The 56,696-nt window shown below is 67.2% G+C and carries 52 protein-coding genes and 1 tRNA gene (1 of these 53 running past the window's edge); 19 read left to right on the forward strand and 34 right to left on the reverse strand.

The features are described from left to right. Positions 1–314: 314 nt before the first annotated feature. From GH664_RS14000 to GH664_RS14040, 9 genes are all read left to right on the forward strand, one after another. On the forward strand, positions 315–1,253 hold the full coding sequence (locus tag GH664_RS14000; protein ID WP_153168700.1) for a hydroxymethylglutaryl-CoA lyase: 939 nt from the start codon (positions 315–317) through the stop codon (positions 1,251–1,253). 34 nt (positions 1,254–1,287) lie between these two features. Further along, a complete protein-coding gene (locus GH664_RS14005) occupies positions 1,288–1,494 on the forward strand; it encodes a DUF1289 domain-containing protein (protein WP_153168701.1) in 207 nt (68 codons plus the stop codon). Next, a complete protein-coding gene (locus GH664_RS14010; RefSeq protein ID WP_153168702.1) occupies positions 1,491–1,679 on the forward strand; it encodes a DUF1289 domain-containing protein in 189 nt (62 codons plus the stop codon). Before GH664_RS14005 ends, GH664_RS14010 begins: the two co-directional genes overlap by 4 nt. Further along, complete coding sequence (locus tag GH664_RS14015; RefSeq protein WP_153168703.1) at positions 1,676–2,635, forward strand: MBL fold metallo-hydrolase; 960 nt, start codon at positions 1,676–1,678, stop codon at positions 2,633–2,635. Before GH664_RS14010 ends, GH664_RS14015 begins: the two co-directional genes overlap by 4 nt. 117 nt (positions 2,636–2,752) lie before the next feature. Beyond that, on the forward strand, positions 2,753–4,450 hold the full coding sequence (locus GH664_RS14020; protein ID WP_153168704.1) for an AMP-binding protein: 1,698 nt from the start codon (positions 2,753–2,755) through the stop codon (positions 4,448–4,450). Positions 4,451–4,528: 78 nt separating this feature from the next. Beyond that, positions 4,529–5,401: an RNase adapter RapZ gene (gene rapZ, locus GH664_RS14025; protein ID WP_153168705.1), complete on the forward strand. Its 873-nt coding sequence runs from the start codon at positions 4,529–4,531 to the stop codon at positions 5,399–5,401. Beyond that, entirely contained in the window at positions 5,398–5,787 is a 390-nt protein-coding gene (locus GH664_RS14030; RefSeq protein WP_153168706.1) for a NusG domain II-containing protein, read from the forward strand. Before rapZ ends, GH664_RS14030 begins: the two co-directional genes overlap by 4 nt. Then, positions 5,768–6,316: a Gx transporter family protein gene (locus GH664_RS14035; RefSeq protein WP_194270412.1), complete on the forward strand. Its 549-nt coding sequence runs from the start codon at positions 5,768–5,770 to the stop codon at positions 6,314–6,316. Before GH664_RS14030 ends, GH664_RS14035 begins: the two co-directional genes overlap by 20 nt. A 210-nt stretch (positions 6,317–6,526) precedes the next feature. Then, entirely contained in the window at positions 6,527–7,126 is a 600-nt protein-coding gene (locus GH664_RS14040) for a hypothetical protein (protein WP_228111524.1), read from the forward strand. Positions 7,127–7,130: 4 nt separating this feature from the next. On the opposite strand, the gene GH664_RS14045 is transcribed toward GH664_RS14040, so the two are convergent. After that, positions 7,131–8,003: a dienelactone hydrolase family protein gene (locus GH664_RS14045; RefSeq protein ID WP_153168707.1), complete on the reverse strand. Its 873-nt coding sequence runs from the start codon at positions 8,001–8,003 to the stop codon at positions 7,131–7,133. A gap of 200 nt (positions 8,004–8,203) precedes the next feature. On the opposite strand from GH664_RS14045, the gene GH664_RS14050 reads away from it, so the two are divergent. From GH664_RS14050 to GH664_RS14060, 3 genes are all read left to right on the forward strand, one after another. Then, positions 8,204–8,785 carry a peroxidase-related enzyme gene (locus GH664_RS14050; protein WP_153168708.1) on the forward strand — a complete coding sequence of 194 codons (582 nt, stop codon included), beginning with the start codon at positions 8,204–8,206 and terminating at the stop codon, positions 8,783–8,785. A gap of 10 nt (positions 8,786–8,795) precedes the next feature. Continuing rightward, entirely contained in the window at positions 8,796–11,591 is a 2,796-nt protein-coding gene (locus tag GH664_RS14055; RefSeq protein WP_153168709.1) for an AMP-binding protein, read from the forward strand. 69 nt (positions 11,592–11,660) lie between these two features. After that, positions 11,661–14,633, forward strand: a complete 2,973-nt coding sequence (locus tag GH664_RS14060) for an EAL domain-containing protein (RefSeq protein WP_153168710.1) — start codon at positions 11,661–11,663, stop codon at positions 14,631–14,633. 50 nt (positions 14,634–14,683) lie between these two features. Here the strand turns inward: GH664_RS14060 and GH664_RS14065 are convergent, their stop codons facing one another. The 15 genes from GH664_RS14065 to ybgC form a co-directional block, all read right to left on the reverse strand. Continuing rightward, complete coding sequence (locus GH664_RS14065; RefSeq protein ID WP_153168711.1) at positions 14,684–16,120, reverse strand: NAD-dependent succinate-semialdehyde dehydrogenase; 1,437 nt, start codon at positions 16,118–16,120, stop codon at positions 14,684–14,686. 105 nt (positions 16,121–16,225) lie between these two features. Next, a complete protein-coding gene (locus tag GH664_RS14070) occupies positions 16,226–17,440 on the reverse strand; it encodes an MFS transporter (RefSeq protein ID WP_153168712.1) in 1,215 nt (404 codons plus the stop codon). Positions 17,441–17,491: 51 nt separating this feature from the next. After that, complete coding sequence (infA, locus tag GH664_RS14075; RefSeq protein WP_153168713.1) at positions 17,492–17,761, reverse strand: translation initiation factor IF-1; 270 nt, start codon at positions 17,759–17,761, stop codon at positions 17,492–17,494. A gap of 457 nt (positions 17,762–18,218) precedes the next feature. Next, entirely contained in the window at positions 18,219–18,635 is a 417-nt protein-coding gene (locus GH664_RS14080; protein ID WP_153168714.1) for a 2Fe-2S iron-sulfur cluster-binding protein, read from the reverse strand. A 238-nt stretch (positions 18,636–18,873) separates the two neighbouring features. After that, positions 18,874–18,949: transfer RNA gene (locus GH664_RS14085), tRNA-Lys, on the reverse strand. A gap of 102 nt (positions 18,950–19,051) precedes the next feature. Next, positions 19,052–20,158, reverse strand: a complete 1,107-nt coding sequence (locus GH664_RS14090; protein ID WP_153168715.1) for a YeeE/YedE family protein — start codon at positions 20,156–20,158, stop codon at positions 19,052–19,054. A 42-nt stretch (positions 20,159–20,200) separates the two neighbouring features. Then, entirely contained in the window at positions 20,201–20,890 is a 690-nt protein-coding gene (gene queC / locus GH664_RS14095; protein WP_153168716.1) for a 7-cyano-7-deazaguanine synthase QueC, read from the reverse strand. 45 nt (positions 20,891–20,935) lie between these two features. Continuing rightward, positions 20,936–21,634 carry a 7-carboxy-7-deazaguanine synthase QueE gene (queE, locus tag GH664_RS14100; RefSeq protein ID WP_153168717.1) on the reverse strand — a complete coding sequence of 233 codons (699 nt, stop codon included), beginning with the start codon at positions 21,632–21,634 and terminating at the stop codon, positions 20,936–20,938. A gap of 4 nt (positions 21,635–21,638) precedes the next feature. Beyond that, a complete protein-coding gene (gene ybgF, locus GH664_RS14105) occupies positions 21,639–22,409 on the reverse strand; it encodes a tol-pal system protein YbgF (protein ID WP_153168718.1) in 771 nt (256 codons plus the stop codon). 1 nt (position 22,410) lies between these two features. Beyond that, the gene (pal, locus tag GH664_RS14110; RefSeq protein WP_153168719.1) at positions 22,411–22,941 is read right to left on the reverse strand and encodes a peptidoglycan-associated lipoprotein Pal; all 531 of its coding nucleotides are present in this window, start codon (positions 22,939–22,941) and stop codon (positions 22,411–22,413) included. 52 nt (positions 22,942–22,993) lie between these two features. Beyond that, positions 22,994–24,289: a Tol-Pal system beta propeller repeat protein TolB gene (gene tolB / locus GH664_RS14115; protein WP_153168720.1), complete on the reverse strand. Its 1,296-nt coding sequence runs from the start codon at positions 24,287–24,289 to the stop codon at positions 22,994–22,996. A 32-nt stretch (positions 24,290–24,321) separates the two neighbouring features. After that, positions 24,322–25,272: an energy transducer TonB gene (locus GH664_RS14120; protein WP_153168721.1), complete on the reverse strand. Its 951-nt coding sequence runs from the start codon at positions 25,270–25,272 to the stop codon at positions 24,322–24,324. Continuing rightward, positions 25,269–25,682, reverse strand: coding sequence for a protein TolR (tolR, locus tag GH664_RS14125; RefSeq protein ID WP_153168722.1), 414 nt, complete (start codon positions 25,680–25,682; stop codon positions 25,269–25,271). Before tolR ends, GH664_RS14120 begins: the two co-directional genes overlap by 4 nt. A 16-nt stretch (positions 25,683–25,698) precedes the next feature. After that, entirely contained in the window at positions 25,699–26,373 is a 675-nt protein-coding gene (tolQ, locus tag GH664_RS14130; RefSeq protein WP_153168723.1) for a protein TolQ, read from the reverse strand. Then, complete coding sequence (gene ybgC, locus GH664_RS14135) at positions 26,370–26,843, reverse strand: tol-pal system-associated acyl-CoA thioesterase (RefSeq protein WP_153168724.1); 474 nt, start codon at positions 26,841–26,843, stop codon at positions 26,370–26,372. The genes tolQ and ybgC overlap by 4 nt, the downstream gene beginning before the upstream one ends. 174 nt (positions 26,844–27,017) lie before the next feature. Here ybgC and GH664_RS14140 point away from each other — a divergent pair, with 174 nt between their 5' ends. The 4 genes from GH664_RS14140 (at position 27,018) to GH664_RS14155 (ending at position 31,077) form a co-directional block, all read left to right on the forward strand. Next, complete coding sequence (locus tag GH664_RS14140; protein WP_153168725.1) at positions 27,018–28,175, forward strand: STAS domain-containing protein; 1,158 nt, start codon at positions 27,018–27,020, stop codon at positions 28,173–28,175. Positions 28,176–28,213: 38 nt separating this feature from the next. Next, positions 28,214–28,750: an ATP-dependent protease subunit HslV gene (gene hslV, locus GH664_RS14145; RefSeq protein ID WP_153168726.1), complete on the forward strand. Its 537-nt coding sequence runs from the start codon at positions 28,214–28,216 to the stop codon at positions 28,748–28,750. 21 nt (positions 28,751–28,771) lie between these two features. Then, a complete protein-coding gene (gene hslU, locus GH664_RS14150) occupies positions 28,772–30,106 on the forward strand; it encodes an ATP-dependent protease ATPase subunit HslU (protein WP_153168727.1) in 1,335 nt (444 codons plus the stop codon). A 95-nt stretch (positions 30,107–30,201) separates the two neighbouring features. After that, positions 30,202–31,077, forward strand: a complete 876-nt coding sequence (locus tag GH664_RS14155; protein WP_153168728.1) for an AEC family transporter — start codon at positions 30,202–30,204, stop codon at positions 31,075–31,077. 9 nt (positions 31,078–31,086) lie between these two features. On the opposite strand, the gene GH664_RS14160 is transcribed toward GH664_RS14155, so the two are convergent. From GH664_RS14160 to GH664_RS14195, 8 genes are all read right to left on the reverse strand, one after another. Beyond that, the gene (locus GH664_RS14160) at positions 31,087–31,488 is read right to left on the reverse strand and encodes an RNA-binding S4 domain-containing protein (RefSeq protein ID WP_153168729.1); all 402 of its coding nucleotides are present in this window, start codon (positions 31,486–31,488) and stop codon (positions 31,087–31,089) included. A 76-nt stretch (positions 31,489–31,564) separates the two neighbouring features. Continuing rightward, complete coding sequence (cysN, locus tag GH664_RS14165; RefSeq protein ID WP_153168730.1) at positions 31,565–32,845, reverse strand: sulfate adenylyltransferase subunit CysN; 1,281 nt, start codon at positions 32,843–32,845, stop codon at positions 31,565–31,567. A 412-nt stretch (positions 32,846–33,257) separates the two neighbouring features. Further along, positions 33,258–34,172 carry a sulfate adenylyltransferase subunit CysD gene (gene cysD, locus GH664_RS14170; RefSeq protein WP_153168731.1) on the reverse strand — a complete coding sequence of 305 codons (915 nt, stop codon included), beginning with the start codon at positions 34,170–34,172 and terminating at the stop codon, positions 33,258–33,260. Positions 34,173–34,180: 8 nt separating this feature from the next. Continuing rightward, positions 34,181–34,315, reverse strand: a complete 135-nt coding sequence (locus GH664_RS14175) for a hypothetical protein (protein ID WP_255424942.1) — start codon at positions 34,313–34,315, stop codon at positions 34,181–34,183. Between the two features lie 3 nt (positions 34,316–34,318). Further along, a complete protein-coding gene (locus tag GH664_RS14180; protein WP_153168732.1) occupies positions 34,319–35,089 on the reverse strand; it encodes a phosphoadenylyl-sulfate reductase in 771 nt (256 codons plus the stop codon). Continuing rightward, a complete protein-coding gene (locus tag GH664_RS14185) occupies positions 35,086–35,640 on the reverse strand; it encodes a DUF934 domain-containing protein (RefSeq protein WP_153168733.1) in 555 nt (184 codons plus the stop codon). Before GH664_RS14185 ends, GH664_RS14180 begins: the two co-directional genes overlap by 4 nt. Continuing rightward, the gene (locus GH664_RS14190) at positions 35,633–37,315 is read right to left on the reverse strand and encodes a nitrite/sulfite reductase (RefSeq protein WP_153168734.1); all 1,683 of its coding nucleotides are present in this window, start codon (positions 37,313–37,315) and stop codon (positions 35,633–35,635) included. The genes GH664_RS14185 and GH664_RS14190 overlap by 8 nt, the downstream gene beginning before the upstream one ends. A gap of 91 nt (positions 37,316–37,406) precedes the next feature. Beyond that, entirely contained in the window at positions 37,407–38,186 is a 780-nt protein-coding gene (locus tag GH664_RS14195) for a sulfite exporter TauE/SafE family protein (RefSeq protein WP_153168735.1), read from the reverse strand. A 130-nt stretch (positions 38,187–38,316) separates the two neighbouring features. On the opposite strand from GH664_RS14195, the gene GH664_RS14200 reads away from it, so the two are divergent. Then, positions 38,317–39,258: a CysB family HTH-type transcriptional regulator gene (locus GH664_RS14200; RefSeq protein WP_153168736.1), complete on the forward strand. Its 942-nt coding sequence runs from the start codon at positions 38,317–38,319 to the stop codon at positions 39,256–39,258. A 49-nt stretch (positions 39,259–39,307) separates the two neighbouring features. Here the strand turns inward: GH664_RS14200 and GH664_RS14205 are convergent, their stop codons facing one another. The 5 genes from GH664_RS14205 to GH664_RS14225 all read right to left on the reverse strand — a co-directional run bounded on the left by GH664_RS14205 (position 39,308) and on the right by GH664_RS14225 (position 43,660). Further along, positions 39,308–40,393: a type II asparaginase gene (locus GH664_RS14205; RefSeq protein WP_153168737.1), complete on the reverse strand. Its 1,086-nt coding sequence runs from the start codon at positions 40,391–40,393 to the stop codon at positions 39,308–39,310. A gap of 75 nt (positions 40,394–40,468) precedes the next feature. Beyond that, the gene (locus GH664_RS14210) at positions 40,469–41,197 is read right to left on the reverse strand and encodes an amino acid ABC transporter ATP-binding protein (protein WP_153168738.1); all 729 of its coding nucleotides are present in this window, start codon (positions 41,195–41,197) and stop codon (positions 40,469–40,471) included. 18 nt (positions 41,198–41,215) lie between these two features. Beyond that, positions 41,216–41,896: an amino acid ABC transporter permease gene (locus GH664_RS14215; protein ID WP_153168739.1), complete on the reverse strand. Its 681-nt coding sequence runs from the start codon at positions 41,894–41,896 to the stop codon at positions 41,216–41,218. A gap of 1 nt (position 41,897) precedes the next feature. Further along, complete coding sequence (locus GH664_RS14220; protein ID WP_153168740.1) at positions 41,898–42,632, reverse strand: amino acid ABC transporter permease; 735 nt, start codon at positions 42,630–42,632, stop codon at positions 41,898–41,900. A gap of 131 nt (positions 42,633–42,763) precedes the next feature. Then, complete coding sequence (locus GH664_RS14225; protein WP_153168741.1) at positions 42,764–43,660, reverse strand: transporter substrate-binding domain-containing protein; 897 nt, start codon at positions 43,658–43,660, stop codon at positions 42,764–42,766. Between the two features lie 208 nt (positions 43,661–43,868). Between GH664_RS14225 and prsT the strand changes: the two genes are divergently transcribed. Both prsT and xdp1 read left to right on the forward strand, forming a co-directional pair. Then, a complete protein-coding gene (gene prsT, locus GH664_RS14230; RefSeq protein ID WP_153168742.1) occupies positions 43,869–46,676 on the forward strand; it encodes an XrtA/PEP-CTERM system TPR-repeat protein PrsT in 2,808 nt (935 codons plus the stop codon). 132 nt (positions 46,677–46,808) lie between these two features. After that, the gene (xdp1, locus tag GH664_RS14235) at positions 46,809–47,726 is read left to right on the forward strand and encodes an exosortase-dependent surface protein XDP1 (RefSeq protein ID WP_194270413.1); all 918 of its coding nucleotides are present in this window, start codon (positions 46,809–46,811) and stop codon (positions 47,724–47,726) included. A gap of 79 nt (positions 47,727–47,805) precedes the next feature. Here xdp1 and GH664_RS14240 read toward each other — a convergent pair whose 3' ends face one another. From GH664_RS14240 to GH664_RS14260, 5 genes are all read right to left on the reverse strand, one after another. Next, a complete protein-coding gene (locus GH664_RS14240; RefSeq protein ID WP_153168744.1) occupies positions 47,806–49,617 on the reverse strand; it encodes an ABC transporter ATP-binding protein/permease in 1,812 nt (603 codons plus the stop codon). 508 nt (positions 49,618–50,125) lie between these two features. Further along, complete coding sequence (locus GH664_RS14245) at positions 50,126–53,653, reverse strand: indolepyruvate ferredoxin oxidoreductase family protein (protein ID WP_153168745.1); 3,528 nt, start codon at positions 53,651–53,653, stop codon at positions 50,126–50,128. Between the two features lie 128 nt (positions 53,654–53,781). Further along, positions 53,782–54,576: a 2-oxo-3-hexenedioate decarboxylase gene (dmpH, locus tag GH664_RS14250; protein ID WP_153168746.1), complete on the reverse strand. Its 795-nt coding sequence runs from the start codon at positions 54,574–54,576 to the stop codon at positions 53,782–53,784. A gap of 14 nt (positions 54,577–54,590) precedes the next feature. Next, positions 54,591–55,373, reverse strand: coding sequence for a 2-oxopent-4-enoate hydratase (gene dmpE / locus GH664_RS14255; RefSeq protein WP_153168747.1), 783 nt, complete (start codon positions 55,371–55,373; stop codon positions 54,591–54,593). A 107-nt stretch (positions 55,374–55,480) separates the two neighbouring features. Beyond that, positions 55,481–56,696, reverse strand: partial view of a 2-hydroxymuconic semialdehyde dehydrogenase gene (locus GH664_RS14260; protein ID WP_153168748.1) — the 3' portion only. 245 nt of this gene lie beyond the right edge of the window; only the last 1,216 of its 1,461 coding nucleotides appear in the window; the start codon falls outside the window, past its right edge — the gene reads right to left on this strand; its stop codon occupies positions 55,481–55,483.

A 56,696-nucleotide genomic window follows, 5' to 3' on the forward strand; every position in this document is an offset into this window, starting at 1 on the left:
GGTCGAGGTAGCGGTGCGTCCAAAATCGCCGCAGCGCTGGCATAAGAGGTGCCCGAAATGAAAACCCGCCTCCTGAAGACCCCGGATCTGCCCTCACAGACGCTTGGCTGGGCCTCGAACACCCCACAGCACCTGCGCATCGCGCGCCACTGGGTCTCATCGCATGTCAGTTACTCGGCTTGCGGAAATCAAATGCTTCTCAGGCTCTGAGTCCCTGCCCGTAGGAGCGGGCTCGACCGCGATCGATGTCGTCAAGGCATATTCGCGGTCAAGCCCGCTCCTGCGGGCCCACTACCCACAATGGAACGACACCGATGATGATTTCAAACCTGCCGTCCTCCGTGCGCATCGTCGAGGTCGGCCCGCGCGACGGCCTGCAGAACGAGAAGCAGGTGGTGCCGGCCGACGTCAAGGTCGAGCTGATCAGCCGCCTCGCCGACGCGGGGCTGAAGACCATCGAGGCGACGTCCTTCGTGTCGCCGAAATGGGTGCCGCAGATGGGCGACAATACCGAGGTGCTGACCCGCGTGCTGGCGCAGCCGGCGCCCGGCGTCGCCTATCCGGTGCTGACGCCCAACCTGAAGGGCTTCGAGGCCGCGCTGGCGGCCGGCGCCAGAGAGGTGGCGGTGTTCGGCGCCGCCTCCGAGTCCTTCAGCCAGAAGAACATCAACTGCTCGATCGCCGAGTCGCTGGAGCGCTTCCGCCCCGTCACCGAGGCGGCGCGCACGGCCGGCGTGAAGGTGCGCGGCTACATCTCGTGTGTGGTCGGCTGCCCCTACGAGGGCGCGGTGGCGCCGCACAAGGTGGCCGAGGTCGCGGCCACGCTGCTGGAGATGGGCTGCTACGAGATCTCGCTCGGCGACACCATCGGCACCGGCAACCCGGCCAGCGTCCGCCGCATGCTGGAGGCGGTGATGCGCAGCGTTCCGGTGGACAAGCTCGCCGGCCACTATCACGACACCTATGGCATGGCCGCGGCCAACGTCGCGGCGTCGCTGGACATGGGCGTGGCGGTGTTCGATGCCTCGGTCGGCGGCCTGGGCGGCTGTCCGTATGCCGCCGGCGCGTCGGGTAACGTCGCCACCGAGGACCTGGTGTGGTTGCTGCACGGCATGGGGATCGCCACCGGCATCGACCTCGACCGCCTGGTCGACACCGCCGCCTGGATCAGCGCCCAGCTCGGCCGCGAGCCCGCCTCGCGCGTCGCGCGCGCGGTGCTGGCCAAGCGTGCGCAGGCGCGGAGCGCGAACTGATTAGAATGAGGACTTCCCTCCAAGAGCCGCAGCAATGAGCGTTCCTTCCCCCTGCATCAACATCTGCCGCATGAGCGCGGACACCGACCTGTGCGAGGGCTGCCAGCGCACGATCGACGAGATCGCGCGCTGGGGGCGGAGCACCGACGTGGAAAAACGCGCCATCCTCGACATCGTCGCGCGCCGGCGTGAGCAGCTCGGGCTGCAACCTCTGGCAGTCGCGGCAGGAGGGGCGTCATGAGCGGTGACGCGCTGTGCGTGGGGGTGTGCATGATCGACTGGGATTCCGGCGTGTGCCTGGGCTGCGGGCGCACCGCCGACGAAATCAACGGCGTGCCGACTCCGCCGCCGGCCGACGAGCCGAATGCGGCGCCCGTGCCGTTGCCGCCCAATGTCGCGGCGCAGGTCGGCGAGGGCAGCGATTGAGCGCCGCGCTGCGCTTTCCGCCCGAACTGCAGGTGTTCGAGCGCGGCTGGCTGTCGGCGAACAACATCCTGCTGTTCGATGGCGGCGAGGCCACGCTAATCGACAGCGGCTACGTCAGCCACGCGCCGCAGACGCTGGCGCTGCTGCGCAGCGCGCTGGACGGCCGACGCCTGACGCGCCTGATCAATACCCATTCCCACTCCGATCACATCGGCGGCAATGCCGCGGTGCAGCGCGAGTTCGGCTGCTCCATCCATGTGCCGGCAGGCATGGCCGACGCGGTGGCGAACTGGGACGAGGCCGCGCTGCTGCTGTCCACCGCGGCCCAGTCGGGCGAGCGCTTCGCCGCCGACGGCACGCTGGCGCCGGGTGATGCCTTCGTCGCCGGCGGTCTGCAGTGGCAGGCGATCGCGGTGCCGGGCCACGACATGGACGCGCTCGCCTACTACAACCCGGAGCGCCGCATCCTGATCTCGGGCGACGCGCTGTGGCACGACGGCTTCGGCATCTTGTTCGCCGACGTGCTGGGCACCGGCGACGGCCTGGGCGCGGCGCGGCAAACGCTGGAGGCGATCGGCCGCCTCGCCGTCGATGCGGTGATCCCCGGTCACGGCGCCCCGTTCTCGGATGTCGACGCCGCGCTGGAGCGCGCCTTCGCCCGGCTGCGCGCTTTCGAGGACGACGGCGCGCGTATGGCGCGCAACGCGATCCGCGCCTGCATCACCTTCCACCTGCTCGACGTACGGCGCATCGGCCTCGACGAGCTGCCGCGGCACCTGGCCGAGACGCCGCTGTACCGCGAGGCGAACGCGCGCTTCCTCGGCCTGGCGCCGGACGCGCTCGCCGGCTGGCTGGTGGGAGAGCTCGAACGCGCGGGCGTGGCGCACCGCGAGCAGGGCGACCTGGTGGCGTCCGGGCCATCGCCTGCCCGGCCTGCCGCGGGGGGCTCACCCTGACGCTGCCGCCGCGCGCCGTTGCCTGGTTTTCCGGATTCGTGCGCCCGCATCGCGCGGCGCACTTTCGAGGCGAGGCGGTTCGCCGCCCGCACATACTTGCAACTGGGGAGATGCAAAATGTCCGAAATTACCGAATTCCTCGCCGCGCGCGATTTTCTGCTGCAGCATCGCAGCGATTACGCCGCGGCCTATGCCGGGTTCAAGTGGCCCAGGCTCGAGCATTTCAACTGGGCGCTGGATTATTTCGACGCGATGGCGCGCAACAACGACGCGCCGGCGCTGTGGCTGGTGGAGCAGGACGGCAGCGATGCGCGGCTGTCGTTCGCCGAGCTGTCGGCGCGTTCCAGCCAGGTTGCCAACTGGCTGCGCGAGCAGGGCGTGCAGCGTGGCGATCGCATCCTGATCATGCTGGGCAACGAGGTGCCGCTGTGGGAGACCATGCTGGCCGCCTTCAAGCTCGGCGCGGTGGTGATCCCCGCGACCACGCTGCTGTCGCGCGATGACCTGGTCGACCGCGTGGAGCGCGGCCAGGTTCGCTTCGCCGTCATCGGCCAGGCCCACGCCAGCAAGTTCGACGACGTACCCGGTGATTTCGTCCGCATCTGCGTCGGCGCCGACCTGCCGGGCTGGAAGCGCTTCGAGGACGCCCGCGGCGCCTCGGCGGATTTCGTGCCGCAGGGCGTCACCCGCGCCGACGACCCGCTGCTGCTGTACTTCACCTCGGGCACCACCTCCAAGCCCAAGCTGGTGCTGCACACCCACCAGTCCTACCCGGTGGGCCACCTGTCGACGATGTACTGGATCGGCCTCAAGCCCGGTGACCGGCACATGAACATCTCCTCGCCGGGCTGGGCCAAGCATGCCTGGAGCTGCTTCTTCGCGCCGTGGAACGCCGGCGCCTGTGTCTTCCTCTACAACTACAGCCGCTTCGACGCCAAGGCGCTGCTCGACGTGCTGGTGAAGTACCAGGTCAACACGCTGTGCGCGCCGCCCACCGTGTGGCGCATGCTGATCCAGCAGGACCTCGCCGCGGTGAAGACGAATCTGCGCGAACTCATCGGCGCCGGCGAACCGCTCAACCCCGAAGTCATCGAGCAGGTGAAGAAGGCCTGGGGCATCACCATCCGCGACGGCTTCGGTCAGACCGAGACCACCGCGCAGGTGGGCAATACCCCCGGCCAGCTGCTCAAGCCGGGCTCGATGGGACGGCCGCTGCCGGGTTATCGCCTCGCCATGCTCGACGCCGAGGGGCGTGAGGCGACGGAGGGCGAGATCTCGCTGGTGCTGGGCGCCGACCGTCCGCTCGGCCTGATGCGCGGCTATGCCGGCGACGAAGCGAAGACGGCCGAGGTGATGCGCGACGGCTATTACCGCACCGGCGACGTCGCCTCGATCGACGACGACGGCTACATCACCTATGTGGGCCGCGCCGACGACGTGTTCAAGGCGTCCGACTACCGCATCAGCCCCTTCGAGCTCGAGAGCGTGCTGATCCAGCATCCGGCGGTGGCGGAAGCGGCGGTGGTGCCCAGCCCGGATCCGGTGCGCCTCGCCGTGCCCAAGGCCTTCGTCATCCTCGCGCCCGGCTTCGAGCCGAGCCGCGAGCTGGCGCGCGACATCTTCGCCTTCACGCGTGGCCGCCTGGCGCCGTTCAAGCGCATCCGCCGGCTGTCGTTCGCCGACCTGCCCAAGACCATCTCGGGCAAGATCCGCCGCGTCGAGCTGCGCAAGGCCGAGGAGGCGCGCGAGGGCACGGCGCGCGGCGAGCTGGAGTTCTTCGAGGACGACTTCCCCGAGCTCGGCGCGAAGTCCTGAGCGGCCGGGGCGCAGCGGCGTTCGGCGCCGCTGCGCTATAGTGGAAGCCGCTTCAGGGCTTCCATCGACCGTAGGAACATGCAGATCGTACTCATCAGTGGCCTTTCGGGGTCGGGCAAGAGCATCGCGCTCAATGTGCTGGAGGATTCCGGCTACTACGTTGTGGACAACCTGCCGGCGACGCTGCTGCCGCAACTGGTGACGCATTTGCGCAGCGTGGGCTATGCGCGCGTCGCAGTGGCGGTGGATGTGCGCTCCGGCGTCAGCATCGCGGCGCTGCCGGCGCAGGTTAAGTCGCTGCGCGACATCGTCGACGATCTGCGCTTCATCTTCCTGGAGGCGCGCGACGATGCCTTGATCGCGCGCTTCTCCGAGACGCGCCGCCGGCATCCGCTGGCGGAGGAGGGCGTGTCGCTGGACGAGGCGATCCGGCGCGAGCGCGATGCCCTGGCCGACATCGCCGAACTCGGCCACCGCATCGATACCAGCGACCTGCATCCGAACACGCTGCGCGCCTGGGTGAAGGATTTCATCCATGTGGAAGCGAGCGAGGGGCTGACGCTGATGTTCCAGTCCTTCGGCTTCAAGTACGGCATCCCGCTCGACGCCGACCTGGTGTTCGACGTGCGCTGCCTGCCCAATCCGCATTACGACCTCAACCTGCGCCCGCTCACCGGCCGCGACCAGCCGGTGATCGACTTCCTGCGGCGCATCCCGGAAGTGGGGCGCATGGCCGAGGACATCCGCCACTTCGTCGCCAACTGGCTGCCGGCCTATGTGCGCGACAACCGCAGCTACCTGACGGTGGCCATCGGCTGCACCGGCGGCCAGCACCGCTCGGTGTACATCGCCGAGTGGCTGGCGAAGAAGTTCGAGGACAAGGTGCGCGTCATCGTGCGCCACCGCTCTGCGGCGCGCCGTGCGGTGGACAAGTCCGCTCCCCGGCAGTGAGGATGACCCTGGGTGCGTGGCTGCACCTTATCCGTCCGGGCGACGTGCTGGTGGCGCTGGCCGGCCTCGCCGTGTGCGTGCAGACGGTGCTGCTGCTGTGGCAGGGCGGTGCGCCCGATGGCGTGGTGGTTCGTGCGGGCGGCAAGGTGTTTGCCGAGCTGGACCTTTCACGCCGACGGATCGTCGAGGTGCCGGGGCCGCTGGGCCTCACCCGCATCGAGATCGAGCCGGGGCGTGCCCGCGTCGCCGCCGACCCGGGGCCGCGCCAATATTGCGTGCGCCAGGGCTGGCTGAGCCGCGCCGGGGCGGTGGCGATCTGCGCGCCCAACCAGGTCAGCCTGACGCTCACCGGCCGCGGCGCCGATTATGACGCGCTCAACTATTGAACTCGTCCCCTCCGTGGAGGATCACCGCATCGCCCGTCATGCGGCAGCGGCGATCGTGCTGACGGTGGCGGAGGCGGCGATTCCCCTGCCGCTGCCCGGCGTCAAGCCGGGGCTGGCCAACATCGTCACGCTGATCGTGCTGGCACGCTGGGGATGGCGCGAGGCGGTGTGGGTGGCGCTGCTGCGCGTGTTTGCCGGCAGCCTGCTGCTGGGGCAGTTCCTCGCGCCCGGATTCTTCCTTAGCCTGTCGGGTGCGATCGCGAGCCTGGTCGTGCTGGGGCTCGCGGTGCATCTGCCGCGGCGCTGGTTCGGGCCGGTGAGCCACAGCATCCTGGCGGCGTTTGCGCATATCGGTGCGCAGCTCGTGGTGGCGCGGCTGTGGCTCGTGCCCCATGACGGCGTGTTCTACCTCACCCCGGTGTTCTCCGCCGCGGCGGTGGTGTTCGGCCTGGTGAATGGCCTCGTGGCGGCGCGTCTGCTGGTCGAGCTTGCCGCGGCCGAACGTGCCGCGACCCCGCCGCGCGCGTGACCGATGCGGGCGGCGGTCGTCATCGTGCGCCGGGCGTCGCGCCTGGGTTGGAATTCGCTGCTGCTCTACTAGAGTTGAAGTCCACCGGTCGGGTTCCCCGCCGGGGCAAGGGTGTCGAAGCGCAGGGTGGCCACGGCCGGCCCGAGCCGCGCCCGCGGCGGCCCGCGCAAGCAGTTTCGACGGTCGATCGACGTTGCAAAGGAGATTGACATGTCAAGATCGATGATCATGGCGGGCGCGGCGGTCGTCGCGCTGACCGCCGGCGTCATGCAGGCGGCGGGTGCTGCCGAGATGGAGATGGCCAAGGGGGGCGGCAAGGCCGCTGCGCCTTCCGCGGCCGACAGGAAGATGATCGCGAGTGCGATGCAGGCCGCGCCGAAGCGGGTTGCCGCCGGAGCGACGGTGGTCGTGATGGGCGGCGACGGCTCGATGCGCACCCTGCGCGAAGGCACCAACGGCTTCACCTGCATGCCCGACAACCCGGCCACGCCCGGGCCCGATCCGATGTGCATGGACAAGGCCGCGTGGGAGTGGGCGGGTGCCTGGGTCGGCCACAAGACACCGCCGGTCGGCAAGGTGGGATTCATGTACATGCTGGCGGGCGGGACGGACGCCAGCAACACCGACCCCTATGCGACTAAGCCGGAACCCGGCAACCACTGGGTCAAGACGGGCGCGCACGTCATGGTTGTCGGCGCCGACCCGGCCTTCTATGACATGTATCCAAAGAGTGCGGATCCCGACACTTCAGTGCCCTATGTAATGTGGCCCGGAACGCCCTACCAGCACCTTATGGTTCCGATCAAATGAAGCGTCATTCCAGGCGCGCCCGAAGCCAGGTCAGCAGCTTCTGCCAGCCGTCCGCCGCCTCGGCCGGGCGGTAACTTGGGCGATAGTCGGCGTTGAAGGCGTGCGGCGCGTCGGGATAGACGACGATCTCGCTACGGCTGCCGGCCTTGGCCAGCGCCGCGCGCATCGCCTCCACGTCCTTCAGCGGAATGCCCTGGTCCTGGCCGCCGTAGAGGCCCAGCACCGGCGCATGCAGGCGGGCGGCGATGTCGACCGGGTGGCGCGGCGTCATGTTGGTGGGGGCGCCGTCGAGCTTGCCGTACCAGGCGACAGCGGCCTTCAGGCGGGGGTTGTGGGCGGCGTACAGCCAGGTGATGCGCCCGCCCCAGCAGAAGCCGGTGATGGCGAGTTTGTCGGCGTCGCCACCGTTTTCCGCAGCCCACGCGGCGCAGGCATCGAGGTCAGCCATGACCTGCGCATCGGGCACGCGCGCCACGATGTTGTCGAGGATCGCCGGGATCGAGTCCAGCTTTGACGGATCGCCAACACGGAAGTACAGCTCCGGTGCGACCGCCAGGTAGCCCGCCTTCGCCAGGCGTCGGCAGAGGTCGCGGATGTGCTCGTGCACGCCGAAGATTTCCTGCACCACGAGCACGGTCGGCAGCCGCGCGCCGCCTGCGGGCCGGGCGAAGTACACCGGCAGATCGCCTCCGGCGACGGCAATTGCCGCGTCACCGACCTCCAGCCCTCCGCTGTCGGTGGTGATGACCGTCTGCGCGTGCACCGGCTGCACGGCCAGGGCGAAGCCGGCGGCGGCGATGGCGGTGACGAAACTGCGGCGATCCATGGGTGCGGAAGGAAGCAGGCTGTCGATGTCGGACTGGGGCAGGGTCTTCATGCGAGTCTCGCTGGAGTTGGGTTCCATGGGGCGGGGCACAGGGGCGGCAACAGTCTAAATCTTCCAGCGCCAGCATGGCGCAGGCCATGCGCAGCTGTCGCGACTGACGCAGCGATTGCATGGAATGCGCCGGCGTGGTGTATTCGGGCAGCACGTCCCGTTCGCGGGCTGCCGCCCCACAATAACGAATGGAGCTCTTCATGACCGAACGCGCCATCAGCCGCTTTGCCCTGCCTGCCCTCGACTCGCTGCCGCAGGACATGCGCGAGCGCATCCTCGCAGTGCAGGAAAAGGCGGGCTTCGTGCCCAACATCTTCCTCGCGCTCGCGCACCGGCCGGCCGAGTTCCGCGCCTTCTTCGACTATCACGACGCCTTGATGGAAAAGGACGTCGGCCTCACCAAGGCCGAGCGCGAGATGATCGTGGTCGCCACCTCGGGCGCCAACAACTGCCTGTACTGCGTGGTGGCGCACGGCGCCATCCTGCGCATCCGCGCGAAGAACCCGCGCCTGGCGGATCAGCTCGCCACCAACCACCGCAAGGCGGAGATCACGCCGCGGCAGCGCGCGATGCTGGACTACGGGATGAAGGTGGCGCTGCGCGCGCAGGAAATCAGCGACGAGGATCACGCCGCGCTGCGTGCGCACGGCTTCGACGACGACGCGATCTGGGACATCGGCGCGATCGCCGCCTTCTTCGGCATGAGCAACCGCATCGTCAATTTCGCCAGCATCGCGCCGAATGACGAGTTCTACCTGATGGGTCGCCTGCCCAAGGGCTGAGCCGCCGGCCATGAACGCGGAATGCCCCGACGGCATCGATGCGCAGGTGCTGCGCCTCGTTGGCGACCTGCTTGCGGAGCTGCGCGCCGGCCGCGCGGTGGCGGTGCAACTGGACAGCCATCTCGAGCGTGACCTCGGGCTCGACAGCCTGGCGCGCGTCGAGCTCCTCGCGCGCATCGAGCGCGGCGCCGGGGTCAGGCTGCCGTCCGACACGCTCGCGCGCGCCGAGACGCCGCGCATGCTCGCGCAGGCCTTGCGCGAGGCGCACCCGGGCGCAGCCGTCGCGGACCTCGCACGCGTCGTGGCGGCGCCCTCGGGCGAGCACGTCGATGCCCCGGCCACGGCGGCCACCCTGGTCGAGGTGCTGCAGTGGCATGCGCGGCGCTGGCCGCGGCGCGTGCACATTCGCCTGCTGCACGACGATGCCGAGGTCGCGACGCTGAGCTACGGCGAACTGCTCGAAGCCGGCCTGCGCATGGCCGCCGGTCTGCGCCACGCCGGCGTGCAGCCCGGCGACGCAGTGGCGATCATGCTGCCGACCGGCCTGGAGTTCTTCACCAGCTTCTACGGCGCGCTGCTGGCGGGGGGCGTGCCGGTGCCGATGTATCCGCCGACGCGGCCGTCGCAACTGGAAGACCACCTGCGCCGCCAGGCCGGCATCCTCGCAAGCTGCGCTGCGCCGGTGCTGGTGACGGTGGAGGAGGCGCGCCTGCTGGCGCGGGTGCTGCGCGCGCAGGTGCCGACGCTGCGCCATGTCGTCACGCCGCAAACGTTGCAGACTGCCGAACCCGCAGCGGCGGTGACGCCGGTCGCAGGCGAGCTCGCGCTGCTGCAGTACACCTCCGGCAGCACCGGCAACCCCAAGGGCGTGATGCTCACCCACGCCAACCTGCTCGCCAACATCCGCGCCTGGAGCGGCGCGATCGAGGTGATGCAGGATGACGTGTGCGTGAGCTGGCTGCCCCTCTACCACGACATGGGCCTCATCGGCACCTGGCTGGGCAGCCTGTACAACGGCAATCCGCTGGTGCTGATGTCGCCGCTGGATTTCCTTGCGCGCCCGGCGAACTGGCTGCGCGCGATCCATCGTTACCGCGGTACGGTCACCGCTGCGCCCAATTTCGCCTTCGAGCTGGTGGTGCGCCATGTCGCCGCGGCCGATCTCGAGGGCTTGGATCTGTCGTGCTGGCGGCTGGCCGTCAATGGTGCCGAGCCGGTGAGCCCCGACACGCTCGAGCGCTTCTGCGCCCATCTGGCGCCGGCGGGCTTCCGGCGCGAGGCGATGACGCCGCTCTATGGCCTGGCGGAGAATGCCGTCGGCCTTACCGTCCCGGTGCTCGGGCGCGGGCCGCTGATCGACCGGGTGCAGCGCGACGTCTTCCTGCGTCGCGGCCAGGCGCTGCCGGCGGCAGGGGACGACGCCATGCGTTTCGTCGGCAGCGGCCGGCCCTTGCCAGGGCATGTGTTGCGCATCGTCGACGCCGCGGGCAAGGCACTGCCCGAGCGCCAGGTGGGACACATCGAGTTCCAGGGGCCGTCGGCCACTGCGGGCTACTACCGCAACGCGGAGGAGACCGCGCGCCTGTTCGATGGCGACTGGCGCGATACCGGCGACCTCGGCTACCTCGCCGACGGCGAGCTGTTCGTCACCGGCCGCGTCAAGGACATGATCATCCGTGGTGGGCGCAACCTCTACCCTTACGAGCTGGAAGAGGCGATCGGTGCCCTGCCGGGCGTGCGCCGTGGCTGCGTCGCCGTGTTCGGCGCGATCGACCCGGCGACGGCGAGCGAGCGGCTGGTGGCGGTGGTCGAGACGCGCGAGGATCGAGCCGCCGCGGGCGACGCGCTGGCGCATGCGGTGGAGGCGCTGGCGCTGGAGCGCCTCGGGCTGCCGCTGGATGAAGTCGTGCTGGCGCCGCCGCACAGCGTGCTGAAGACCTCGAGCGGCAAGATCCGCCGCGCGGCCACGCGCGACCTGTATCTCGCCGGCGCGCTCGGCAGCCGGCACGGTGTGCGCGTGCAGGTGTTGCGCCTGGCTGCGGCCGGCATTGCGGTGCAGGGCCGCCGCCTGCTGGCGCGGTGCGGCGCAATGGCCTGGGCGGCCTGGGCGTGGGCGATGTTGCTGGTGCTGGCGCCGCCGGTGTGGCTGGCGGTGTCGGCCTTGCAGCGGCCGGCGGCGGGCTGGCGCATCGCGCGGCGGGCGGCGCGCACCTACGCGCGGCTGATCGGCGTGCGGCTGGAGGTCAGCGGGGCGGAGAACCTGCCGGCACATGCGCCTTGCGTGGTGGCGGCCAACCACGCGAGCTATGTCGATGGCCTGGTGGCGGTCGCCGCGCTGGTGCGCCCGTTCATCTTCGTCGCCAAGCGCGAACTGAGCGCGAACCCGATCGCCGGCCCCTTCCTGCGCGGACTGGGGGCCGCCTTCGTCGAACGCTTTTCGCTGCCCGACAGCGTGGAAGCGGCACGCGAGCTGACTACGCGCGCGGCAGCCGGCGAGTCGCTGTTCTTCTTTCCCGAGGGCACCTTCACCCGGCGCGCAGGCCTGAGCGAGTTTCGCCTCGGCGCCTTCCTGACGGCAGCGCAGGCGGGTCTCGCGGTGGTGCCGGTGGCGATCCGCGGCACCCGCGCCATCCTGCCGGACGAAACCTGGCGGCCACAGCGGGCGCCGGTCGTACTGCAGATTGCGCCACCGCTGCAGGCGCAAGGCGCGGACTGGGCGGCGGCGGTCGCACTGCGCGACGCGGTGCGCGCGCAGATCCTGGCCCGCTGCGGGGAGCCCGACCTGACGGCTGCCCCTGAACGATGATCATTCTCCGCCGGCATATAATGACGCGCAGTTCCGTCTTCATTCATCCGCCGACGAGGTCCGCTCCTGATGGAAGCCACAATGCGTGTGCTGTGTGTAGAGGACAGCTCCGCCGAGGTCGAGCGGATCCGGCGCGCATTCGAGCACCACGCAGCGGGTATCGAAGCTGGCCTGGAGTTCGCCCGGGCGCGGACCCTGGAGCAGGCACGCCGCTGCCTGGATGACGCGCCGGGGCCGGACCTGCTGCTGCTGAGCCTTCGCGCGGGCGACGATGCGGGTCTGGCGTTCGTTTCCGAATTGCGGGCGGGCTCGCTTGCGCTGACCATCGTGGCGCTCACCGACGCGGGTGATGCGCAGGTCGCCGCAGCGGCGCTGGCGGCTGGCGCCGATGACTACCTGGCCCGGCATGACGACTATGTCGACGAAATCCCGGCGCTGCTGCACAAGATGCGGCGTCAGATCGCCCTGCGCAGCGAGGGGCGTGCGCTGCGCGCGGCGGCGGAGCGGCTGTCGCGGCTGGTGATGGCGAGCCCCTCCATCCTCTACAGCCTCAGGCTCGACGGCGACAGTGTCGCCTCCGTCTGGATCAGCGAGAACATCACGCGCCTCACCGGTTTTTCCGTGCAGGAGGCTCAGGCGCCCGGCTGGTGGCAGCGGCAACTCGATCCGGGTGACCGGGAGGCTCGTGGCGACTGGCTGCGCCGGCTCGTCGAGACCGGCGTGCTGCTGCAGGAATACCGGTTCCGCTGCAAGGACGGACGCACGATCTGGCTGCACGACGAGCTGCATCTGCTGCGCACTGGCGACGGGCAGCAGCGCGAGGCGGTCGGTTCATGGACCGACATGACGCTGCACAAGCAGCACGAGCTGCTGCGCGCCGCGCGCGCCGACATGCTCGACCAGGTGGTCGCGGCGCGACCGCTGGGCGAGATCCTGCACGGTGTCGCCGTGTCACTGGAGTCGATCGTGCCGCAGATGCATGTATCGGTGCTGCTGCTCGACGGCAAGACGCGCCGCCTCGAGGTCGCTGCGGCGCCGAGCCTGCCGGCGTTCTATAACGCCGCGGTGCACGGGCTGGAGATCGGCGAGGGGCAAGGCTCCTGCGGCACGGCGGCGGCACGCGGCGAGACCGTGGTCGTCGAGGACGTGCAGACGCATCCCTACTGGGAGCAGTATCGGTCGATCGCGCGCGAGGCCGGCCTGCGCGCGTGCTGGTCGGTGCCGTTCAAGGATGCCGACGGGAACGTGCTTGGCACTTTTGCCGCCTATTTCACCGAACCACGCGCGCCGGAAGGCGAGGAGCTCGAGCTGGTGCAGGAGTTCGCCCGCATCACCGGCCTGGCCGTGCAGAAGGTGCGCGCCGAAACCGCCTTGCGGCAGTCGTCGGCGGTGTTCGAGAGCACGCGCGACGGCGTCATCATCACCACGCTCGAGCCGCGCATCGTCGCGGTCAACCCGGCCTACGGCGAGATCACTGGCTACACGCAGGACGAGGTGCTGGGCCGCAACCCGAATTTCGTGAAGTCGGGTCGGCATGGGCGGCAGTTCTATCAGACGATGTGGGAGAGCCTGAAGACGCTCGGCTACTGGCAGGGCGAAGTCTGGAACCGGCGCAAGAACGGTGAGATCTACCCCCAATGGCTGAGCATCGGCACCGTGCGCGATGAGCGGGGGCAGGCCACCCACTATGTGGGCGTGATGACCGATCTCACCCAGCTCAGGCGCTCGGAGCAGCAGCTCGAGCGCCTGTCGCACTACGATCCGCTGACCGACCTGCCCAACCGGCTGCTGCTGCAATCCCGCCTGGAGCATGCCATCGAGCAGGCGCGGCGCCATCACGAACGCGCCGCGGTTCTGTTCGTGGATCTCGACCGCTTCAAGAACGTCAATGACAGCTTCGGCCACCCCGCGGGTGACGAACTGCTGCGGGCGATCGCGGTGCGCCTGCGCGGCGGCCTGCGCAACGAGGACACCCTGGCGCGCGCGGGCGGCGACGAATTCGTCGTGGTGCTGGAGAACCTGCAGTCGGCCGACGTCGCGGCGAGCGTCGCGCAGAAGCTGATCCGTCTGGTGCAGCAGCCCTTCGTGCTGTCGCGCGGGCAGGAGGTGATCGTCAGCGCCAGCGTCGGCGTGGCGCTCTACCCGGATGACGGCGAGACCGTCACCGAGCTCAACCAGCATGCGGACGTGGCGCTGTACCAGGCCAAGGAGACGGGGCGCGGCACGTTCTGCTTTCATTCCTCTGCGCTGACCCGCCGCGTCAATGAGCACCTGCAGCTCGAGATGCGCCTGCGGCGCGCGGTCGAGCGCGGCGAGCTGTTGCTGCACTACCAGCCCCTGGTCAGCCTGCAGCCCAGGCAGCCGGTTCGTGCCGAGGCGCTGCTGCGCTGGCAGCCGCCCGACGAGGGCATGGTGTCGCCGGCGCGCTTCATTCCGCTGGCGGAAGAGGCCGGGCTCGTCGTGCCGATCGACGACTGGGTGCTGCGCGAAGCCTGTCGCCAGGCCAGGATCTGGGTCGATGCCGGGCTGAATTTCGGCGGGGTATCGGTGAACCTGTCCACGCTGCATTTTCGCCAGGCAGGGCTCGTCGGTGAAGTGGCCGACGTGCTGGCGACGACGGGCTTGCCGGCGCGCTACCTCGAAATCGAGATCACCGAGTCGGCGCTGATGGAGGGCGTGGAGCAGGCGGTGCAGACGCTGGAGGCACTGCGCAGCCTGGGAGTCGGCGTGGCGGTGGACGACTTCGGTACCGGCTACTCGTCGCTCGCCTATCTGAAGCGCCTGCCGCTCGACAAGCTCAAGATCGACCAGAGCTTCGTGCGCGGGCTGCCGCAGGACGCCAACGACCGCGCGATCGTCACCGCAACGATCGCCATGGCGAACAGCCTGGGCTTTTCGACCGTGGCCGAAGGCGTCGAGACCGAGGCCCAGCGCGACATGCTGCGTGCGCTGGGGTGCGCGGCGTATCAGGGCTATCTGTTCAGCCGTCCGCTGACGTCGGCCGAGTTCACGCAGCAGGCGTGGCTGTGCCCTGCGGCGTGAGAGCGGGGGCGGCGATCCCCGCAGGAGCGGGGAATCGCCGCTGTGCCGGCTCAGACGTTGGCGATCGAGATCGCACGCGTGTTGAGGTAGGCCTCGAGCGCCTCCGGGCCGCCTTCGCTGCCGTAGCCCGAATCCTTCACGCCACCGAAGGGCATTTCCGCCGAGGGCAGCGCCGGCTGGTTCACCCACAGCATGCCCACTTCCACGCGCTGCGACAGCAGATGCGCGTGCTTCAGCGAGCGCGTGTAGGCGTAGCCCGCCAGGCCGTAGGACAGGCGGTTGGCTTCGGCGATGGCTTCGTCCATGGTGTTGAAGCGACGCACCGCGGCCACCGGGCCGAAGGGCTCGTCGTTGAACACCCTGGCGTCGAGCGGCACATCCGTCAGTACCGTTGGCGCGAAGAAGTTGCCGGGGCTGCCCAAGCGCTCGCCGCCGGTGGCGACGGTGGCACCGCGCTGCACCGCGTCCTGCAGGAAGTCGGCCATCGCGGTGACGCGGCGCGGGTTCGCCAGCGGCCCCATCTGCGTGCCGCTGGCGAGGCCATCGCCCACTTTCAGCGAGGCTGCATGGCGGGCGAGCGCGGCGGCGAACTGGTCATGCACGCTCTCGTGCACCAGGAAGCGGGTGGGCGCGATGCAGACCTGGCCGGCGTTGCGGAACTTCGCCCCGCCGGCGGCCTTCACCGCCAGTTCGATGTCGGCATCGTCGCACACGATCACCGGCGCATGGCCGCCCAGCTCCATCGTCACCCGCTTCATGTGCTGGCCGGCCATCGCCGCGAGCTGCTTGCCCACCGCGGTGGAGCCGGTGAAGGTGACCTTGCGGACCACCGGATGCGGGATCAGGTAGGAAGAGATCTCGGCCGGATTGCCGAACACCAGGCCCACCGCGCCGGCGGGCACGCCGGCGTCGACGAAGGCGCGGATCAGCGCGGCCGGGGAGGCCGGCGTCTCCTCCGCCGCCTTGACCAGGATCGAGCAGCCGGTGGCGAGCGCGGCGGAGGCCTTGCGCACCACCTGGTTGATCGGGAAGTTCCACGGCGTGAAGGCGGCGACTGGTCCGACCGGATCCTTCAGCACCATCTGGCGGGTGGTGAGGTTGCGTGACGGCACGATGCGGCCATACACGCGCATGCCTTCGTCGGCGAACCAGTCGATGATGTCGGCGGCGGCCAGCGTCTCGATGCGCGCCTCGACCAGCGGCTTGCCCTGCTCCTGGGTGAGCAGCGCGGCGATGGTGTCGGCGCGTTCGCGCATCAGCCCGGCGGCGCGGCGCAGGATCTTCTGCCGCTCCAGCGCCGGCACGTCGCGCCAGGTCTCGAAGCCCTTCTGTGCGGCGGAGAGCGCGCGGTCGAGGTCGGCGATGCCGGCATGGGCGACGCGACCGATCTCGGCGCCGGTGGCCGGGTTATGCACCGGCAGGGTGCGTCCGTCCGCGGCGTCCTGCCATTGGCCATCGATCAGCAACTGGGTGTTCGGGTAAGTCATGGGATGCGTGCTCCGGTGAGGCATGAGGGAATCTCGATTTTCCGCCAGCCGGTGTGCCATGGTCCAGTCCTGTCGCAGCCTGTCGCGGGCTGCCGGGCGCGCAGGTCAGCGTCGGGCCCGGCGCACGCGCAACACGAGCAGCCCGGCCAGCGCTGCGCCTGCCAGCACTGCGCCGGCGAGAAAGGTCGCCTGCGAGCCGAGGGCGTCCCACAGTGCACCGGCGAGCACGCTCGCCGCCAGCAAGGCCAGGCCGCCGACGAGATTGAACAGGCCGAAGGCCGTGCCGCGCAGCGTGACCGGTGCGGTGTCGGCCACCAGGGCGGCGAGCAGCCCCTGCGTCATGCCCATGTGCAGGCCCCACAGCACGACGCCCAGCGCCAGCCCCGGAAGGCCATCGATCCAGGCGAGGGCGAGATCTGCCGCGACCAGGACGGCGAACCCGAGGCCGAGCAGCAGGCCGCGGTCGAGGCGGTCGGCGAGGACGCCCACAGGATATGACGACAGCGAATACACCACGTTCATTGCCACCAGCACCGCCGGAATCCATGCCAGCGCCAGGCCGAGCTCCTGCGCGCGCAGCACCAGGAAAGCCTCGCTGAAGCGGGCCAGGGTGAATACCGCCGATACGGCGACAACGGCCCAGTAGGCAGGCGGCAGTCGCCCCAGCTCGGCACGCGACAGTGGCTGGCGGACGTGCGGCGCGCCTGCCGGCCGCGGGACGTCGTGCACCGCGAACACGATCAGGGCGAAGGCGCCGAAGGCCGGCAGCACCGCGACCCAGAAGACGAGGGGCATGTCGCCGCCGCTCCACGCCATCAGGGCGATGGCCAGCAGCGGGCCGATGAAGGCGCCGGTGGTGTCGAGCGACTGGCGCAAGCCGAACGCGGCGCCGCGCAGCGCCGGCGGCGCGAGATCGGCGATCAGTGCGTCACGCGGCGCACCGCGGATGCCCTTGCCGATGCGGTCGACAAAGCGCGCCGCAACCACCCAGCCCACCGAACCGGCGAGGGGAAACACCGGCTTGGTGCAGGCGGCCAGGCCGTAGCCAATCGCCGCGAGCAGCTTGCGCCGCCCGAGCCGGTCCGACAGCGCGCCGGAGAAGACCTTGGTGATGGAGGCGGTGGCTTCGGCCACGCCTTCGATGATGCCGACGGTCATCGTCGACGCCCCCAAGGCAGTGACCAGATACACCGGCAGCAGCGCATGGATCATCTCCGAGGAGATGTCCATCAGCATGGAAACGAAACCCAGCGCCCAGATTCCGGCAGGCAGGCGCGGGCGCTGAGGGCGGGTGGCGGTCATGTCGTGATCTTCGTCCATGAGGGGAGCGCCTGCCGCCTGCGCCCCCGGGCCCTTCGCCCTGCGGGACCGTCAGCGGCGTCGCTGATGCACCGGCGCCGACGCGGCGCTCGCCGGACGCCCCGGCAGGTGGCGGAAGGTGATGCGGCCCTTGGTCAGATCGTAGGGCGACATCTCGAGCGACACATTGTCGCCGGCAATGATGCGGATGTGGTTCTTCTTGAGCTTGCCGCCAGCGTAGGCGATCAGGTTGTGACCGTTGTCGAGGGTGACGCGGTAGCGGCCGTCCGGCAGCACTTCGGTGACGGCGCCATGCATTTCGATGAGTTCTTCCTTGGCCATGTTCGGGCTCCTTGTCATTGTGCCCGGGCGTCACCGCAGTGCGGCGAGGGTCGGGCTGGCCTGTCTCCACCAGGACAGGTCATGGACCAGCCGCTGCCCATCGCGGGTGGCGTAGGGCGTGGTCTGGCCGGATCGGCGCGGTAATCGGCGGGCCGGGCGATTGAACGCTGCGATGGCGCGGATGCACAAAAAAGACGGCAGCCACGAGCGAAGCGCACGGATCAGGGTAGGCGCATCGCATGACAGCCGGTCGCGGGCAGATGCCGGCGGACCGGGACGGGCCAGGGCCACAGCGAGGGCCTGGCATTCCAAAACAAAATAGCCGGAGCGAAGCCCGGCTATCTCCTTGGATGTTCTTGTGAGCGTATCCGCTGTGGCACGGAGCGCTGGTGCGGCTGATCCGGAATGCCTGTTCAGGATCCACGGCTCGCACTGGGTTTGTTTCACATCATACGTTTCACGGCGCATCTTGTCCATCTTCCGCCGGCGCGGCCGCCTCGGTCGACAGCGCCGGAGCCGGAGCCGGAGCCGGCACGGCGCTCGTGCGCTGGGCTGGCAGCGCGTACAGCTCGAACTTCTTCACCATCTTGCCGAGCACGCTGAGCGTGATGTCGCTCTGCGGGAACACGCGGCAGGCCAGCACGATGCCGCTTGCTTCCTCCTCGCGCGTGACGTACGAGCGACTCATCTTGATCGAGCGGTAGGTGCCGGACTCGATCTGGATCTTGCACACGCCGCAGCCGCCGCCGCGGCAGCCGACCGGAATGCCCTTGCGTGACAACTGCTCCATGCCTTTCAGGAGATTGTCGTCCTCGGAGCAGACGTACTCTTCCCCGGTGTTCGCGATCGAAACCCTGAACGAGCGTGCGCTCATGATGCTGTCTCCGCCTGTTTGTGCGCCGCTCGGTGTCGGCGATCATCTATCGAGATTTTAGGCCTCGCCGCGTGATGGCGAAAACCTCGAGCGCAGCTTGCGGCTTGATCGCGGCAGCCGACAGGCGAAAGATGGGGCGGGCTGATCGATGTGCCGAAGCGAACCGCGGTCGACGGCCCGGACCTGAGCCGCAAAAACAAAAAGCCAACCCCGAAGGACTGGCTTCCTGCGTGAAACTTGGTAGGTCGTGCGGGATTCGAACCTGCGACCAACGGATTAAAAGTCCGCTGCTCTACCAGCTGAGCTAACGACCCAAAAACGAGGCCGAATTCTAGTTGCCCGCCCGTCGATGTGTCAAGAACCCAAAACGCCCGCGCGACAACAGAATCGTCGTGCCAACCTTGGCAGGTGCATCTTCAGGCTGCCGCCGACATCAGGCGGTATTGAAGCTTCATCGTGACGACCGCGCCGATGACGATGGAGGCGGTCGTGAGCATGGAGCCGAGCGCCAGCGTGGACAGGCCGCTGATGCCCTGGCCGATGGTGCAGCCGAGCGCGGTGACGCCACCGAAGCCCATCAGCAGCCCGCCGACAATGTGGCGGACGAGGTCGCCGCTGTCGCGGAAGCTCTCGAGGCGGAAGGTGTGCCGGCCGATGGCGTCGACCGCCGCGCCCACGATAACGCCCAGCGCGCTGGCGATGCCGAAGGTGAGCACGCGGCTGGTATCGCTCCACATCGTCAGCAGGTCGAGCGTGTAGGCCAGCGGCGCGACGAAGGTCAGCGACTCGGCGCGATTGCTGTTCGTGCCGAGGAAGGCTTCTTCCAGGGTGTCGGGATGTTCGACCAGGTGGCCGAGGTGGCCGGTGACGTACCAGCCCGCGACGACCAGTGCGCCGGTGACGAGGCCGCCGAGCAGCACGTCCGCGCGCCAGCCCTCGCGCCGACGGAAGACGAAGGCGAGCAGCGGCAGGGCGAGGGCGCCACACGCAAGCATCAGCGCCGTGCCGGCGGGGAGGCCCGTGGCGGCGAGGAAGGCCGGGAGGGTCTGCGCGTGCGGCAGCGTGATGGCCGCCGGCTCCAGGAAGCGGACACGGCCGACGGCGAACAGTCCGCGCAGCGTCATGAGTGCGCCGATGGCGAAGAAGGCGAAGACGACCAGCGACTTGAGGTTGCCGCCGCCGATGCGGATCAGCGTGCGTGCACCGCAGCCGGAAGCGAGCGTCATGCCGGCGCCGAAAGCGGCGCCGCCGACGAGATGCGACAGCCACAACAGGCGGCTGCCGGCGTAGATCGTCTTCGACGCCTCGAGCAGGCCGGCAAGCTGCAGCGCAGTGGTGCCGACGATGGCGGTGGCGATGGCCAGCATCCACATCTGCATGCGGCTCCAGTCGCCCATCAGCACGACGTCGGAGATCGCGCCCATGGTGCAGAAGCGGCTGCGGCTGCCAACGTAGCCGAACACCGTGCCGATGGCGAATGCGGCCCACACGACGGTGCTGGTGATGGACTGGATTTCCGCCATGCGGATCTCGCTCGGTATGCCGGAGCGCGCGTGCGGCTCGCGTTACTGGTAGGCGGTGGGGTCGGGCACGCCGGCGGCGGCAAAGCCGGCGGCGCGCAGGCGGCAAGCCTCGCAGCGTCCGCAGGCGCGACCCTCGTCGTCGGCCTGGTAGCAGGTGACGGTGAGCCCGTAATCGACGCCCAGCGCCATGCCGCGGCGGATGATGTCGGCCTTGGACAGATCGATGAGCGGCGCATGGATGCGGATGCGCGCGCCCTCGACGCCGATCTTGGTGGCGAGGTTGGCCATGTTCTCGAAGGCCTCGATGAAGGCGGGGCGGCAGTCCGGATAGCCGGAATAATCCACCGCGTTGACGCCGACGAAGATGTCGCGCGCGCCCAGCACCTCGGCCCAGGCCAGCGCGATCGACAGCATCACCGTGTTGCGCGCCGGCACATAGGTGACCGGGATGCCGCTGCCCGGTTCATCCTCGGGCACGGCGATGGAGGCGTCGGTGAGCGCGGAGCCGCCGAACTGGCCGAGATCGACACTGGCGGTGCGGTGCGCCCTGGCGCCCAGCGCATGCGCGACGCGCTGCGAGGCGGCAAGCTCCGCCGCGTGGCGCTGGCCATAGGCCACCGACAGCGCATAGGTCTCGAAACCCATGTCACGCGCGATGGCGAGGCAGGTGGCGGAGTCGAGTCCGCCCGACAGCAGCACGACAGCGCGGCGGGGTGGAGATTGCGTGTTCATGGCAAAACCTTGCGATTGCGTTGCCCCGCGCACGGCCGGTGCGGCTCATCGCCCGCGGGCGTCATTCCAGAGGATCTTGTGCAACTGCAACTGGAAGCGCACCGGCAGGCGGTCGCGCACGATCCATTCTGCGAGCGTCGCCGGTTCCAGCGCCCCCGCGACCGGCGACAGCAGCACGGTGCAGCGGCGGGCGAGGTCGTGCTCGGCGATCTGTTGCTTCGCCCACGCATAATCGGCCTCGTCGGCGAGCACGATCTTGACCTCGTCACGCTCGTTCAGCAGCGCGATGTTGGCGTAGCGATTCTTCAAGACCTCGCCCGAGCCCGGCGCCTTGAGGTCCATGATGCGCGACACGCGCGCATCGACGGCGCCGATGTCGAGCGCGCCGCTCGTCTCGAGCGAAACCGAATAGCCGGCATCGCACAGCGCCGTCAGCAGCGGCAGGCAGTTCTTCTGCGACAGCGGCTCGCCACCGGTGACGCACACGTAGGGCAGTCCGTGCTGCGCCACTTCGGCGAGCACGGATTCCAGCGTGCGCGCTTCCCCGCCCTGGAAGGCGTAGGCGGTGTCGCACCAGGTGCAGCGCAGCGGGCAGCCGGTGAGGCGCACGAAGACGGTGGGCAGGCCCACGCGCGTCGACTCGCCTTGCAGCGAGGCGAATATCTCGGTGATGCGTAGCCTGGCGTCGGCGCGCGCGCTGTCGGCGGAAGAGCCGACGTCATCCGTCGCGACGGCTTCATTCATGGTGTCAGCGTGCTGCAAGGCGCTGCTTGGCGATCTTGGCCGCGTTGCTCTGCGGATAGCGATCGACCAGTTGCTGCAGCGTACGCTGCGCCGTCTTCGCGTCTCCCATCGCCTGCTGGCTGTTGGCCAGGCCGAGCATTGCGTCAGGCGCGGTCGTGTCGTTCGGCCATTTGTTGAGCACGAAGTTGAAGTGCTTGCTGGCGGACGCGACATCCTTCGTCTGCAGTGCGGCATTGCCGGCCCAGAAGTGGGCGCCGGGCGCGAAATTGCCGGACGGGTAGCGGGTGATGAAGCTCTCGAAGGCGCCGAGTGCTTCCTTGTTCTTGCCCTGCTTGAGCAGGTTCAGTGCGGCTTCGTAGTCGGACGATTCTGCACCCGTGTCAGCGGATGCTGCCGCTGCGGAGACGCTTCCTGCCGGGGCATTTGCCGCCGGGCTGCCGGGCTGGGCTGCTGGCGCGGCGCTCGATGTCGACTCGAGCTTGCGCAGGCGGGTGTCGAGGTCGACGTAGAAATCGCGCTGGCGGGCGCCGAGGTTCTCGACTTCGTTTGCGAGCACTTCGAGCTGGCCGCGCAGGCGTGCGATCTCGGCACGCAGCTGTTCGTTCTGGTTGGCCAGCTCGAGCTGGCCGCGGCTCGTCGTGTCGATGCGGCCCTCGAGCTCCTGGCGCATGTCCATGATCTGGCGGCGCGCCTCGGTGTCATCGAACAGACCCGCCTGGGCGGGTCCGACCGATGACATCGCGAGCAGCGCTGCCAGCGGCAGGAGGCGCTTCATCTCAGTAATCGCCGGCGGCGGAGTAGAGGATGTCGCCGCGACGGTTCTGCGCGTAGCACGCCTCGGTCGCCTCTTCGCAGCGCGGCTTCTCTTCGCCGAGGCTGACGGATTCGATCTGCGACTCCTTGGCGCCCAGCAGCAGCAGGGCCTGCTTGACGGCGTCGGCGCGCTTCTGGCCCAGCGCCAGGTTGTATTCGCGGCTGCCGCGCTCGTCGGTGTTGCCCTGGATGCGCATCGTCTCGTTCGGGTTCTGCACCAGGAAGCGGGCGTGGGCTTCGATCAGCGGCTTGGCTTCAGCCTTGATGACGAAGCTGTCGAAGTCAAAGTAGACGCTGCGCTTGGACAGGATGTTGTTGGGGTCGACCAGCGCCGGGATGCGCACGCCGGAGGTGCTGCCGGCATTCACCGTGGCGACACCGCTGCCGGCACCGCCGGTGCGGTCCTCGACCTTGGCGCCGGTGGCTTCCGGGCCGGTGCTGGAGCAGGCCGCCAGCAAGGCAGACAGCAGGATGGGCAGAGCGAGCTTCTTCATGGATGTAGAACTCCAATTCGTTTTGTGTGATTCAGAAAGGATGCAGCGTGAGTTACCGGGCTTGCGGGCCCCAGGCGGGCTCGCGAACGTCGGCAGCCTGCACCGTCAGGCGCTGTTTGACCCGCCCGTCCGACGACACAGCGGCGAGCACGCCTCGTCCGCCGCTTTCGGTGGCGTAGAGGATCATGCGTCCGTTGGGGGCGAAACTGGGGGATTCGTCACGAGCCGAATCGGTGAGGATCGTGGTCTGCTTCGAGGCGACATCCTGGATGGCGACCTGGAAGCGACCGTTGTTGCGGGTGATGAAGGCGAGCTGGCGGCCGTCCGGCGAGGGGCGCGGCGTCACGTTGTAGCTGCCGTCGAAGGTGACGCGCTGCGCGCTGCCGCCGGTCGATGACACGCGGTAGATCTGCGGGCTGCCGCCGCGGTCGGAGGTGAAGTAGATGTTGCCGTCTGCGGCCCAGGCGGGTTCGGTGTCGATGCCCGCCGAGCTGGCTAGGCGGCGCACGCCGGAGCCGTCGGCGTTGATCGCATAAAGCTGCGACAAGCCGTCCTTGGTCAGCACCACCGCGAGCTGGCTGCCGTCTGGCGACCACGCCGGCGCCGAATTGGAGCCCTTGAAGTTGGCCACCACGCGGCGCTGGCCGGTGGCGAGCGTATGCACGTAGACGATCGGCTTCTTCTGCTCGAACGACACATAGGCCAGGCGCTGGCCGTCGGGCGACCACGCCGGCGAGATGATCGGCTCGCGCGAGCGCAGCGCGGTGGCGGCGTTCATGCCGTCGGCGTCGGCGACCTGCAACTCGTAATTGGGCCCGCTCTTGACCACGTAGGCGATGCGGGTGGAGAAGTAGCCCGGCTGGCCGGTCAGCTTCTCGTAGACGAAGTCGGCGATGCGGTGGCCAATGGCGCGGTTCTGCGCGGGGGCCATGGGCAGCGCCATCGCGCCGAGTTCCGTCTGCTTCTGCGTGTCGAAGAGGCGGAAGCGGACCTGGTAGCGGCCATCGCCCTGCGGCAGGAAGGAGCCGGTGAGCACCGCGTCGGCGCCGCGGCTGCGGATGCCGGCGAGGTCGGGCGTCACCGATTCGGGCAGCGCCTGCGGGCCGATGTTGACGAGGGTGAACAGGCCGCTGCGCTCGAGGTCGGCACGGACCACGTCGGTGACGCCGCGCGGCAACTGACCTTCATTCTCGAAGATGGGGATGACCACCGGGTAGCGCGAGGCGCCGGCGCCGACGATCTCGATCGACAGTTGGGCGCTGGCGTTCAGCGACAGGCCGGCGAGGACGGCAAGGATGAAAAAGCGGAAGGCGGCGAGCATCTGCGTGACGGCGTTGGCGCGAAGCATCGAATTATATCCATCAAATCCGGGGGTTGGCTTTAATCCTCGAGCGGGCGGAAGCGCAGCTCCAGCGTGCGCTGGAACAAATCGCGCTGCTCCGGCAGCGGCAAGGGGCTGGAGCGGCGGATCGAACGCTCGATTGCGTCGTCCAGCGCCGGGATGCCGGAAGAGCGCTTGAGGCGGATCGCCAGCACTTCACCGGACGGGAGCTGATCGACCTCGAACACGGCTTCCGGGTTCCCGCTGAGGCCGGGCGGACGCAGCAGGTTGCCGCGCACCTTCTGCTGGATCGCCAGCTTGTACTTGTCGAAATTGCCCCTGGTGCTGGCCGCGGAAGCACGTGCGGCATCGGCATTGAGCATGCCGGCGAGCCGTGCCTGCTCGGCCTGCTTCGCCTCCTGTTCGCGGCGTGCGGCTTCGGCGCGCTTGCGCTCCTGCTCCAGTTGCTGCTTCAGGTAGTCAGGGGGGGCAGGCTCGAGGGGCTTGGCTTGCGCTTTGGGCTCGGGCGGCTTGGTGTCGGGTTTCGGTGGTTCCGGTTTCTTGGGCTCAGGCTTCTTCGGTTCAGGCTTGGGCGGTTCCGGCTTCGGTTCGGGCTTCTTCGGCTCGGGCTTCTTCTCGGGCGCCTTGGTCGCGATTTCCGGCTTGGGTTGCGGCTTGGGTTCGGGTGCCGGTGCGGCCTTGGGTGGGACGACAGGCTTCGGCTCGGGCTTGGGCTCCGGGCGCGGCTCCGGCTTGGGTTCCGGGCGCGGCTCGGGCTTGGCCTGCGGCTTGGGCTCCGAACTCGTGGTGGGTTCGGGCGCTGCGGCCGACGGCGCCGCGCTCGGCGGCGCGCTCGCCAGCTCGACCTCCAGCGAGGCGGGCGGCTGGCTCTGCCAACGGATGCCGAAGAACAGGAACAGCGCCAGGCCAAGGTGGACTGCCACCGTCAGTGCGGCCGATGCCTTGCGGCCTGGCGGCTCGCGGCGCGGGGGTGCTGCGCGGTCGTTCATTTCCTTGTGCTGCCGCCCTGAGTCTGCAGGCTGATCTTGGTCACGCCGGCTCCACGCGCGGCCTCGAGCACGTCGATGACAACCTGGTATTCCAGTTTGCGGTCGGCGGCGACGAGGAAAGGCTGCTCAGGATTCTTTGCGAGGGCATTGCGGATCTCGCGCTGCAGCTCGAGCTCGGTCACGGGCCGCGAGGCGGCGCTCGACGACATGCGCAAGCCGTATTTGCGGTCGGGCTTGACCTCGATCACGATCGCCTCGGCGGGCGGCGCGGAGACGGTCCCGGCCGAGGGCACGTTGATCGTGCCCGGCTGGATCATCGGCGCGGTGACCATGAAGATCACTAGCAGCACCAGCATCACGTCGATATAGGGCACGACGTTGATCTGGTTCATCAGGCGGCGCTGGCGCATCGCGACTCCCCGCCGCTCAGCGCAGGCTGCGCTGCAGGATGTTCGAGAACTCCTCCATGAAGCTCTCGAAGCGGATGCTGATGCGGTCGATGTCGTGCGCGAAGCGGTTGTAGGCGACCACCGCCGGGATTGCCGCGAACAGGCCGATCGCCGTCGCCACCAGCGCTTCGGCGATGCCCGGCGCCACCTGGTTGAGCGTCGCCACGCTGACGTTGGACAGGCCGCGGAAGGCGTTCATGATGCCCCACACCGTGCCGAGCAGGCCGATGTAGGGCGACACCGAGCCGACCGACGCGAGGAAGGCCAGATGCGCCTCGAGGTCGTCCACCTCGCGCTGGTAAGTGGCGCGCATCGCCCGGCGCGAGCCGTCGATGGTGGCGCTGGTGTCGTGGCTCTTGGTGCGCAGCTTGGAGAATTCGCGGTATCCGGATTCGAAGATGCGCTCCATGCCGCCCGTCTGGTGGCGCGAGGAGGAGGCCGACTCGAACAGCTTGTTGAGGTCAGCGCCGCTCCAGAAATCACGCTCGAAGGCGTCGGTTTCGGCGCGTGCGGCGCGAATCTGGAACCACTTGCGGAAGATCCAGTACCAGGAGACCACCGACAGCGTGGCAAGCAGCAACATGACGAGCTGGGCGAGGACGCTGGCTTGGCTGATCAGGCTGATGAACGAGAGGTCGTGAGAGGCGGTCATGCTGGGATCGAGTATGTTTGAAATTGTTGTTGCATTGCAGACGGAATCGCCACCGGCTTCTGGCGTCGCCAGTCGACGCAGGCCAATACGACATGCGCGACGAACAGGCGTTCGTCGTCGCGCGTGATTTCCTGCCGAAATTCGAGGGATGCCCGCCGCAGCCCGGCGACCGACGTCACGACGCTCAGGCTGTCGTCCAGCCGCGCTGGTGACAGAAAATCAGCCTTGACCGAGCGCACGACGAAGCCGATTCCCTCGTCCGCCAGCAGCGCCTGCTGCTCGAAGCCGAGCGCGCGCAGCCATTCGGTGCGGGCGCGTTCGCAGAAGCGCAGGTAGTTGGCGTAATAGACGACGCCCGCAGCATCGGTGTCTTCGTAGTAGACGCGCACGGGCAGGCGGAAGCGACCTCCGGGTCCGGATGCGCTACCCGGTGCCGGTGGCGAGCCGCGGCCGGAATTGTCGATGTGCATTGCAGCATTCTAGCCGAGCTTCGCCCTGCGGGGCATGAACTCCGTGCCTTGCCCGAGTTTTTCAGAATGTAAGTACGTCCGGCCGCCGGCACGCAAGCCCGTTTGGACAAGTGCTATCCTGCGGCCAGCACGGTTATCGCGCTCTCGCACCAGTCGACAAGGAAAGACGTCAGCGTGGCAATTCCCTTCTTCGGCAAGAAACCACCCTCCGGTCCGCCCCCGCTGGGCGCGGGAGTGAGCGATCGCGCCGATGAACTTCCGCCGCGTACCGAGCTGTCTTCGCTGAACTTCGCCGGCGCCGATGCCGGCCATGCCCTGGCACACGTGGCGCGCCTGGTCGAAGTGCAGGAAAGCGCCACCGGGGTGGGCGCGGCCTGCGAGGAGGCGGCGGTGCTTTACGCGAATGGCGACATCGCCGAAACCGAGCGCGTGCTCGAGGCCGTGCTCGATGACCCCGCGACGATCGCGGGTGATGGCTTGTGGCTGATGTTGCTGGACCTTTATCGCCTGACCGGGCAGAAGCAGCGTTTCGACGCTCGCGTGCTCGATTACGCCACCCGCTTCGAGCGTTCACCGCCGCCCTGGGCCGACCTGTCGCCGCAGGCAGAGCGCCGCGTGGCGCATGCCCCGACGGTCAACCTTTCAGGCAGGCTGTCGGCGCAGGCCGCGACCCAGTTCCAGCAGATCGGCATCATCGGTCGCAAAAGCGGCACCATCCGTATCGACTTCGGCCGCGTGCGCGGCGCCGACGAGGCCGGCTGTGCGTTGATGCGCCAAACCCTGGCCGAGCTGGCGGCGGCTCGTGTGAAGGTGGCGCTGCTAAACGGCGATGCGCTTGCCGACATGCTGTCGACGCAGGTCGCCCCCGGGCGGGCCGAGGCGCGCGATGTCTGGCTGTTGCTACTCGAGCTGCTCCAGCACTGCAACGATGAGGCACGCTTCGAAGAGTTGGCGATCGACTACGCCGTCACCTTCGAGGAATCGCCACCGTCGTGGGAGGCGCGCGAGGCGAGCCGTCCGGTTGCCCAGGCCGCCGAGCCGCTGGTCGAGGTGGAGGGCGACGTGTTCCGTTTCGATGCCGATCTGGGCGGGGCATCCAACGACGCGCTGCGCAGGCTGGCCGCGTTCGCATCGGAGCGCAGCGAGGTTGTTGTCGACTGTGCCCGCCTCAGGCGGATCGACTTCGTCTGCGCCGGCATGTTGTTCAACATTCTGTCCACCCTGCGCGCGCAAGGTAGACTGATCGCCCTGCAGAACGTCAATGCAATGGTCGGCGCCCTGCTGCGCGTGATGGGCGTGGACCAGGTCGCCCACGTCACACTGCGCGACTGAGCGCGCCGCAGGGCTGCACATCCCGCAAGGAATAACTCATGGAACAGTATCACGGCACCACCATCCTGTCGGTGCGGCGCGGCAACCGCGTCGCGCTCGGCGGAGACGGCCAGGTCACGCTCGGCAACATCGTCATCAAGGCTTCGGCGCGCAAGGTGCGCACGCTCTATGGTGGCAGGATCCTGGCCGGCTTTGCCGGCGGCACGGCTGACGCCTTCACGCTGTTCGAGCGCTTCGAAGCCAAGCTCGAGAAGCACCAGGGCAACCTGCTGCGCAGTGCGGTGGAACTCGCCAAGGACTGGCGTACCGACCGCATGCTGCGTCGCCTCGAAGCCATGCTGGCGGTGGCCGATCGCGACAATTCGCTGGTGATCACCGGCAATGGCGACGTGCTCGAGCCCGAACAGGGTATCGTCGCCATCGGCAGCGGCGGCGCCTACGCACAGGCGGCAGCGCGTGCGCTACTCGAAAACACCGAGCTCGAACCGAAAGAGATCGTCGCCAAATCGCTCGCGATCGCGGGCGATCTCTGCATCTATACCAACCAGTGCCACACCATCGAGACGCTGGACTGAAGGCTGCTGAAGGAAACATCGATGACCCAGATGACCCCGCCGGAGATCGTCTCCGAACTCGACAAGCACATCGTCGGCCAGGACAAGGCCAAGAAGGCCGTCGCCATCGCCTTGCGCAACCGTTGGCGCCGTGCGCAGGTGTCCGAGCCGCTGCGCAGCGAGATCACGCCCAAGAACATCCTGATGATCGGCCCCACCGGTGTCGGCAAGACCGAGATCGCGCGCCGCCTGGCGCGCCTGGCGAACGCGCCCTTCATCAAGATCGAGGCGACCAAGTTCACCGAGGTTGGCTATGTTGGCCGTGATGTCGACACCATCATCCGCGATCTGGTCGAGATCGCGATCAAGGACGGCCGTGAGCGCGCGATGAAGACGGTGCGCGACCGCGCGCTGGATGCCGCCGAGGACCGCGTGCTCGACGCGCTGCTGCCCTCGGCCCGGCCGGTCGGCTTCAATGCCGAGCCGGAGCCGCAGGATTCGGCGACGCGGCAGAAATTCCGCAAGAAGCTGCGCGAGGGCGAACTCGACGACAAGGAGATCGAGCTCGAGGTCGCGGCGCCGTCCATGCAGGCCGAGATCTTCGCCCCACCGGGCATGGAGGAGCTCACCCAGCAGATTCAGGGCATGTTCCAGAACCTGGGCGGCGGCAAGAAGAAGCAGCGCAAGCTGCAGATCCGCGAGGCGCTGAAGCTGCTCGCCGACGAGGAAGCCGCGCGCCTGATCAACGATGACGAGGTGAAGGCCGACGCGGTGCGCGCCGTGGAACAGAACGGCATCGTGTTCCTCGACGAAGTCGACAAGATCGCCGCGCGCAGCGATGCGCACGGCGCCGACGTGTCGCGCCAGGGCGTGCAGCGCGATCTGCTGCCGCTGGTCGAGGGCACGACGATCTCGACCAAGTACGGCATGATCAAGACCGATCATGTGTTGTTCATCGCCAGCGGCGCCTTCCATCTGAGCAAGCCGAGCGACCTGATCCCCGAACTGCAGGGCCGCTTCCCGATCCGTGTGGAACTGGAATCGCTGTCGGTCGACGATTTCGAGCGCATCCTCACCAGCACCGACGCCTGCCTCACGCGTCAGTACGAGGCGCTGCTCGCCACCGACGGCGTGAAGCTCGAGTTCGCGCCCGAGGGCATCCGCCGCCTGGCGGAGATCGCATTCCAGGTGAATGAGAAGACCGAGAACATCGGCGCGCGGCGGCTATATACGGTGATGGAGAAGCTGCTCGAGGAGGTGTCGTTCGAGGCCGGCCGCAGCAGCGCCGAGCTGGCGGTGCGCGTCGACGCTGCCTATGTCGACAGCCGTCTCGAAGTGTTCGCCGAGCGCGAGGATCTGGCGCGCTACGTGCTGTAACTCGCCCAACGCCACAATCCCGCGGGTTGCCGTTCGAAGCAGCCCCGGTTCCGGTCCGCGGCGCCCCCGCGGACCTTTCCATTTCTGGCCGCCCCATGCTGATCCGCATCGTCTCCATCCTGTTCCCGCTGTTTGCGATCACCGCCCTCGGCTACTTCGTCGGCCGGCGCGTGAAGCCCGACCTGTCGCACGCCAACAAGCTCAACATGGATGTTTTCGTGCCGGCGCTGGTGTTCGGGGCGCTGGTCAGCAAGGACTTCCGCATCGGCGAGTATCTGCCGCTGCTGCTCGCGACCTTGGTGATCATCGTGGGCTCGGGCGTGGTCGGACTGCTGGTGGCGCGGTCCGCCGGCATTGCGTCGAAGACGCTGGTGCCGCCGATGATGTTCAACAACTGCGGCAACCTCGGCCTGCCGCTGGCGGTACTGGCTTTCGGCGATTCGGCGCTGGCACCGGCGGTGGTGATGTTCGTGGTGTCGAACGTGATCCATTTTTCCTACGGTGCGTGGCTGCTCGACCACCACACCAGGCTGACCAACGTGTGGCGCTCGCCTTCCATCCTCGCCACCATCACCGGCCTGGCGGTGGGCCTCGCCGGGATCGAGGTGTGGCCGCCGCTGCTGATGTCGATCAGGATGGTGGGCGACGTCTCGATTCCGCTGATGCTGTTCGCGCTCGGCGTGCGGCTGGCGGATTCGCGCATCAATGCCGTCGGCTTCGGCGTGTTCGGCGCGGTGCTGCGCCCGGTGGTGGGGATGGTGCTGGCATGGGCGCTGCTGCAGCTCATCGATCTGCCGCCGCGCGAGCAGGCGCTGTTGCTGGTGTTCGGCGCGCTGCCGCCAGCGGTACTCAACTACATGTTCGCCGAGCGATACGACCAGGAGCCCGACAAGGTGGCGTCGATGGTGTTGATCGGCAACGTCGCCGCGGTGGTCTTCCTGCCGATCGCGCTGGCGATGGCGCTGAAATAGGGTGACGCTTCAGAAGCCGCCGAAGCGGTCGATGCGGCGGCGGTCGCGCTTGGTCGGGCGGCCGTGCAGGTCGGCTCCGGGCGTTGCCGCCAGCTTGCGCGTTTCGCGCGCAGCTTCACGCCGGGCAAGGCTGTCCTGCGTTTCCTCGTAAAGCGTCTGTGCAACGCTGGCCGGTCCGCGCTTGTCGGCGATTGCCCTGACGACGACGACGCGCACGTCTTCGTCGATCGTGATCTCGATGCGGTCGCCCGGCCTCACCTCGCGCGCCGGTTTCACTGCCATTCCATTGAGCTTGACCTTGCCGCCGTCGACCGCGTCGGTCGCGGCAGTGCGATGCTTGTAGAAACGCGCTGCCCACAGCCACTTGTCGAGTCGGGTGCGGTCGGTGTCGGGCGGTACGTGAGCGGACATGGCGGAGGGAAGAAAAGCGGCGCGGCCGACATTATCGACAGCGCCGCTGCGGCTCGTAAAGAAACGCTCTGACGCGTCAGCCGATCATGCCCGCGCCGACCGTGTTGTTGGTGCTCTCGTCGATGATGATGAAGGCGCCGGTGGCGCGGTTGGCGGCGTAGCGGTCGGCGACGATGGGCTGGGCGAGCTTGAGCGTGAGGCGGGCGATGTCGTTCATCGCCAGGCTGGTCGCCGCTTCCTGCTCCAGCGTGTTGACGTCCAGCCGGTAGTCGATCTTCGCGACCTTGGCTTTCACTTCGCGCGTGGAATGGCGCACGAGGTAGGTGCGGGCGGGCGACATCGGTGTCTCCGACAGCCAGCACACGGTGGCGTCGATCTGCTTGACCGGTTCCGGCGCCTCGGCCGATTTCACGATCATGTCGCCGCGCGAGATGTCGATCTCGTCTTCCAGCAGCAGCGTCACCGACTGTTCGTGGATGGCACGCGGCAGTGGCGCTCCGCCAAGTTCGATGGCCTTCACCCGGCTGCTGGCGCCGGACGGCAACACGGTCACCGCGTCGCCGACGGCGATCTCGCCGGATTCCACCCGGCCCATGAAGCCGCGGTAGTCGTGCAGTTCCGGGTTGGCGGAGTCCTGCGGACGGCACACGAACTGCACCGGGAAGCGGAAATCCTCGGCCTGTTCGGTGTGGGCGGCGGGGACGCTCTCGAGGATCTCGAGCAGCGTCGGGCCGTCGTACCAGCCGAGGCGGTCGCCGCGGTCGACGATCATGTCGCCGTTGAGCGCGGACAGCGGGATGAAACGGACGTCCTTGATGCCGAGTCTGGCAGCGAATTCGAGATATTCGGCCTTGATGCGCTCGAACACCGCCTGGTCGTAGTCGACCAGGTCCATCTTGTTGACCGCGACCAGGAGGTGGGGGATGCCGACCAGGCTGGCGAGGTAGGAGTGGCGCCGGGTCTGGGTCAGCACGCCCTTGCGTGCATCGATGAGGATGATGGCGAGGTTGGCGGTGGACGCGGCGGTGACCATGTTGCGGGTGTACTGCTCGTGGCCCGGGGCATCGGCGATGATGTATTTGCGCCGGCCGGTGGAGAAGTAGCGATAGGCGACATCGATGGTGATGCCTTGCTCGCGCTCGGCCTGCAGGCCGTCGGTGAGCAGCGACAGGTCGACTGCGCTCATGCCGCGCTTGGCGGAGGTCTTCTCGATGGCGTTGAGGGTGTCGGCGAGGATTGTCTTGGTGTCGAACAGCAGGCGGCCGATCAGGGTGCTCTTGCCGTCATCGACACTGCCGCAGGTCAGAAAGCGCAGCAGGCCGTTGTCGATCTCGGGCAGGTGTTCAAGGGCGGACATGGTCATGATTCCTTCAATCTTTCTCTAAATCAGGTGCTGGCTTCGTTGGGGGCGCTTCTTGCTCATGGCGTGTGCTGCTAATCCGCCGGGGCCGCACGGGGTATTCGCTCTGCCGGCTGCGGAACTCGCCTTCGCTGCGCTCGGCTCAGACAGTCCTCGCCGGCGCCGCAAACACCCCGCACGACCCCGGCTCACGGCATCGCGCCGGGATGGTTGGAGCGTGTCGGAGCCATGTTTACGGGGCGGTCCATGTCTTTTCCAAGTACTGGCACACTGGTTCCGGCAGCGTGCGGAGTATTCGTGGAGAGGGCGAGGACTGTCTGAGCCCGAAGGGCGAGTTCCGCAGCCCTCGGAGCGAACACTCCGTGCGCTGCCTCGAGCACGAACCATCGAGCCCCTCCGGAAAAAACTTTCAGAAATACCCTTCCTTCTTCCGCTGCTCCATCGACGCCTCGGAGGTCTGGTCGTCCATCCGCGTCGCCCCGCGCTCGGTGATCGTGGTGGTCGCGGTTTCGGCCAGGATCTTCTCCACCGTGTCGGCATCCGACTCCACCGGCGCCGTGCAGGTGATGTCGCCCACGGTGCGGAAGCGCACCAGCACGTCCTCGACCACGTCGCCATCCTTCGCCGGCGTCAGCTCGGTCACCGGCTGCAGCAGGCCGTTCTTGCGCACCACCGGGCGGGTGTGGGCGAAATAGATCGACGGCAGCTCGAGCTGCTCGCGCTGGATGTACTGCCACACGTCCAGCTCGGTCCAGTTGCTGATCGGGAAGGCACGGATGTTCTCGCCCTTGTGGCTGCGCGCGTTGTACAGGTTCCACAGTTCCGGCCGCTGGTTCTTCGGATCCCACTGGCCGAACTCGTCGCGGAAACTCATGATCCGCTCCTTCGCCCGCGCCTTCTCCTCGTCGCGGCGGGCGCCGCCGATGCAGGCGTCGAAGCCGAACTCCTCGATCGCTTCCAGCAGCGTCACCGACTGGTGCTTGTTGCGGCTCTCCATCGGGTGCTTCAGCACCACCGTGCCGCGCACCATCGAATCCTCTACCGAGCGCACGATCAGCCGCTCGCCCAGCTCGGCGGCGCGCTTGTCGCGGAAATCGGTCACTTCCTTGTAGTTGTGACCGGTATCGATGTGCATCAGCGGGAAGGGGAAGCGGCCCGGGCGGAAGGCCTTCTCGGCCAGGCGCAGCAGGCAGATCGAATCCTTGCCGCCGGAAAACAGCAGCACCGGATTGGCGCACTGACCGGCGACTTCGCGCAGGATGTGGATGGCTTCGGCTTCGAGCCAGTCGAGGTGGGACAGCGTCTGTTTGGTCAGGGTGGACATGATTCTGTTCAGCGTTTCGTAGGTGTCGCGGCGCGGAAGGCGCGCAGTGCCGCGCGCAGGCCGGCAAGCAGGGCCTCAAGGCGCTGCCGCAGGCCAGGCTGGGCGTTGCCAGGGGCGCGGTTGGTCGGGGACAGGACTTTCATGGCTCAGCGCTCGCTCACATGCAGACCGCATTCCTTGGTGGTCGGGTCTTCCCACCACCAGCGGCCAGCGCGCACGTCCTCGCCGACGGCGATCGCGCGGGTGCAGGGCGCGCAGCCGATGCTCGGGTAGAACTGGTCGTGCAGCGCGTTGTAGGGGACCTCGTGCAGGCGGATGTAGGCCCACACCTCGGCTTCGCTCCAGTCCAGCAGCGGGTTCAGCTTCTCCAGGCCGTTGCCCTCGTCGAACTCACGCGTGGCCATGGCGGTACGGGTCACCGACTGCGCGGCACGCAGACCGGTGATCCACGCCTTCTTGCCGGCCAGCGCGCGGCGCAGCGGCTCCATCTTGCGCACGCCGCAGCAGCCCTTGCGCAGCTCCACCGAGTCGTAGAAGGCGTTGATGCCGTGGGTCCGTACGAACTGCTCCACCGCGCCGGCATCCGGGAAGTAGATCTTCAGCTTCACGCCGTAGCGCTTCTCGACTTCGCCGATCAAGGAGTAGGTTTCGGCCGGCAGGCGGCCGGTGTCGAGCGAAAAGATCTCGATCGGCAGCTTGGCCTGCAAGATCAGGTCGGTCAGCACCATGTCCTCGGCGCCGAAGCTGTTGGCGAAGGTGAGCTCGCCGGCGGTGCCGAATTCGGCCACCGCTTCACGGAGGAAGGCGCGTGCGGCGTCGGCCTTGGCCGCGACGGCGGCACGCAGCGCTTCAGTCAGTTCCGGACGCGTGGCGGGATTGGCCGGCGCCGGGCGCAACAGGGAGACGCTGGCGTTCATGCCTGCACCTGCTGGTCGGTGCCACGGTCGACGCGACGGAACAGCGGCAGCGGATCCTTCACCGAACTCTGGTAGGGCTGGGTGAAGTCCTCGATGCTGGCGACTGCCGCCTCGAGCTGTTCGTCGGTATAGCGGCCGGTGGGCGGCTCCAGCGAGTCGAAGCCGCAGCGGGTCATGTAGTTGAACTGGTCACGCAGCACGAAGCCGATCGCGCGCAACTCGCCGCGATAGCCATAGCGGCTGCGCAGCAGGGTGGCGGCGGAATAGCTGCGGCCGTCGGTGAACTTCGGGAACTGCAGGGCGATGACCTGCAGGTCTGCCAGGTCGTCGGCCAGCGCCGCAACGTCCTCGCCCGCGGCGAGCCACACGCCGAGTTCGCCGCTCTGGGCGCGCGAAAGGAGCTCGTCACGGCGCGCCTGCCACACGGCAAGCGGCACCAGCACCTGCCCGGCAGGCACGGCGATGTCGGCGGGCGCCTCGCCTTCAGCGAGCGTCACGGTCAGGCGAGCGTCGGCGACGATGCGGCCGTTCTTGATGATCTTGTCAGACATGGGCAGGCTTCCTGTGCGGCTGGCGGTCGGCATAGACGCGAGTCTTGAAGGGCTCGATGCCGACGCGTTGTACGGTGTCGATGAAACGCTCGTCTTCATGGCGCAGTTCGACGTAGGTCTCGAGCAATTGCTCGACCACGCCCACCACTTCGTCGAGCGCGAACGAGGGGCCGATCACCTTTCCGAGCGTGGTGCCGTTGCCCTGTGTGCCGCCGATCGTGATCTGGTACCACTCCTCGTTGTTCTTGTCGACGCCGAGGATGCCGATGTGGCCGACGTGGTGATGGCCGCAGGAGTTCATGCAGCCAGAGATGTTGAGGTCGATCTCGCCGATGTCGTGCTGGTAGTCGAGATCGTCGAAGCGACGCTGCAGCGCATCGGCGACCGGAATCGAGCGTGCGTTGGCGAGGCTGCAGAAGTCGCCGCCCGGGCAGCAGATGATGTCCGTCAGCAGGCCGATGTTGGGCGTCGCCAGGCCGGCTTCGCGCGCGGCCTGCCACAACTCGAACAGATCCTGGCGGCGCACGTCGGCGAGCGCCACGTTCTGCTCGTGCAGCATGCGCGCCTCGCCGAAGCTGAAGCGGTCGGCGAGATCGGCGATCAGGTCCATCTGCTCGGCGGTGACGTCGCCCGGTGCGGTGCCGGTCTTCTTCAGCGACAGGATCACCGAGGCGTAACCCGGCTGGCGGTGGGCGCGCACATTGCGCTTGAACCAGGTGGCGAAGGCCTTGTTGCCGGCGAGCTGCGCGTCGAAGGCGGGATCCTGCGCGGGGAGGTCCTCGTAGGCTGGCGGTGCGAAGTGCGCCGCCACGCGGGCAAGCTCGGCTTCGGTGATGGTGCTGGGGCCATCCTTGGAATGCGCCCATTCCTCCTCGACCTGACGGCGGAATTCCTCCACGCCGAGCGCCTTCACCAGGATCTTGATGCGCGCCTTCCATAGATTGTCGCGCCGGCCATATCGGTTATAGACGCGCAGGATGGCTTCGCAGTAGGTGATCAGGTGCTGCCACGGCACGAAGGCGGCAACCTCCTCGCCGAGGATGGGCGTGCGGCCGAGCCCGCCACCCACCAGTACGCGGAAACCGGGCTCGCCGGCGCCATTGCGGATCAGGTCGAGGCCGATGTCGTACACGCGCAACACCACGCGGTCCTCTGCGGCGCTGTTGAAGGCGATCTTGAACTTGCGCGGCAGGAAGGCGAATTCCGGGTTGTAGGTCGCCCACTGGCGCAGGATTTCGGCGAACGGACGCGGATCGGCGACTTCGTCGGCGGCCACACCGGCGAACGGGTCGGCGGTGATGTTGCGGATGCAGTTGCCCGAGGTCTGGTTGGCGTGCATCTGCACGCTGGCAAGCTCGGCGAGCATCTCGGGCACGTTTTCCAGCGCGGGCCAGTTGAACTGGACGTTGGTGCGGGTGGTGAAGTGAGCGTAGCCGCGGTCAAAGGTGCGCGCGAGGTGCGCGAGCTTCCTCAATTGCCGGCTGGCCAGGTTGCCGTAGGGCACGGAGATGCGGAACATCGGCGCATGGCGCTGGATGTAGAGGCCGTTCTGCAGCCGCAGCGGACGAAACTCGTCGTCGGAGAGTTCTCCGGCGAGGTAGCGTCGCATCTGGTCGCGGAACTGGGCGACGCGTTCGTCGAGCAGGCGCTGGTCGTATTCGTCGTACTGATACATGAGAGCTCTCTGTGTTGGATGCGAGTCGTTGGATGCAGGAGGGGCGCGAACTGGGGCCGCGAGCCGTGATTGTTGTCGTTGTGTTCGGGGGTCAGTGGCTGATCAGCTTCGCGCCCACCAGCATCAGCATGGTGGCCAGGATGGGGCGCAGGATGCGGTCGGGCACCTTGGTCGAGATGTGACTGCCCAGCCAGATACCCGGCAGCGAGCCGATCAGCAGGCTGCCGAGCAGCAGCCAGTCCACGCTGCCCAGGAACCAGTGACCGATGCCTGCAACGGCGGTCAGCGGCACCGCATGGGCGATGTCCGAGCCGACGATGCGCAGCGCGGGCATCGCCGGGTAGAGGAAGAACAGCGCGGTGACGCCGAGGGCTCCCGCGCCGACCGACGAGATCGACACCAGCACGCCCAGCACGGCACCGGTGAGCACGGTCAACCTTGCGGTCCGCGCCGGATTGGGCGTGTCGCCGAAGTGCTGGCGCGCATAGTCCTGGATACGGCGGCGAAAGATCAGCGCCACGGCGGTCAGCAACAGCGCGACGCCCAGCGCCACCTTGATCAGGCTGGCGGCGCCGTCGATGCCGCCGGGGGCGAACCGATGCACCAGCACCAGTGTCAGCGCCGCGGCGGGAATGCTGCCAGCGGCGAGCCGCCGGGTGATCTGCCAGTCCACCGTTCCTTTCAGCCCATGGGCGAGCGTGCCGCCCGCCTTGGTGATCGCGGCGTAGAGCAGGTCGGTGCCGACGGCGACCGAGGGATGGATGCCGAACAGCAGCACCAGCAGCGGCGTCATCAACGAACCGCCACCGACACCGGTGAGTCCGACGATGGCGCCGACCGAGAAACCTGCGACCGTATAGGCGAAATCCATTGGGAAGATCCTTTTCGATGCCCGGCATCGTAATGGCGCGGATTAGGGTCAAAAAGGAGATTTGCGTTAGACTTTAAGAACTGTTGGTTATTAAGCCGCTTAAGTCGCTTGAGCCACTTGGCGAACGATCATGAATCTCCAGCAACTGCGATACATCCACGAGGTGGCGCGGCGCGGTCTCAACGTGTCGGACGCGGCGGATGCGCTGTTTACTTCCCAGCCGGGGGTGTCCAAGCAGATCCGGCTGCTCGAGGCCGAGCTTGGCGTCGAGATCTTCGCCCGCCACGGCAAGCGTCTGGTCGCCATCACCGAGCCGGGCGGGGCGGTGCTGGCGATCGCGGAGCGCATGCTGCGTGACATGGACAACCTGTTTCAGGTTGGCGCGGAGTTTTCCAACGAATCCGCGGGCACGCTGTCGATCGCCACCACTCACACCCAGGCGCGCTACGTGCTGCCTGCCGTCGTGCGGGATTTCATGCAGCGTTACCCCCGGGTGAGGCTGGAGCTGCATCAGGGCAATCCCCGGCAGGTGTGCGACATGGTGCTGGGCGGCACGGCAGATCTCGCGATCGCTACCGAGGCCATCGCCGACAATCCGGAGCTGGTGACGCTGCCCTGCTACCAGTGGAACCGCTGCATCGTCGCCACGCCGCGCCATCCCATCCTGCGCGAGCAGCCGCTGACGCTGGAGGCGATTGCGCGCTATCCACTGATCACCTACGACGACGCCTTCACCGGGCGGGGCCAGATCAACAAGGCCTTCCTCGGTCGTGGCCTGAAGCCCAATGTGGTGCTCACCGCGATCGACTCCGATGTGATCAAGAAGTACGTGGAGATGGATCTGGGCATCGGCATCCTCGCGCGCATGGCCTACAGCGCGGAGGAAGACCGAAAGCTGGGCATGGTGGAGGCGAGCCACCTGTTCGAATCCAGCATGACGCGCATCGGCATCCGTCGCAATGCGTGGCTGCGTGGCTTCGTGTATGCCTTCATCGAACTTTTTGTGCCGTCGCTGACGCGCCACGTCGTCGAGACGGCGCGCAGCGGTGGCGGGACGGACGCCGGCTTGTAACTGCAGGAGCGTGGCGGGTCGAGCCGTGCCACGCCCTTGGCATCGACGCTCAGTATTCCCAGAATATGCGCTGCAGGTCCTTGGCATCGCGCGGCTTGGTCAGCGCGACGGCGGCGAGGATGCGCGCCTTCTGCGGATTCAGGTCGTGGGCGACGACCCAGTCGTACTTGTCGTCGGGCTGTTCGGCGTTGCGGATGACGAAGCCGCCGCCCGTCACGCGCGCCGAGCGGATGATGTGCAGCCCCTGGCCGCGCAGTTCCTGCAGGGCGGGCACGACCTGCTTGGCCACCGAGCCATTGCCGGTGCCGGCATGCACGATGGCCTTGGCGCCGGCCTGCGCGAAGGCGCGATAGGCCACGTCGGACACGTTGCCGTAGCCATAGGCGATCTCCACCGGCGCGAGCGTGCTCATCTGGTCGATGTCGAACTCCGAATTGACGGTGTGGCGCTTCACCGGCTGGCGGAACCAGTACGTCTTGCCTTCGACCACCATGCCCAGCGCACCCCATGGGCTCTTGAAGGCCTCGGTGCGGATGTTGATCATCTTGGTGACGTCGCGTCCCGCGTTGATCTCGTCGTTCATCGCCACCAGCACGCCCTTGCCGCGGGAGTCCGCGCTGCGTGCCACCGCGACCGCGTTGTACAGGTTGAGCATGCCGTCGGCCGACATCGCCGTGCCGGGACGCATCGAGCCCACGACCACGATGGGTTTGTCGCTGTGGACGACCAGGTTCAGGAAGTAGGCGGTTTCCTCGATCGTATCGGTGCCATGGGTGATCACGATGCCGTCCACGTCGGCCTGCTTGGTCAGCTCGCTGACGCGCTTGCCCAATTGCAGCAGGTGGTCGTTGGTGAAGCTCTCCGATGCGATCTGGAAGACCTGCTCGCCGCGCACGTTGGCCAGATCCTTCAACTCCGGGACGCCTGCGATGAGCTTGTCCACCGGCACTTTCGCGGCCTGATAAGTGGCGCTGTTGGCGGCAGTGGCGCCGGCGCCGGCGATGGTGCCGCCGGTGGCCAGGATCACGACATTGGCAAGTCGGGTGTCGGCAGGCGCTTCGCGGGCCTGCAAGCCTCCGGGTAACAGAAGGGCAAAGGCAGCGAGGCCGGGCACGATGCGTTGCAGTAACTTCATGGTCGTCTCCTCGGGTGGGGGCCGGCCGCGTGGCCGGCCAAAAGCGCGTCCGTGGGGATGGGGGGGCGAATCCGCTCAGTGCTGCAGGATCTTGGCGAGGAAGGTCTGCGCGCGCTCGGAACGCGGCTTGCCGAAGAAATCGTCCTTCGCCGCATCCTCGACGATCGCGCCGCGGTCCATGAAGATCACGCGATGCGCCACCTTGCGCGCGAACCCCATCTCGTGGGTGACGCACATCATCGTCATGCCCTCGCGCGCGAGCTCGACCATGACGTCGAGCACCTCGTTGATCATCTCCGGGTCGAGCGCCGACGTCGGCTCGTCGAACAGCATGCAGATCGGATCCATCGCCAGCGCACGCGCGATCGCCACGCGTTGCTGCTGGCCGCCGGAGAGCTGGCCGGGGAACTTGCTCGCATGCGCCTTCAGGCCGACGCGATCGAGCAGCTTCAGCCCTTTCTCCATTGCCTCGTCACGCTTGCGGCCGAGCACCTTGATCTGCGCGATCGCCAGGTTGTCGGTGATGGTCATGTGCGGGAACAGCTCGAAATGCTGGAACACCATGCCGACGTGCGAGCGCAGCTTGGGGAGATTGGTCTTCGGGTCCTCGACCGCGGTGCCGTTGACGATGATGCTGCCCTTCTGGAACGGCTCGAGCGCATTCACGCATTTGATCAGCGTGGACTTGCCCGAACCCGATGGGCCACACACCACCACGACCTCGCCCTTCTTGACCTCAGTGGTGCAGTCGGTCAGGACCTGGAAGCTGCCGTACCACTTGGAAACGTTCTTGATCTGGATCATGGGTGCTCACTCCCGGGGTCAGCGAATGATGGCGATGCGGGCCTGAAGCCGCTTCACCAGCCGCGACAGCGCAAAGCAGATGACGAAGTAGACGACGGCGACGGTTGTGTACATCTCCACCGGACGCAGGTCGCGCTGGGTGATCTTGTCGGCCGCGCCGAAGAAGTCGGTGGCGCCGATGGCATAGACCAGCGACACGTCCTGGAACAGCACGATGGTCTGCGTGAGCAGCACCGGCAGCATGTTGCGGAAAGCCTGTGGCAGCACCACCAGGCGCATCGTCTGGCCGTAGGTGAAGCCCAGCGCATAGCCGGCGCCGATCTGGCCGCGCGGCACCGACTGGATGCCTGAGCGCATGATCTCGGAATAATAGGCCGCCTCGAAGATCGTGAAGGTGAAGTAGGCCGAGTTCTCCGCGCCGATCGGGATCATCTTGCCGGTGAGGAACTGCAGCAGCAGCGGCAGGATCAGGTAGACGGCGAGGATCACCTGCACCAGCGGCACGCTGCGGAAGAAGTTTACATAGCCGGCGGCGAACCACTGCAGCGGCTTGATCGACGACAGCCGCATCAGCGCGAGCAGGGTGCCGATGATGATGCCACCGATCATCGCGGTGACGGTGACCTGCAGCGTGTAGCGCAGGCCTTCGGCGAGGAAGTGCCAGTTGGCGGTGATGACCGAGAAGTCGAAGTCGCTCATGTCACTTCCCTCCCGTGCCCGAGATCAGCCCGGGCACCCGCGTGCGCTTCTCGACGAAGGCGAGCATGCGGTTCATGACGAAGGCCAGCATGAAATACGCCATCGTCACGACGATGGTGATCTCCAGCACCTGCGAGGTCTTCTCGATGATCTGCTTGTACTGGAAGTAGAGCTCGAGGATGCCCACCGCGTAGGTCACCGCCGAGTTCTTGAAGATGTTCATCGACTCCGACGTCAGCGCCGGCAGCACGATGCGGTAGGCCATCGGCAGGCGCACGTAGCGATATGTCTGCCATTCGGTGAAGCCGAGCGCGAGGCCGGCGAAGCGCTGGCCGCGCGGTAGCGCGTTGATTCCCGACTTGACCTGCTCGGCGATGCGGGCGGCGGTGTACAGCCCCAGTCCGACGACGGCGGTGACGATGTAGGGCAGGTCCTGCTTCATCCAGATGCCGATCTTGTCGGGCACCAGCTCGGGCACGACGAAGAACCACAGGAAGAGCTGGACGATCAGCGGGATGTTGCGGAACAGGTCGACGTAGGTGTCGCCGATCGCCACCAGCCAGCGCTTGGGCGTGGTGCGCATGACGCCGAGCACCGAGCCCAAGAGCAGCGCCACGGCCAGCGAGGCGAGCGACACCGCCGTCGTCCATCCGAGGCCGGAGATCACCCACTCGTAGTACTTGAGGCCGTCGTCGGCCTCCTGGAAGAAAAACTGCCAGTCCCAGTGGTAGTTCATGTTCATCCCCTGGCGTGTAGCAGCGCGCGGTCATCGGCGCGCCGCGGGTGCCGGCCGCGGCGGCCGGCAACGGGCTTGCCCAGGTGCGCGGCGCACGATGCCGCGCACCTGGGCAAGGCGGGTGCCGATCCTTACTCGACGCCCTTGTCGCTCGGCGACGCGAAGGCGGCCTTCAGCGCCGGGCTCATCGGGAAGTTGAGGTTGACGTTGCGCGGCGGGATCGGGTTCATGAACCACTTGGTGTAGAGTTTTTCCGCCTCGCCGGACTTCATCAGTCCGATCAGCGTTTTGTCGACCACCGCCTTGAACGGGGCGTCGTCCTTGCGAAGCATCACGCCGTAGGGCTCGTCGCGCAGCGACGGCCCGACGATGGCGAAGTCCGACGGCTTCTTGGAGTTGGCGATCAGGCCGGCGAGCAGGATGTCGTCCATCACGAAGGCGGCGGCGCGGCCGCTTTCCACCATCAGGAAGGAATCGGCGTGGTCCTTGCCGTAGATGTTCTTGACGTCGATCGACTTGCCCTTCTCGTTCTGCTTGATCAGCGCGTCGGAGGTGGTGCCGGTGGTGGTGGCGACGGGCTTGCCGTTGAGGTCGCCGATGTCCTTGATGCCGGAGTCCTTGCGCACCGCCATGCGCACGCTGGTGATGAAGTAATGCACGCTGAAGCCGACCTGCTGCTGGCGCGCCACGCTGTTGGTGGTGGAGCCGCACTCGAGGTCGATGGTGCCGTTCTGCATCAGCGGGATGCGGTTCTGCGAGGTGACCGCCTGGTACTTCACCTGAAGGTTGGGCATCTTCAGTTCGGACTTGACCGCATCGACGACCTTGGCGCACAGGTCCATCGCGTAGCCGATCGGCTTCTGGTCGGCGTCCAGGTACGAGAAGGGCACCGAGGACTCGCGGTGGCCGACGGTGATGGTGCCGCTTTCCTTGATCTTCTGCAGCGTGCCGGTCAGCTCCGCCTGGGCGGGAGCAGCAAGGCCGAAAGCGGACAGGCAGACGGCAAGGGCAGTGAGGGATTTACGCATGAACAGCCTCCAGTCGTGGTCAATACGGTGGGGTGATGAACTGCCTCGAATGTAGGATCGCACAAAACGCTGCGACGTCGAAACTGCGGCTGGCACTGATGCGCGGCGATGCGGCGAGATGGTTTGCCCCTCCAGCCAAGGATGTCACGGAGCTTCCCGGCGGAATTGCCTAAAGTCCGGTTTCATCAGACATCCCTGCTGACCCACCATGAAGAAGCCGTGCCGCCGGTCCCTGACGTCCCTCGCCGTCGCATTCACCTTGCTTGCCCCGCTTGAGGCTGCCTGGGCCGATCCCGCTGCCGCAAGTCGGTATTACGAGGATGGACTCGCGCGTTATCAGAAGCAAGACGTCGCGGGCGCCATCTTGCAGTTGAAGAATGCGCTGCAGCAGGACCGCAACATGCTTGCAGCCCACCTGCTGCTGGGAAAGGCTTATCTGGATGATGGCGACGTCGGTCCCGCGGAAGTCGAGTTCAACGAGGCGCTGCGCCTAGGTGTGAATCGCGCTGAAGTGGTGGTGCCGCTCGCCAGCATCTACCTGTTGCAGGGGCGGCCCGGGAAACTGATCGAGTCAGTCCTGCCCGACGGCCTGCCGGCAGGCGTGAGGCTCGAGGTGCTGACGCTGCGTGGTAGCGCCTTCGCGGCGCTGGACAGGCGCGACGAGGCGGAACGCAGTTTCAGCGAGGCGCGCGCCATCGATCCGGCATCCCCGGTGCCGCTGGTGCGCGAGGTACCGATGTTGATCGCGGGCGGCCGCATGGATCTGGCGCGCGAACGTGCCGCCAGGGCGGTGCAACTCGGCTCCGCCCACGCTGGCGCCTACAACGCGCGAGGTTCGGTGGCGCACGCCAGAGGCGATATCGCCGCCGCGTTGAAGGACTACGAGCGCGCGATCGAACTGCAGCCGAGCCTGGTCGACGCCCGGGTCGCGCGCGCCGGTATCCTGATCGATCTCGGTCGTGATGCCGAGGCGCGGATCGATCTTGACGATCTCGCCAAGGACGGGCCGATCGAGCCGCGCGTGTCCTACCTGCAAGCCCTGCTCGCCAGCCGCCGCGGTGATGCGGCGCAGGCGACGCGGCATCTCGAGGAGGCGGCGCGTCTCGTCGATGCGCTGCCGATGGAGTGGCTGGCCGGCCACGAACAGTTGCTGATGGTCGGTGCGCTCGCGCACCACGCCGGCCGTCAGTATGAAAAGGCGCGCAAGTACCTGGATACCCTCGTCGCGCGCTATCCGCGCGATATCGGCGCGCGCAAGCTGCTGGCCTCCATTTACGTCGATATGGCCGATCATGCGCGCGCCACGAGCTTGCTCGAACAGGTGCTGCGCGTGCAGCCGGACGATCCGCAGGCGCTGCATCTGCTCGGGCGGGTTTACCTGGCGCAGAAGCGCTACGCGAAGTCGAGCGAACTGCTCGAACGAATCGCCCCGGGAGGCGACGCCGGAGTGCAGGCCGCGCTCGGCCTCAGCCGCCTCGGGCAGGGCAACGTGCCGGCGGCGACTGCGAATCTGCAGGCGGCATTCGATCGGGCGCCGGGTGACCTCGGTCTGGCCGTCACCCTGTCGAACACGCTGATGCGACAAGGCAATTCGAAGAAGGCACTGGAAGTTGCCCAGCGTGCCAGTGCTGCGCTTCCCGGTAACCCGGCGGCGCTGAACCTTCTCGGGGCGATCAAGGGGGGGATGGGCGACCGTGGGGGGGCTCGCGCCGCCTATACGGATGCCCTGACGCGCGACCCCGAGTTCACGCCTGCGCGCTTGAATCTCGCTCGGCTCGATGCGGGCGAGGGGCGCCTTGACGACGCACGCCGGACCTACGCCGACATGTTGAAGAAGGACAAACGGGACGCGACCGTGATGTACGAGTCCGCGCTTCTCGAGCAGCGCGCCGGCAGGCCGGCCGATGCCATGCGCTGGCTGGAGAAGGCGTCGGCCGAGCGCCCGAACGATGTGCGCATCGGGCTCGCGCTAATCCAGGGCAAGGCCCTGGCTGGCGATCGGCCGGGTGCGCTGGAGGCGGCCAAGGCCCTGGCAGCACGGCGCAGCGGCGATCTCGCCGTCCTGGCCGCACTGTCGCAGACTCAGCTCGACGCCGGCGACGCCAAGTCGGCACAGCAGACACTGCGCGAAATGACGCGGCGGGCAGAGTTCGACCCCGATGCCCAGGTCCGGGTCGGCCGCCTGCAGTTGGCTGCAGGCAATCCGGCGGGCGCGCAATATTGTGCGGAGAAGGCCCTCGCGGGACGCCCCGGCGACGCGGGCGCCCTGATCCTGGCAGCAGAAGCTGCGATGGCAGCCAAGGACGTCGGCAAGGCACGAGAGTACGTGAAGGCCTTGCGCGAGCGACACCCCCTGAACGCCGAGGGCTTGCGGCTCACCGGCGATGTCGCGCTCGTGGCCGGTCGGCACGTCGAGGCGGAAGAAGCCTATCGCGAAGCGGCGCGCCTCCAGCCCTCCGGCGCGCGGGCCCTGAGCCTTGCGCGTGCCCAGATGGCGCAAGGCAAGCGTGCGCAAGCCGTTGCGACCCTCGAGACGCGGCTGCAGCAGCGCGATGACGATGCTGCGGTGCGGCAGGCCCTGGCGGAACTGCACATGCGAGCAGGAAACTGGCCCGCGGCCGCGCGCGAGTATCGGGTCATGATCGACAAGGGGGCAGCCGGTCCGGGTGTGCTCAACAACTACGCGCTGGTGTTGCACGAGCAGGGCGATGCGCAGGCGCTGACGATGGCGGAGAAGGCCCACGCTCTCGCCCCTGCCGATCCGAACGTGGTGGATACGTATGGCTGGCTGCTGTCGCGCGCCGGGCGCCGCGAGGAAGGCATGCGCTACCTGCGCGAAGCAAGATTGCGTGCCCCCGACAACCTGGAGATCCGCTACCACCTCGCGCGCGTGCTGCACGAATCGGGTCGCAGCGCGGAGGCACGGTCCGAGTTGGCGGACGTGTCCGCGATGCCCACAGCGGTGCTCTCCGAACAGGTCGCCAGCTTTCTGCGCGAGATCAATTCAGCCAAATAGATGTCGGTGATTCTTACATTTGCTTTTATTGGTCTATTTTTTTATCAGGAAAAATACCTTTCTTTCAGATGCTTATGTAAACGGCCTGTTTATTGCTTTGCAGAGGCAACAGCGCACCTTTGGAGATCCATCATGTTTCCCCGCACTTCTCTGACGCTCGCCGCCGCGGCCGTAATGGCCCTGGCACCCGCCGTGGGGCACGCGGCGACTAACTGGTCCTTCAATCTCCAGGCGACCGCGCCGACGTCGACCACGGCGGGCGATGCGGGGGGGTATGGTAATACCCGGACCTATTCCGCATCCGGGGTAACGGTGGGTGTCGGCGCTTACTCGAATACGGGGATAAACGCGGGCGCCACCGGTCAAGTGACTCAGGACAACAACAACGCCAATCAGTTGGAGACGGCGAAGCTCGCATTCGACAGTACTTGGCAGGGGCTTGGCGCCTACAACCGCGACGCTGGCGGCACTGCCACGAACACAGCGGGCACCGATTACCAGGAAGGGCAGAGCCCCGAGCATTCCTTCGACAACAACGAGCGTGCCGATTCGGCCTTGCTGTCGTTCGGCACGAGTGTCAATCTGACCAGCATCACTTTCGGCTGGTGGAATGCCGACAGCGACTTCTACGTGCTCGCCTACACCGGTGCCGGAACGCCGACGCTGACGGGGCTCACGTATGCGACTCTTTCCGGCTGGACGCTGGTGGGCAACTACTCCAACCCGGGCGGAAGCACCGCAGGCGGCGCGTTCACGACGACGCTGGGTACGGCGCTCACTTCGAGCTACTGGCTGATCGGGGCTGGTGGATTCACAACGGGCGTTGGTGTCAATTCGGGAGACATCTCCAGTGGGAGCTACCTCGCCTTGAATTCAACGTCGACTACGAAGAAGTTCGACTACCTCAAGCTCACCGGCATCGCCGGCACGACGAACGGCGGCGGCACGGGCGGCGGGGGTGGAAGCGCGCCCGAGCCGGGTTCGCTCGCCCTCGCAGGGGCCGCCTTCCTCGGCATGGTTGGCTTGCGTCGCAGAAAGGTCGTTGCCTGATCGAATCAATAACAGAAACCCCGAAGGGTTCAGGGAGGAGGATCGGCGCCTGCGGGCGCCGATTCCTTTTGCGCTCTGATCACGCTGCAGTGGCTGCCTCCTCTTCCTGCTGCTGCAACAGCCACATCTGCGCATAGGCGCCACCGTGCGCGAGCAGCGCCGCATGGCGGCCGCGCTCGACGATGCGGCCGGCCTCCAGCACGATGATTTCGTCGGCGTCCATGATGGTCGACAGCCGGTGCGCGATGACCAGCGCGGTGCGGCCTTCGGCGGCGCGCTCGATCTGGGCCTGTATGGCCTTCTCGGTCTTGGAATCGAGCGCCGAGGTGGCCTCGTCGAAGATCAGGACGGCGGGGTTCTTCAGCAGTGCGCGGGCGATGGCGACGCGCTGCTTTTCGCCGCCGGAGAGCTTCAGGCCGCGCTCGCCGACGCGTGTCTCGTAGCCGTCGGGCAACTGGCGGATGAAGTCCTCGAGCTGGGCGGCGCGCGCGGCGGCTTCCACTTCCTCGCGGCTGGCCTCGGGGCGGCCGTACTGGATGTTGTAGAAGAGTGTGTCGTTGAACAGCACCGTGTCCTGCGGCACGATGCCGATCGCCGAACGCAGGCTGTGCTGGCTGAGCTGGCGCAGGTCGTGGCCGTTGATGCGGATCGCGCCCTGCTGCACATCGTAGAATCGATACAGCAGCCGCGCCAGCGTCGATTTGCCGGAGCCCGAGTGGCCCACCACCGCGACGGTGCTGCCGGCGGGAAGGTCGAAATCGACGTCGAACAGGATGGGGCGCTTGGCGTCGTAGGCGAAGCCGACATGCTCGAAGCGCACGCTGGCAGGGCCCGGCGCAAGCGTCAGCGCCCCCGGCGCGTCGGCGATCTCGCGGTGCTGGTGCATGAGCCCGAACATGCGCTCGATGTCGGTCAGCGACTGGCGGATCTCGCGGTACAGCACGCCGAGGAAGTTCAGCGGGATGTAGAGCTGGATCAGGAAGGCATTCACCAGCACGATGTCGCCGATCGTCATCTTGCCGGCCGCCACGCGCACGGTGGCCTGCCACATCATCGCGGTGACGGCGACGGCGATGATCGCCGCCTGGCCGACGTTGAGCGCCGACAGCGAATACTGGTTGGTGATCTGCGCCTGGATCCACTTCTGCAACTGCTCGTCGTAGCGGCGCGCCTCGTACTCCTCGTTGTTGAAGTACTTGACCGTCTCGAAGTTGATCAGGCTGTCGATGGCGCGCGAATTGGCCGCGGAATCGAGCTCGTTGGCCTGGCGGCGGAGCGCGGTGCGCCAGTTGGTGACGCGGATGGTGAACACGACATAAAGCACCAGCGCGCCCAGCGTGATGAGCGCGAACACCGCGTCGTAGCGCACCAGCAGGATGCCGATGACCAGCCCGATCTCGATCAGCGTCGGCAGGATGGAATACAGCGTGTAGCTGATCAGCGAACCGACCGAACGCGTGCCGCGCTCGATGTCTCGCGTCAGCCCGCCGGTCTGGCGTTCGAGGTGGAAGCGCAGCGACAGCGAATGCAGGTGGCGGAAGGTGCGCAGCGTGATCTCGCGCACCGACTGCTGGGTGACGCGGGCGAAGACGATCTCGCGCAGTTCGGTGAATAGCGATGTGGAAAATCTCAGCACGCCATAGGCCAGCAGCAGCGCAGCCGGCACGACGATCAGCGCCTGCTGCGGCGTGATCGACAGCGCGTCGATCAGGTCCTTGAAGATCAGCGGCACCGCCACGTTGGCGCCTTTGGCCGCCACCAGGCAGGCGAGCGCGAACAGCACGCGGCCCTTGTAGGCGAGGATGAAGGGCAGCAGGCTCTTGATCGTCTGCCAGTCGTGGCGGCTCGTCGGCTCGGGGCCGGGCAGGGCGGCGGATGGGGCGCGTCTCATCGGTGATGTCCGGGATAGGTTCAGGGCGTCAGCCGGCCTGTCGGCAGGTGCGTGTTGCCGTGGCGATGGCAGATATCTGCGCGCATTGCGCGAATGACACCGACAGGATCATGCAGGCAGGGGAGATTCTGTTGTGCCCGGCAACGGGCGTCAAACCGCCGTTTCGAGGGGGGCTGAGGAGGACTCGTAATCCGGTCTGGCGGCGGGGGATGCGCTCCGCGTCCTGCGCAACTCGACCTCGCTTCGCTCGGGACTCGGACAGTGCTCGTCCGCTCCACGCATCTCCCGCCGCCAGACCTGCCGCGTTGCGAGTCCCAGCCGTTCCCGCAAGCAAATCGGGGTGAGATACCTCAGAGGAACCGGTGGCGAGACGCGCGGGTGAGCGATGCTCCGATGCACGATAAAAAAAACCTCGCCCGCGGTGTGCGGGAGAGGCCAAGAGGGAGTTCGTTTCGCCGGCGTCGGGCGGTCCCGCCCGGAGGCAGAACCACCCTGTCCGGGCGATGGGTCAGGCGGCGACGCGAGCCGGCTGCGGATTGCGGAAGGCCGCCAGCAGCTTGGCCTCTTTTTCCTTCGCCAGATGGACGTGCTTCTCCTTGACGTGGCCGTAGCCGCGGATGTCGTCCGGCACGCTGGCCAGTTGCACCGCGGTCGCCAGGTTGTCGCGGTTCAGCTTGCCGGCGATCTCGTCGAGCAGCTTGCTGTAGTCCTCGATCGCCTGGCGCTCCTGGCGACGCTCCTCGGTCTTGCCGAAGATGTCCCACTTGCCGCCGCGCAGGTTCTTGAACTTCGCCAGGTGACGGAAGGCCTTCAGCACCCACGGGCCGTACTTCTGCTTGATCAGCTCGCCGGTTTCCGGGTCGCGCTTCGAGAACAGCGGCGGGGCGAGGTTGTACTCGACCGTGTAGCCGTTCGGGAACTGCGCATCCAGCTCGGCCAGGAAGGCCGGGTCGGAGTGCAGGCGCGCGACTTCGTACTCGTCCTTGTACGCCATCAGCTTGTAGAAGTAGCGGGCGGCGGCTTCGGTCAGCGCGGTGCTCTCGGGCGCCACGCGCTTCTCGGCCTCCAGCACGCCCTTGATCTTGGCAGCGTAGCGGCGCGCGTAGTCGGCATCCTGGTACTCAATCAGGTCGGCCACACGGATTTCCAGGAGACGGCGAACTTCGCCGCTAGCACCGACGGTGTCAACAATCTGGCGCGCTTCCGGCGTCAGTTCCGGCAGCTTGGGCGCATGGGCTTCGTACTTGTGGATCTCGGCCTTGACGAAGTCGAGGTCGACCACCGCCATGCGGCCCCACTTCAACGCCAGCAGGCTCATCTCGACGCCGACGCCGGCTTGCTTGATGGCGGCTTCGATCGAGGCGGCGCTGATCGGCAGGGCGCCGGCCTGGTAGGCCACGCCGACCATGAACATGTTGGTCGCCATGCTGTCGGCGAACAGGCCTTCAGCCAGCGTCTGCGCGTCCATATAGACGTTGTCGTTCTTGCGCGTCACACGGTCGATGCCGCGCGTCAGGCCGCCGGTGGCGGGGAACTGGACCGACTTGTCCGACACCATGTAGCCGGTGGGCGCCTGGCCGGTCGACACGATGGCGATCGTGCGGTCCGGGTGGCACTTGTCGAGGTTCTTGGCATCGGTGGCGTTCAGGATGTCGAAGCCGAGGTACAGATCGGTGCTGCCGTCGGAGATCTTGTTCGACCCGTCGAAAGGCGTGCTGGTGACCTTGATGTCCGAGATCACGGTGCCGCCCTTCTGCGCCAGGCCGGTCTGGTCGAGGCCGATCGCATACTTGCCGTCGATGCGCGCGGCGTTGGCGATGGTGGCAGCCACCGTCACCGAGCCGGTGCCGCCGATGCCCATCACGTGGGCACCGAAGTTGTCCGGATTCACCTTGAACACCGGATCCGGCAGATTGCGGTCGAGCGCGGGCAGGCGGCCCTTCTTTTTCTTCTTGCCATCACCTTCGGCCGGGGCGGCGTTCGGGGTGATGGTCAGGAAGGACGGGCAGAAGCCCTTCACGCAGGAGTAGTCCTTGTTGCACGACGGCTGGTGGATGCGCGTCTTGCGGCCGAACTCGGTCTGCACCGGTTCGACCGACATGCAGTTGGACTTCTGGCCGCAGTCGCCGCAGCCTTCGCACACGCGCTCGTTGATCACCATGCGCGCTTCCGGCTCGTAGGCCTTGCCACGGCCGCGCTGGCGGCGCAGTTCGGCGGCGCATTCCTGGTCGTGGATCAGCACCGTCGTGCCTTCGGTGGCCGCCAGCACCTTCTGCGCTTCCATGATGCGGTCGCGGTGCCAGACTTCGGTGTTGCCGACGAGGTTGACGCCGTTGTAGCGGCTGAGGTCCTCGGCGGTGACGATCACGCGCTTGACGCCGTTGGCGATCAGCTCGGACACCATCGCGCGCACCGGCTCCGCCCCCATGATCTCCTGACCGCCCGTCATCGAGGTGTGGCTGTTGAAGAGGATCTTGAAGGTGATGTTGGTGTTGGTCGCCGCACAGTAGCGCACCGCCAGGCTGCCGGAGTGCGCGTAGGTGCCATCGCCCATGTTCTGGAAGATGTGCTTGGTGTCGGTGAAGTTCTGCATGCCGATCCACTGCGTGCCTTCGGCGCCCATGTGAGTGCCCATCACCACGCCGCGGTTCATCCACATCGCCATCGTGTGGCAGCCAATGCCGGCCGACACGACGCTGCCATCAGGCGCCTTGGTCGAGGTGTTGTGCGGGCAGCCCGAGCAATACCAGGCCGAGCGGCCCAGCGTGGTCAGCGAGTTGCGGCTGTGGATCTCGTCCAGGCGCTTGATCCAGGCTTCGGCCGACTCCAGCTTCGCCTTGCGCGACATGCGGGCGTGCAGTGCGCGCACGATGATGTCCGACTCGAATTCGCTGTGGAAGGGCAGCAGGTCGCGGCCTTCCTCGTCACGCTTGCCGACGATGCGGGGTGCGTTGGCGGTGCCGTAGAGGATTTCCTTCGCGAACAGTTCGATGAAGGGGCGCTTCTCTTCGATGACGAAGATCTCTTCCAGGCCCTTGGCGAAGTCCTTGATGTCCTGCGGCTGCAGCGGGTGCAGCATGCCGATCTTGAGGATGCGGATGCCGTAGCGGCGCAGCGCGTCGTCGTCCAGGCCCATCTCGAGGAAGGCCTGGCGCAGATCGTGATAAGTCTTGCCGGCGGTGATGATGCCCAGCCACGCGTCGGCATTGGGCAGCACGACCTTGTTCAGGTTGTTCTCGCGCGCGTACTGGCGAGCGATCTCGTGGCGCGCGTAGTACAGGGTGCGCTCCATGTCGAGCGCGTCCTTGCGCACGTTCATGCCCAGGTTGACTTCGGGCACGTAGGGCTTGCCGTCGAGTTCCACCACCGGGGTGATGAACTTCATGCGATCCGGGTCGACGAGGGCGCTGCCGCTGCCGTCGGCTACGTTGGTGACGATCTTGAGGCCGCACCACAAGCCGGAAATGCGCGACAGGTAATAGCCGTGCAGGCCGAAGTCGAGGATGTCCTGCACGTTGCCCGGGTACAGCGACGGGATGCCGACGTGGTAGAACATCGCTTCCGACTGGCTCGGCAGCGAAGAGGATTTGCAGCTCGGGTCGTCGCCGAAGATGGCGAGCACGCCGCCGTTCTTGAGGGTGCCCGTGTAGTTGGCGTGCTTGAGCACGTCACCGCTGCGGTCCACGCCCGGCGCCTTGCCGTACCAGGTGCCGACGACGCCGTCGAACTTCTGCTTGCCGACGGTGTGCAGCATCTGCGTGCCCCAGACCGCGGTCGCGGCGAGGTCTTCGTTCAGGCCGTCGGTGAACTGGATGTTGTGCTGCATCAGCAGCTTCTGCTGCTTGATGAAGTTCGCATCCAGCATGCCCACGGGCGAGCCGCGGTAACCGGAGACGAACATGGCGTTGTTCAGACCGCGGCGGCGGTCGAAGCGGATCTGGTCCATCGTCAACCGCACCAGGGCTTCGATGCCGCCGATGTGGATGACGCCTTCCTCGGCGGTGAACTGCCGGGTGAGATCTTGTTTGGATGACATCGCTATGCCTCCCGAAAACACCGCATCGCTCGGCCAGCCATCCGGGGGGCAGCAGCGGCAACGTTGGCCGCTGCTGCCCCGATGCGCCACGTTTCAGCGCAGGACTGATCCGGGCGTGCAGTAGGTTATTAGACGAAACGGAACGAGACGTTGCCCAGGTCCTGGAAGCGGACGTTGACGTTGTCGCCCTTCTGAACCGGGATCGCCTCGGTGACGCCGCCGGTCATGATGAAGGTGCCGGCCGGGATTTCCTGGCCGCGTTTGCCGAGTTCGTTCGCCATCATTGCGATCGCCACCAGCGGGTTGCCGAGCACCGCAGCGCCGGCGGCCATCGACTTGACCTCACCGTTCACTTCCAGCACGACGCCCAGGGTGGGCAGGTCGAGCGCACCGAGATCGCGCATGTTGCCGCCGATCACGAAGCGGGCCGACGAGGTGTTGTCGGCGATCACGCTCTTGAGGTCGAACTTGAAGTCGCGGTAGCGCGAGTCGATCACTTCCACGGCCGGCAGCACGAAGTCGATCGCCGCCATGACGTTGCCGATGTGGCAGCCGGGGCCGCGCAGCGGCGCCTTGGTGACGACGCAGATTTCGGCTTCGACCTTGGGGTGGATCAGCTCGTCGAACTTCACTTCGCCGCCGTCCGGCACCGACATGTAGTCGGCAACGAAGCCGAACACCGGGGTCTCGACGCCCATCTGCTTCATCTTGGCGCGCGAGGTCAGGCCCGCCTTGAGGCCGGCGATCTTGTTGCCGCGGGCGAGCTTGCGGCGCTTGATCTCGTCCTGGATGGCGTAGGCGTCATCCCAGTCCATGTTGGGGTAGTCGTCGGTGATCTTGGTGACGTCGTGAACCTGCAGCTCGGCGTTTTCGAGGTGCTCGGCGAGCTTGGCGATGGTGGCCTGGTCGAGGGTGAGTGCCATGAGTGAATTCCTTGTCAGATGAAGCGGACCGACGTGCCACCGAGGCCGCCGACGTTGCAGAAGAGGCTGTCGCCGGCGGTGACCGGGACGAGCGGGGATTGCGAACCGGAGAGGATGATCTCGCCGGCCTTGAGGCCGATGCCCAGGCGGCCCAGGGTGTTGGCCAGCCAGGCGATGGCGTTGACCGGCGAGCCCTGGACGGCGGCGCCGGTGGACGTGCTGATGATGTCGCCGTTCTTGGACAGCACCATGCCGGCCAGCGCGAGGTCGATGTCGCGCGGGCTCTTGCGCACGCCGCCGAGCACCAGCACGCCGCAGGAGGCGTTGTCGGCCACGGTATCCTGGATCTTGATCTTCCAGTCCTTGATGCGCGAATCGACGATCTCGAAGCAGGGCACCACGCAGTCGGTGGCGCGCAGCACGTCGGCCGCGGTCACGCCCGGGCCCATCAGGTCACTCTTGAGGATGAAGGCGACTTCGGCCTCGGCCTTCGGTGCGATCATCGACGAGGCGACGATCGGCTCGCCTTCGTTGAATACCATGTTCGACAGCATCTGGCCGAAGTCAGGCTGGTTCACCTTCAGCATGTCCATGACGACCCTGCTGGTGACGCCGATCTTCTTGCCGACGATGGTGTGGCCATCGTCGAGCTGGCGCTGGATCATGCGCTGCTGGATCGCGTAGGCGTCCTCGATGGTGATGTCGGTTTCGCGGTCGGTCAGGGGGGCGACGGGGGTCAGCGTCTTCAGTGCGTTGTACAGCTCGTCGCCGTAATGATTGATCTTGGTCTGGTCCATGTGTGGCTCGTGTGATTGTTCTGAGCGGAATTATTCCCGGCAGGATGCGAAGTGTCGCCCCCCATCCGGACGGGGTGCAGCCCCGTCCGGATGGGGGTGGTGCCCGGTTAGTATTTGATCATCACGTTGCGCAGCTCGGTGTAGAACTCCAGCGAGTGCACGCCGCCTTCACGGCCAATGCCCGATTGCTTGGAGCCGCCGAACGGCGTGCGCAGGTCGCGCAGGAACCAGCTATTGATCCAGCACAGGCCGACTTCGATCTCGCTGGCGAGACGCATTGCACGGCTGATGTCCTGGGTGTGGATCGAGGTGGCCAGGCCGTAGCGGTTGTTGTTGACCATGGCGACCACTTCCTCTTCCGTATCGAACGGCTGGATGTGGCAGCAGGGCCCGAAGATTTCCTCGGTGACGACGGTGGCGGTTTCCGGCAGGCCGGTCCAGATGGTGGGCTGGACCCAGCAGCCGTCCTTGAGCGCGTCCGGCATGTCGGGGATGCCGCCGCCGAAGACGATGTTGGCCCCTTCTTCCTTCGCCTTGGCGTACATGCCCAGCACCTTCGCCTGGTGCTTCTTGCTGACCAGCGGGCCAATCTTCGTGTCGGGGTCGAACGGAAGACCCGGCTTCATGGTCTCGGCCTTGACCTTCAGCGCAGCCACGAACTTGTCGAAGATCGGGCGCTGCACGTAAACGCGCTCGGTGCCCAGGCAGACCTGGCCGGCGTTCTCGAAGCAGGAGCGCGTCACCGTGGCGACGGCGTTGTCGAAATCACAATCAGCGAACACCAGGGCGGCGTTCTTGCCGCCGAGTTCCAGCGACACCGGGCGGATGCCGTCGGCGCCCGCCTTCATGATGGCGGTTCCGGTGCGGGTCTCGCCAGTGAAGGTGATGCCGTTGACGTCCGGGTGTGCGGTCAGGAAGGCACCCGCCGAGTCGACACCGTAGCCGTTGACAACGTTATAGACACCCTTCGGCAGACCGACCTTGTTCATGACCTCGCCCAGCAGCGTGGCCGTGCTTGGCGTGTCTTCCGACGGCTTCACCACCACGGTGTTGCCGCAGGCGAGCGCCGGGCCGGCCTTCCACGTCATCAGCAGCAGGGGCAGGTTCCACGGGCAGATGATGGCGATCACACCGCGCGGCACGCGCACGCCGTAGCTGCGCGCGGTCTTGCCGTCGGGGGTGCGCATCTCGAACGATTCGGTCGAGACGTTCTTGATGGTGTCGGTGAAGATCTTGAAGTTGGCCGCGCCGCGCGGGATGTCCACATGCGAGGCGAGGTGGGCCGGCTTGCCGGTGTCGGCGATTTCGGCCTGCAGGAAGTCG

The organism is Thauera sp. 2A1 (assembly GCF_009469595.2).
Taxonomy (GTDB): domain Bacteria; phylum Pseudomonadota; class Gammaproteobacteria; order Burkholderiales; family Rhodocyclaceae; genus Thauera.

Coding starts and splice junctions, on each gene's coding strand:
- GH664_RS14225 (WP_153168741.1), bottom strand. CDS start 43,660: ATGCGTAAATCCCTCACTGCCCTTGCCGTCTGCCTGTCCGCTTTCGGC.
- xdp1 (WP_194270413.1), top strand. CDS start 46,809: ATGTTTCCCCGCACTTCTCTGACGCTCGCCGCCGCGGCCGTAATGGCC.
- GH664_RS14195 (WP_153168735.1), bottom strand. CDS start 38,186: ATGGATTTCGCCTATACGGTCGCAGGTTTCTCGGTCGGCGCCATCGTC.
- cysN (WP_153168730.1), bottom strand. CDS start 32,845: ATGTCCGCCCTTGAACACCTGCCCGAGATCGACAACGGCCTGCTGCGC.
- GH664_RS14245 (WP_153168745.1), bottom strand. CDS start 53,653: ATGTCATCCAAACAAGATCTCACCCGGCAGTTCACCGCCGAGGAAGGC.
- pal (WP_153168719.1), bottom strand. CDS start 22,941: ATGAAGAAGCTCGCTCTGCCCATCCTGCTGTCTGCCTTGCTGGCGGCC.
- hslV (WP_153168726.1), top strand. CDS start 28,214: ATGGAACAGTATCACGGCACCACCATCCTGTCGGTGCGGCGCGGCAAC.
- rapZ (WP_153168705.1), top strand. CDS start 4,529: ATGCAGATCGTACTCATCAGTGGCCTTTCGGGGTCGGGCAAGAGCATC.
- dmpE (WP_153168747.1), bottom strand. CDS start 55,373: ATGGACCAGACCAAGATCAATCATTACGGCGACGAGCTGTACAACGCA.
- GH664_RS14010 (WP_153168702.1), top strand. CDS start 1,491: ATGAGCGGTGACGCGCTGTGCGTGGGGGTGTGCATGATCGACTGGGAT.
- GH664_RS14215 (WP_153168739.1), bottom strand. CDS start 41,896: ATGAGCGACTTCGACTTCTCGGTCATCACCGCCAACTGGCACTTCCTC.
- GH664_RS14210 (WP_153168738.1), bottom strand. CDS start 41,197: ATGATCCAGATCAAGAACGTTTCCAAGTGGTACGGCAGCTTCCAGGTC.
- GH664_RS14020 (WP_153168704.1), top strand. CDS start 2,753: ATGTCCGAAATTACCGAATTCCTCGCCGCGCGCGATTTTCTGCTGCAG.
- ybgF (WP_153168718.1), bottom strand. CDS start 22,409: ATGAAGCGCCTCCTGCCGCTGGCAGCGCTGCTCGCGATGTCATCGGTC.
- tolQ (WP_153168723.1), bottom strand. CDS start 26,373: ATGACCGCCTCTCACGACCTCTCGTTCATCAGCCTGATCAGCCAAGCC.
- GH664_RS14120 (WP_153168721.1), bottom strand. CDS start 25,272: ATGAACGACCGCGCAGCACCCCCGCGCCGCGAGCCGCCAGGCCGCAAG.
- GH664_RS14050 (WP_153168708.1), top strand. CDS start 8,204: ATGACCGAACGCGCCATCAGCCGCTTTGCCCTGCCTGCCCTCGACTCG.
- GH664_RS14090 (WP_153168715.1), bottom strand. CDS start 20,158: ATGGCGGAAATCCAGTCCATCACCAGCACCGTCGTGTGGGCCGCATTC.
- GH664_RS14000 (WP_153168700.1), top strand. CDS start 315: ATGATGATTTCAAACCTGCCGTCCTCCGTGCGCATCGTCGAGGTCGGC.
- ybgC (WP_153168724.1), bottom strand. CDS start 26,843: ATGCACATCGACAATTCCGGCCGCGGCTCGCCACCGGCACCGGGTAGC.
- infA (WP_153168713.1), bottom strand. CDS start 17,761: ATGGCCAAGGAAGAACTCATCGAAATGCATGGCGCCGTCACCGAAGTG.
- GH664_RS14185 (WP_153168733.1), bottom strand. CDS start 35,640: ATGTCTGACAAGATCATCAAGAACGGCCGCATCGTCGCCGACGCTCGC.
- GH664_RS14055 (WP_153168709.1), top strand. CDS start 8,796: ATGAACGCGGAATGCCCCGACGGCATCGATGCGCAGGTGCTGCGCCTC.
- GH664_RS14045 (WP_153168707.1), bottom strand. CDS start 8,003: ATGAAGACCCTGCCCCAGTCCGACATCGACAGCCTGCTTCCTTCCGCA.
- dmpH (WP_153168746.1), bottom strand. CDS start 54,576: ATGGCACTCACCCTCGACCAGGCCACCATCGCCAAGCTCGCCGAGCAC.
- prsT (WP_153168742.1), top strand. CDS start 43,869: ATGAAGAAGCCGTGCCGCCGGTCCCTGACGTCCCTCGCCGTCGCATTC.
- GH664_RS14060 (WP_153168710.1), top strand. CDS start 11,661: ATGGAAGCCACAATGCGTGTGCTGTGTGTAGAGGACAGCTCCGCCGAG.
- queC (WP_153168716.1), bottom strand. CDS start 20,890: ATGAACACGCAATCTCCACCCCGCCGCGCTGTCGTGCTGCTGTCGGGC.
- GH664_RS14005 (WP_153168701.1), top strand. CDS start 1,288: ATGAGCGTTCCTTCCCCCTGCATCAACATCTGCCGCATGAGCGCGGAC.
- GH664_RS14155 (WP_153168728.1), top strand. CDS start 30,202: ATGCTGATCCGCATCGTCTCCATCCTGTTCCCGCTGTTTGCGATCACC.
- cysD (WP_153168731.1), bottom strand. CDS start 34,172: ATGTCCACCCTGACCAAACAGACGCTGTCCCACCTCGACTGGCTCGAA.
- GH664_RS14065 (WP_153168711.1), bottom strand. CDS start 16,120: ATGACTTACCCGAACACCCAGTTGCTGATCGATGGCCAATGGCAGGAC.
- hslU (WP_153168727.1), top strand. CDS start 28,772: ATGACCCAGATGACCCCGCCGGAGATCGTCTCCGAACTCGACAAGCAC.
- GH664_RS14205 (WP_153168737.1), bottom strand. CDS start 40,393: ATGAAGTTACTGCAACGCATCGTGCCCGGCCTCGCTGCCTTTGCCCTT.
- tolB (WP_153168720.1), bottom strand. CDS start 24,289: ATGCTTCGCGCCAACGCCGTCACGCAGATGCTCGCCGCCTTCCGCTTT.
- GH664_RS14080 (WP_153168714.1), bottom strand. CDS start 18,635: ATGAGCGCACGCTCGTTCAGGGTTTCGATCGCGAACACCGGGGAAGAG.
- queE (WP_153168717.1), bottom strand. CDS start 21,634: ATGAATGAAGCCGTCGCGACGGATGACGTCGGCTCTTCCGCCGACAGC.
- GH664_RS14160 (WP_153168729.1), bottom strand. CDS start 31,488: ATGTCCGCTCACGTACCGCCCGACACCGACCGCACCCGACTCGACAAG.
- GH664_RS14190 (WP_153168734.1), bottom strand. CDS start 37,315: ATGTATCAGTACGACGAATACGACCAGCGCCTGCTCGACGAACGCGTC.
- GH664_RS14220 (WP_153168740.1), bottom strand. CDS start 42,632: ATGAACTACCACTGGGACTGGCAGTTTTTCTTCCAGGAGGCCGACGAC.
- GH664_RS14040 (WP_228111524.1), top strand. CDS start 6,527: ATGTCAAGATCGATGATCATGGCGGGCGCGGCGGTCGTCGCGCTGACC.
- tolR (WP_153168722.1), bottom strand. CDS start 25,682: ATGCGCCAGCGCCGCCTGATGAACCAGATCAACGTCGTGCCCTATATC.
- GH664_RS14180 (WP_153168732.1), bottom strand. CDS start 35,089: ATGAACGCCAGCGTCTCCCTGTTGCGCCCGGCGCCGGCCAATCCCGCC.
- GH664_RS14070 (WP_153168712.1), bottom strand. CDS start 17,440: ATGGACGAAGATCACGACATGACCGCCACCCGCCCTCAGCGCCCGCGC.
- GH664_RS14175 (WP_255424942.1), bottom strand. CDS start 34,315: ATGAAAGTCCTGTCCCCGACCAACCGCGCCCCTGGCAACGCCCAGCCT.
- GH664_RS14200 (WP_153168736.1), top strand. CDS start 38,317: ATGAATCTCCAGCAACTGCGATACATCCACGAGGTGGCGCGGCGCGGT.
- GH664_RS14240 (WP_153168744.1), bottom strand. CDS start 49,617: ATGAGACGCGCCCCATCCGCCGCCCTGCCCGGCCCCGAGCCGACGAGC.
- GH664_RS14035 (WP_194270412.1), top strand. CDS start 5,768: ATGACGCGCTCAACTATTGAACTCGTCCCCTCCGTGGAGGATCACCGC.